The sequence below is a fragment of the Ralstonia condita genome, from assembly GCF_958405655.1.
GTDB lineage: Bacteria > Pseudomonadota > Gammaproteobacteria > Burkholderiales > Burkholderiaceae > Ralstonia > Ralstonia condita.
In genome coordinates, this window is the sequence record NZ_CATYWO010000008.1 from 1 (window position 1) to 56632 (window position 56632).

50 protein-coding genes, 1 tRNA gene and 2 pseudogenes (1 of these 53 cut by a window edge) are annotated in these 56632 nt (G+C 64.4%); 29 read left to right on the forward strand and 24 right to left on the reverse strand.

Annotated features, from left to right (window positions below):
• A partial coding sequence (locus R2N03_RS18855) for a twin-arginine translocation signal domain-containing protein (RefSeq protein ID WP_316659379.1) occupies nucleotides 1-213 on the reverse strand: 213 nt, incomplete at its 3' end.
• A gap of 255 nt (nucleotides 214-468) precedes the next feature.
• On the opposite strand from R2N03_RS18855, the gene R2N03_RS18860 reads away from it, so the two are divergent.
• From R2N03_RS18860 to R2N03_RS18870, 3 genes are read left to right on the forward strand one after another with little or no spacing between them, the layout of a single operon-like run.
• Nucleotides 469-1710 (forward strand): AGE family epimerase/isomerase, encoded by a 1242-nt coding sequence (locus R2N03_RS18860; protein ID WP_316659380.1) that lies wholly within the window; start codon nucleotides 469-471, stop codon nucleotides 1708-1710.
• A gap of 8 nt (nucleotides 1711-1718) precedes the next feature.
• On the forward strand, nucleotides 1719-3014 hold the full coding sequence (tcuC, locus tag R2N03_RS18865) for an MFS transporter (protein WP_316659381.1): 1296 nt from the start codon (nucleotides 1719-1721) through the stop codon (nucleotides 3012-3014).
• A 6-nt stretch (nucleotides 3015-3020) separates the two neighbouring features.
• On the forward strand, nucleotides 3021-3791 hold the full coding sequence (locus R2N03_RS18870; protein WP_316659382.1) for a GNAT family N-acetyltransferase: 771 nt from the start codon (nucleotides 3021-3023) through the stop codon (nucleotides 3789-3791).
• Nucleotides 3792-3848: 57 nt separating this feature from the next.
• Here the strand turns inward: R2N03_RS18870 and R2N03_RS18875 are convergent, their stop codons facing one another.
• Nucleotides 3849-5012 (reverse strand): ABC transporter substrate-binding protein, encoded by a 1164-nt coding sequence (locus R2N03_RS18875; RefSeq protein WP_316659383.1) that lies wholly within the window; start codon nucleotides 5010-5012, stop codon nucleotides 3849-3851.
• Between the two features lie 190 nt (nucleotides 5013-5202).
• On the opposite strand from R2N03_RS18875, the gene R2N03_RS18880 reads away from it, so the two are divergent.
• On the forward strand, nucleotides 5203-6009 hold the full coding sequence (locus R2N03_RS18880; RefSeq protein WP_316659384.1) for an AraC family transcriptional regulator: 807 nt from the start codon (nucleotides 5203-5205) through the stop codon (nucleotides 6007-6009).
• Here R2N03_RS18880 and R2N03_RS18885 read toward each other — a convergent pair.
• The gene (locus R2N03_RS18885) at nucleotides 6006-6965 is read right to left on the reverse strand and encodes an alpha/beta hydrolase family protein (protein WP_316659385.1); all 960 of its coding nucleotides are present in this window, start codon (nucleotides 6963-6965) and stop codon (nucleotides 6006-6008) included. The genes R2N03_RS18880 and R2N03_RS18885 overlap by 4 nt on opposite strands.
• Nucleotides 6966-7115: 150 nt before the next feature.
• Here R2N03_RS18885 and R2N03_RS18890 point away from each other — a divergent pair, with 150 nt between their 5' ends.
• Both R2N03_RS18890 and R2N03_RS18895 read left to right on the forward strand, forming a co-directional pair.
• The gene (locus R2N03_RS18890) at nucleotides 7116-8009 is read left to right on the forward strand and encodes a helix-turn-helix domain-containing protein (protein ID WP_428984430.1); all 894 of its coding nucleotides are present in this window, start codon (nucleotides 7116-7118) and stop codon (nucleotides 8007-8009) included.
• Nucleotides 8010-8098: 89 nt separating this feature from the next.
• Entirely contained in the window at nucleotides 8099-8881 is a 783-nt protein-coding gene (locus R2N03_RS18895) for a PepSY-associated TM helix domain-containing protein (RefSeq protein ID WP_316659387.1), read from the forward strand.
• A gap of 55 nt (nucleotides 8882-8936) precedes the next feature.
• Here the strand turns inward: R2N03_RS18895 and R2N03_RS18900 are convergent, their stop codons facing one another.
• Nucleotides 8937-9800 (reverse strand): MurR/RpiR family transcriptional regulator, encoded by an 864-nt coding sequence (locus R2N03_RS18900; protein ID WP_316659388.1) that lies wholly within the window; start codon nucleotides 9798-9800, stop codon nucleotides 8937-8939.
• 287 nt (nucleotides 9801-10087) lie between these two features.
• Between R2N03_RS18900 and R2N03_RS18905 the strand changes: the two genes are divergently transcribed.
• Nucleotides 10088-11134, forward strand: a complete 1047-nt coding sequence (locus R2N03_RS18905; RefSeq protein ID WP_316659389.1) for a porin — start codon at nucleotides 10088-10090, stop codon at nucleotides 11132-11134.
• 277 nt (nucleotides 11135-11411) lie between these two features.
• Here the strand turns inward: R2N03_RS18905 and R2N03_RS18910 are convergent, their stop codons facing one another.
• Entirely contained in the window at nucleotides 11412-13670 is a 2259-nt protein-coding gene (locus R2N03_RS18910; protein ID WP_316659390.1) for a mechanosensitive ion channel family protein, read from the reverse strand.
• 67 nt (nucleotides 13671-13737) lie between these two features.
• Nucleotides 13738-15015 carry an MFS transporter gene (locus tag R2N03_RS18915; protein WP_316659391.1) on the reverse strand — a complete coding sequence of 426 codons (1278 nt, stop codon included), beginning with the start codon at nucleotides 15013-15015 and terminating at the stop codon, nucleotides 13738-13740.
• A 120-nt stretch (nucleotides 15016-15135) separates the two neighbouring features.
• On the opposite strand from R2N03_RS18915, the gene R2N03_RS18920 reads away from it, so the two are divergent.
• On the forward strand, nucleotides 15136-15852 hold the full coding sequence (locus R2N03_RS18920; protein WP_316659392.1) for a glutathione S-transferase: 717 nt from the start codon (nucleotides 15136-15138) through the stop codon (nucleotides 15850-15852).
• A 35-nt stretch (nucleotides 15853-15887) separates the two neighbouring features.
• Here the strand turns inward: R2N03_RS18920 and R2N03_RS18925 are convergent, their stop codons facing one another.
• The 4 genes from R2N03_RS18925 to R2N03_RS18940 all read right to left on the reverse strand — a co-directional run bounded on the left by R2N03_RS18925 (nucleotide 15888) and on the right by R2N03_RS18940 (nucleotide 17550).
• Nucleotides 15888-16277: a hypothetical protein gene (locus R2N03_RS18925; protein ID WP_316659393.1), complete on the reverse strand. Its 390-nt coding sequence runs from the start codon at nucleotides 16275-16277 to the stop codon at nucleotides 15888-15890.
• A 42-nt stretch (nucleotides 16278-16319) separates the two neighbouring features.
• Nucleotides 16320-16742 (reverse strand): hypothetical protein, encoded by a 423-nt coding sequence (locus tag R2N03_RS18930; RefSeq protein WP_316659394.1) that lies wholly within the window; start codon nucleotides 16740-16742, stop codon nucleotides 16320-16322.
• Between the two features lie 324 nt (nucleotides 16743-17066).
• Nucleotides 17067-17294: a hypothetical protein gene (locus R2N03_RS18935; protein WP_316659395.1), complete on the reverse strand. Its 228-nt coding sequence runs from the start codon at nucleotides 17292-17294 to the stop codon at nucleotides 17067-17069.
• A 46-nt stretch (nucleotides 17295-17340) separates the two neighbouring features.
• Nucleotides 17341-17550, reverse strand: coding sequence for a hypothetical protein (locus R2N03_RS18940; RefSeq protein ID WP_316659396.1), 210 nt, complete (start codon nucleotides 17548-17550; stop codon nucleotides 17341-17343).
• A 237-nt stretch (nucleotides 17551-17787) separates the two neighbouring features.
• Here R2N03_RS18940 and R2N03_RS18945 point away from each other — a divergent pair, with 237 nt between their 5' ends.
• Nucleotides 17788-18996, forward strand: coding sequence for a hypothetical protein (locus tag R2N03_RS18945; RefSeq protein WP_428984428.1), 1209 nt, complete (start codon nucleotides 17788-17790; stop codon nucleotides 18994-18996).
• Nucleotides 18997-19000: 4 nt separating this feature from the next.
• On the opposite strand, the gene R2N03_RS18950 is transcribed toward R2N03_RS18945, so the two are convergent.
• On the reverse strand, nucleotides 19001-20149 hold the full coding sequence (locus R2N03_RS18950; RefSeq protein ID WP_316659398.1) for a cation diffusion facilitator family transporter: 1149 nt from the start codon (nucleotides 20147-20149) through the stop codon (nucleotides 19001-19003).
• 229 nt (nucleotides 20150-20378) lie between these two features.
• Between R2N03_RS18950 and R2N03_RS18955 the strand changes: the two genes are divergently transcribed.
• The 6 genes from R2N03_RS18955 to R2N03_RS18980 all read left to right on the forward strand — a co-directional run bounded on the left by R2N03_RS18955 (nucleotide 20379) and on the right by R2N03_RS18980 (nucleotide 30055).
• Entirely contained in the window at nucleotides 20379-21047 is a 669-nt protein-coding gene (locus R2N03_RS18955; RefSeq protein ID WP_316659399.1) for a response regulator, read from the forward strand.
• Between the two features lie 4 nt (nucleotides 21048-21051).
• Entirely contained in the window at nucleotides 21052-25398 is a 4347-nt protein-coding gene (locus R2N03_RS18960) for an ATP-binding protein (RefSeq protein ID WP_316659400.1), read from the forward strand.
• A 168-nt stretch (nucleotides 25399-25566) separates the two neighbouring features.
• Nucleotides 25567-27168 carry a flavin-containing monooxygenase gene (locus R2N03_RS18965; RefSeq protein WP_316659483.1) on the forward strand — a complete coding sequence of 534 codons (1602 nt, stop codon included), beginning with the start codon at nucleotides 25567-25569 and terminating at the stop codon, nucleotides 27166-27168.
• Between the two features lie 29 nt (nucleotides 27169-27197).
• Nucleotides 27198-28088 carry an SDR family NAD(P)-dependent oxidoreductase gene (locus R2N03_RS18970; protein ID WP_316659401.1) on the forward strand — a complete coding sequence of 297 codons (891 nt, stop codon included), beginning with the start codon at nucleotides 27198-27200 and terminating at the stop codon, nucleotides 28086-28088.
• A gap of 15 nt (nucleotides 28089-28103) precedes the next feature.
• Complete coding sequence (locus R2N03_RS18975) at nucleotides 28104-29162, forward strand: alpha/beta fold hydrolase (RefSeq protein ID WP_316659402.1); 1059 nt, start codon at nucleotides 28104-28106, stop codon at nucleotides 29160-29162.
• Nucleotides 29159-30055, forward strand: a complete 897-nt coding sequence (locus R2N03_RS18980) for a metal-dependent hydrolase (protein WP_232041243.1) — start codon at nucleotides 29159-29161, stop codon at nucleotides 30053-30055. The genes R2N03_RS18975 and R2N03_RS18980 overlap by 4 nt, the downstream gene beginning before the upstream one ends.
• Nucleotides 30056-30146: 91 nt before the next feature.
• On the opposite strand, the gene R2N03_RS18985 is transcribed toward R2N03_RS18980, so the two are convergent.
• Nucleotides 30147-30968, reverse strand: coding sequence for a MerR family transcriptional regulator (locus R2N03_RS18985; protein ID WP_316659403.1), 822 nt, complete (start codon nucleotides 30966-30968; stop codon nucleotides 30147-30149).
• Between the two features lie 96 nt (nucleotides 30969-31064).
• Between R2N03_RS18985 and R2N03_RS18990 the strand changes: the two genes are divergently transcribed.
• Both R2N03_RS18990 and R2N03_RS18995 read left to right on the forward strand, forming a co-directional pair.
• Nucleotides 31065-32204, forward strand: a complete 1140-nt coding sequence (locus tag R2N03_RS18990) for a hypothetical protein (protein ID WP_316659404.1) — start codon at nucleotides 31065-31067, stop codon at nucleotides 32202-32204.
• Complete coding sequence (locus tag R2N03_RS18995; RefSeq protein WP_316659405.1) at nucleotides 32201-33274, forward strand: DUF2993 domain-containing protein; 1074 nt, start codon at nucleotides 32201-32203, stop codon at nucleotides 33272-33274. Before R2N03_RS18990 ends, R2N03_RS18995 begins: the two co-directional genes overlap by 4 nt.
• 10 nt (nucleotides 33275-33284) lie before the next feature.
• On the opposite strand, the gene R2N03_RS19000 is transcribed toward R2N03_RS18995, so the two are convergent.
• Together R2N03_RS19000 and R2N03_RS19005 are read right to left on the reverse strand one after the other, a co-directional pair.
• A complete protein-coding gene (locus tag R2N03_RS19000) occupies nucleotides 33285-33698 on the reverse strand; it encodes a surface-adhesin E family protein (RefSeq protein ID WP_316659406.1) in 414 nt (137 codons plus the stop codon).
• A 171-nt stretch (nucleotides 33699-33869) separates the two neighbouring features.
• Entirely contained in the window at nucleotides 33870-34739 is an 870-nt protein-coding gene (locus tag R2N03_RS19005) for a c-type cytochrome (protein ID WP_316659407.1), read from the reverse strand.
• A gap of 365 nt (nucleotides 34740-35104) precedes the next feature.
• Here R2N03_RS19005 and R2N03_RS19010 point away from each other — a divergent pair.
• Nucleotides 35105-35180: transfer RNA gene (locus tag R2N03_RS19010), tRNA-Arg, on the forward strand.
• Nucleotides 35181-35693: 513 nt separating this feature from the next.
• Here R2N03_RS19010 and R2N03_RS21050 read toward each other — a convergent pair.
• Nucleotides 35694-36764 (reverse strand): annotated as a pseudogene (locus tag R2N03_RS21050) (recombinase family protein); the annotation flags it as partial.
• Between the two features lie 761 nt (nucleotides 36765-37525).
• Between R2N03_RS21050 and R2N03_RS19015 the strand changes: the two are divergent.
• The 4 genes from R2N03_RS19015 (at nucleotide 37526) to R2N03_RS19030 (ending at nucleotide 39904) form a co-directional block, all read left to right on the forward strand.
• Nucleotides 37526-38155, forward strand: coding sequence for a hypothetical protein (locus tag R2N03_RS19015; RefSeq protein WP_316659408.1), 630 nt, complete (start codon nucleotides 37526-37528; stop codon nucleotides 38153-38155).
• A 149-nt stretch (nucleotides 38156-38304) separates the two neighbouring features.
• Nucleotides 38305-38706 (forward strand): CHAD domain-containing protein, encoded by a 402-nt coding sequence (locus tag R2N03_RS19020; RefSeq protein ID WP_316659409.1) that lies wholly within the window; start codon nucleotides 38305-38307, stop codon nucleotides 38704-38706.
• A gap of 180 nt (nucleotides 38707-38886) precedes the next feature.
• Nucleotides 38887-39336 carry a hypothetical protein gene (locus R2N03_RS19025; protein WP_316659410.1) on the forward strand — a complete coding sequence of 150 codons (450 nt, stop codon included), beginning with the start codon at nucleotides 38887-38889 and terminating at the stop codon, nucleotides 39334-39336.
• Between the two features lie 295 nt (nucleotides 39337-39631).
• Entirely contained in the window at nucleotides 39632-39904 is a 273-nt protein-coding gene (locus R2N03_RS19030; RefSeq protein WP_316659411.1) for a hypothetical protein, read from the forward strand.
• A gap of 150 nt (nucleotides 39905-40054) precedes the next feature.
• On the opposite strand, the gene R2N03_RS19035 is transcribed toward R2N03_RS19030, so the two are convergent.
• A complete protein-coding gene (locus tag R2N03_RS19035; protein ID WP_316659412.1) occupies nucleotides 40055-40900 on the reverse strand; it encodes an undecaprenyl-diphosphate phosphatase in 846 nt (281 codons plus the stop codon).
• Nucleotides 40901-41141: 241 nt separating this feature from the next.
• Nucleotides 41142-41729, reverse strand: coding sequence for a GGDEF domain-containing protein (locus R2N03_RS19040; protein ID WP_428984429.1), 588 nt, complete (start codon nucleotides 41727-41729; stop codon nucleotides 41142-41144).
• A 775-nt stretch (nucleotides 41730-42504) separates the two neighbouring features.
• Between R2N03_RS19040 and R2N03_RS19045 the strand changes: the two are divergent.
• Nucleotides 42505-42746 (forward strand): annotated as a pseudogene (locus tag R2N03_RS19045) (integrase core domain-containing protein); the annotation flags it as partial.
• A 571-nt stretch (nucleotides 42747-43317) separates the two neighbouring features.
• On the opposite strand, the gene R2N03_RS19050 reads toward R2N03_RS19045, so the two are convergent.
• Nucleotides 43318-44226, reverse strand: a complete 909-nt coding sequence (locus R2N03_RS19050; RefSeq protein ID WP_316659413.1) for an HAD domain-containing protein — start codon at nucleotides 44224-44226, stop codon at nucleotides 43318-43320.
• A gap of 112 nt (nucleotides 44227-44338) precedes the next feature.
• Nucleotides 44339-44899, reverse strand: coding sequence for an HAD domain-containing protein (locus tag R2N03_RS19055; protein WP_316659414.1), 561 nt, complete (start codon nucleotides 44897-44899; stop codon nucleotides 44339-44341).
• Between the two features lie 334 nt (nucleotides 44900-45233).
• On the opposite strand from R2N03_RS19055, the gene R2N03_RS19060 reads away from it, so the two are divergent.
• Nucleotides 45234-45488 carry a helix-turn-helix domain-containing protein gene (locus R2N03_RS19060; protein ID WP_316659415.1) on the forward strand — a complete coding sequence of 85 codons (255 nt, stop codon included), beginning with the start codon at nucleotides 45234-45236 and terminating at the stop codon, nucleotides 45486-45488.
• A 519-nt stretch (nucleotides 45489-46007) separates the two neighbouring features.
• The gene (locus R2N03_RS19065) at nucleotides 46008-46322 is read left to right on the forward strand and encodes a high-potential iron-sulfur protein (protein ID WP_316659416.1); all 315 of its coding nucleotides are present in this window, start codon (nucleotides 46008-46010) and stop codon (nucleotides 46320-46322) included.
• 67 nt (nucleotides 46323-46389) lie between these two features.
• Here the strand turns inward: R2N03_RS19065 and R2N03_RS19070 are convergent, their stop codons facing one another.
• Both R2N03_RS19070 and R2N03_RS19075 read right to left on the reverse strand, forming a co-directional pair.
• Entirely contained in the window at nucleotides 46390-47388 is a 999-nt protein-coding gene (locus tag R2N03_RS19070) for a Bug family tripartite tricarboxylate transporter substrate binding protein (RefSeq protein WP_316659417.1), read from the reverse strand.
• A gap of 129 nt (nucleotides 47389-47517) precedes the next feature.
• Nucleotides 47518-48672 carry a porin gene (locus tag R2N03_RS19075; protein WP_316659418.1) on the reverse strand — a complete coding sequence of 385 codons (1155 nt, stop codon included), beginning with the start codon at nucleotides 48670-48672 and terminating at the stop codon, nucleotides 47518-47520.
• A gap of 492 nt (nucleotides 48673-49164) precedes the next feature.
• On the opposite strand from R2N03_RS19075, the gene R2N03_RS19080 reads away from it, so the two are divergent.
• Complete coding sequence (locus R2N03_RS19080; protein WP_316659419.1) at nucleotides 49165-49449, forward strand: hypothetical protein; 285 nt, start codon at nucleotides 49165-49167, stop codon at nucleotides 49447-49449.
• Between the two features lie 261 nt (nucleotides 49450-49710).
• Here the strand turns inward: R2N03_RS19080 and R2N03_RS19085 are convergent, their stop codons facing one another.
• On the reverse strand, nucleotides 49711-51018 hold the full coding sequence (locus tag R2N03_RS19085; protein ID WP_316659420.1) for a M20/M25/M40 family metallo-hydrolase: 1308 nt from the start codon (nucleotides 51016-51018) through the stop codon (nucleotides 49711-49713).
• 186 nt (nucleotides 51019-51204) lie between these two features.
• Here R2N03_RS19085 and R2N03_RS19090 point away from each other — a divergent pair, with 186 nt between their 5' ends.
• Nucleotides 51205-51999, forward strand: coding sequence for a DUF1835 domain-containing protein (locus tag R2N03_RS19090; protein ID WP_316659421.1), 795 nt, complete (start codon nucleotides 51205-51207; stop codon nucleotides 51997-51999).
• A gap of 116 nt (nucleotides 52000-52115) precedes the next feature.
• Here the strand turns inward: R2N03_RS19090 and kefC are convergent, their stop codons facing one another.
• Both kefC and kefF read right to left on the reverse strand, forming a co-directional pair.
• Entirely contained in the window at nucleotides 52116-54056 is a 1941-nt protein-coding gene (gene kefC, locus R2N03_RS19095) for a glutathione-regulated potassium-efflux system protein KefC (RefSeq protein ID WP_316659422.1), read from the reverse strand.
• Nucleotides 54057-54077: 21 nt separating this feature from the next.
• On the reverse strand, nucleotides 54078-54635 hold the full coding sequence (kefF, locus tag R2N03_RS19100; protein ID WP_316659423.1) for a glutathione-regulated potassium-efflux system oxidoreductase KefF: 558 nt from the start codon (nucleotides 54633-54635) through the stop codon (nucleotides 54078-54080).
• A gap of 404 nt (nucleotides 54636-55039) precedes the next feature.
• Here kefF and R2N03_RS19105 point away from each other — a divergent pair, with 404 nt between their 5' ends.
• Together R2N03_RS19105 and R2N03_RS19110 are read left to right on the forward strand one after the other, a co-directional pair.
• Nucleotides 55040-55735 (forward strand): GNAT family N-acetyltransferase, encoded by a 696-nt coding sequence (locus tag R2N03_RS19105; RefSeq protein ID WP_316659424.1) that lies wholly within the window; start codon nucleotides 55040-55042, stop codon nucleotides 55733-55735.
• A 256-nt stretch (nucleotides 55736-55991) separates the two neighbouring features.
• A protein-coding gene (locus tag R2N03_RS19110; protein WP_316659425.1) for a methyl-accepting chemotaxis protein crosses the window boundary here: on the forward strand, nucleotides 55992-56632 show its 5' portion. The gene runs 988 nt beyond the window's last position; only the first 641 of its 1629 coding nucleotides appear in the window; it begins with the start codon at nucleotides 55992-55994; its stop codon lies beyond the right edge, outside the window.

The following is a 56632-nucleotide window of genomic DNA, read 5'->3' on the forward strand; positions in this document are numbered from 1 at the left end:
CGAGTGGTGGGCCTCGCGTCGGGGGGTGGGGCGCCGCCCGGGCTGTGGGTGGGTGGGGGGCGTGAGGGGCCGCGCCGCCAGGGCACGCGCGCGCGCCAACAGGTAGGACTCGTCAAACGGTTCCGGCGCACCCGGCGTGGCGCTACGGGACAGACCGGGCGCCAGGGCGAGCAGCCCGGCCGCCAACTGCTTGAGCAGGTCGCGACGATGCATGGATCAGGGCGGAGCCAATGAACATCCATCTTCGCACAAACGCACGCCGCGGCAGTGTCCCGTCCGAACCTTTCATTGGACCCACAACCCTGTGCTCTAGCCAGGATTGTGCCTCGCGCGCGTGGCGTCGCACCGCCAGTTGGAGCACAATCCCGGGTCTGTTCACCGGTGGAGCGCATCCGCCTCGCCTGTGGTGAACGGAACCGAGCCCCATCGGCCGTTGGCCGGTGCCCCGCCACGATCATCACGGCGCACATGCTTCCCACGTCTTCCCCGTCTCCGCTTCCCGGCCATGCCGAACCGTCCGCCGCAGGCCTGGTGGCCACCGCACTGGACGCGTTCAGCCGCTACTACGACGATGTCCTGCTGCCCATGTGGCTTGGCCCGGGCTGGAATGCGCAGGCCGGCCTCTGCTATGAGGCGCTGATCGCCAAGGATGGCGCGATCGTGCCAGCGTCGACGGAGCGCTACCGGGCGATGGCCTGCGCGCGGCAGCTCTACACGTTTGCCCGGGCGACGCAGCTTTCTGCCCGTCACCGCAACCTGTGCGGCGAACGTGCCGCCGCCCTGTGCCATGCGCTCGACACACGCTTTCGCGACACGCTCCAGGGCGGCTGGCTGTTTTCGATCGACAGCGCCCTCGCTCCGCAAGACACCACCAAGGACCTGTACACGCACGCGTTCGTGCTGTTCGCGGCGGCGCACTGGCTGGCCGTCAGTGAAGACCCACGCGCCGCCGCCCTGATGCACGACGCGCACGACGTGATTGCCCACCGCTTCGCCCGGGCCGGTACCGTGTCGCTGCCGGTGGCGGCAATGGACGCCTCGTTCACCAACACCCTGGCCGGGGTGGCACAGAACCCGGTGATGCATCTGACCGAGGCCTACCTGGCGGCCGCCGCGCTCGATGAGCCGCCCGCCTGGGCCGAAGCCGGCGTGCACACGCTGGCCGAGGGCATCCTCGCGCGCTTCATCGATCCGCGCACCGGTAGCATTGCCGAACTGCCAGTCGATGAACCCAGCGCCGACAACCGCATCGAGCCAGGCCATCAGTTCGAATGGTTCTACCTGGTGCGCGCGCATGCCGATGTCTTCTCGCGGTCCCGCGCTGGGCAACAACTGGCCGACACGCTCGGCCGTGCCGTCGAGGCGGCGTGCGAGCGGGGCGTGGACGCCAACACGCAGGGCGTCTGCCTGTCACTGAACCTGGACAGCACCCTGCGCGACGCCAGCCAGCGCATCTGGGCCCAGACCGAATACGGCCGTGCGCTCGCCCTGTGCACCGAGACGCACGGCGCGATGCTCGCGCGCATGCTGCCGGCATGGTCCATGCGTTTCCTCCACGCACAGGGCTGGCACGAAGTGCTCGACCCGGCGGGCCAACGCCTGCGCGCCGACATGCCTTCCAGCACGCCGTACCACATCACCACGTTCTACGAGGCCGCCCGCGCCACCCAGCCGGACGCGCCCGCATGTTGTGCCCCCGCAGTCGAGTGAAGCACCCCATGCCTACCCACAACCCCAACGAATCCAAGGCCCGCGCGATCTTCCGCGTGGTCAGCGGCAACTTTCTGGAAATGTACGACTTCATGGTCTACGGCTATTACGCCAAGGCCATTGCGGACACGTTCTTCCCGGCCGGCAACGAATTCCTCTCGCTGATGCTGTCGCTGGTGACATTCGGCGCCGGCTTCCTGATGCGGCCCCTGGGGGCCATCTTCCTGGGCGCCTATATCGACCGCCACGGCCGCCGCGCAGGCCTGATCCTCACGCTGGCGCTGATGGCCTGCGGCACGCTGCTGATCGCGCTGGTGCCGGGCTACCGCACCATCGGGCTTGCCGCGCCGCTGCTGGTGCTGGCTGGCCGGCTGCTGCAGGGCTTCTCGGCCGGCGTCGAGCTGGGCGGGGTGTCGGTCTATCTGGCTGAAATCGCCACGCCGGGCCGCAAGGGCTTCTTCGTGAGCTGGCAGTCCGGCAGCCAGCAGGTGGCGGTGATGTTCGCCGCGCTGCTGGGCGTGCTGCTGTCCCTGGCATTGCCGCCCACAGAGGTGAGCGCGTGGGGCTGGCGCGTGCCGTTCGTGGTCGACTGCCTGATCGTGCCCTTCCTGTTCTTCATCCGACGCTCGCTGCAGGAGACCGAGGCGTTCCAGAAGCGCAAGCACCGCCCAGATCTGGGCGAGGTGTTCCGCTCGATGGTCGAGAACTGGCGCCTGGTGGGCGCAGGCACGCTGCTGGTGGTGATGACCACGGTGTCGTTCTACCTGATCACCGCCTACACGCCGACCTTCGGCAAGAGCGTGCTGCACCTGACCGACATGGACAGCCTGATCGTCACGCTGTGCGTGGGCGCCTCCAACCTGTTCTGGCTGCCCGTGATGGGCGCCGTGTCCGATCGCGTCGGCCGCCGCCCGCTGCTGATCCTCTTTACCGTGCTGATGCTGCTCACTGCGTATCCGGCCATGGTCTGGCTGGTCGGGGCGCCGTCCTTCGGCCGCCTGCTGGCCGTGGAGTTGTGGCTGTCATTCCTGTACGGCAGCTACAACGGCGCGATGGTCGTCACGCTCACCGAGATCATGCCGCCAGCGGTGCGCACCACCGGCTTCTCGCTGGCGTACAGCCTTGCCACGGCCATCTTCGGCGGCTTCACGCCGGCCATCGCCACGTGGCTCATCCACGCCACCGGCAACAAGGCAATGCCCGGCGTGTGGGTGTCATTTGCGGCGCTATGCGGGCTGGTTGCCACGCTGGCGGTGGTCAAGCCGGCCGGCAAGCACGAGCACGGCGCGGTGACGGCCGCCTGATCCGACATGCAGAACGACGGCGGGCAGATCGATATCACGACGATCGAGCACTGCGGCTTTGCCGCGCTGCCGCCCGAACACACCGTCGAAGACGGCCCCTGGGTACTGCGCATGGCGGGGGGCCTGGCCAAACGGGCCAACTCCGCCAATCCGCGCGCACCGGGCGCTGAACTGGACCCGGCCCGTCTTGAGCGCATCGAGACCTTCTACCGCCGCGCGGGTCTCGCGCCCATTGTGCGCATCACACCGTTGGCCGTTCCCGGCGCCGACGCCCTCCTCGCCGCCCGCGGCTACCGCATCGCCGACAGCAGCCTCGTCATGACCGCGCCGCTCGCGGCCGCGCCGACCGCCACGCGTCCTGACGACATCGGCATCAGCATCGACACGGCGATTCCCGACACGTGGCATGACGCCTTTGCGCAATTCGACGGCCTCGATGCGCACGGACGCACCACCCGCCGAGCCATGCTTGCCGCACTCGATCGCCCGCACGCGGCGATCACGTTGCGGGATGCGAGGGCAACCGTCGTCGGCATCGGTCTGGCGGTGCGCGACGGCATGCAGGTCGGTCTGTTCGATGTGCGCGTGGCCCGCGACGCGCGCGGCCGAGGCCTGGGACGCGCCGTCACGGCGGCAATGCTCGACTGGGCGCGCACGCATGGCAGCGCGCACGCCTATCTGCAAGTCAACGCAGACAACGCGCCGGCACGCCGGCTCTACCGTTCGCTCGGCTTTACGGAGGCCTACGCCTACCACTATCGCATCGGGGCAGCCTGACCAACTGATGCAAGGTGCCAAGCTTCAAGGCAGGCCTTCGGGGTGCCGTGCTCGGCCTCACTGGATCACGAGCCCGTTCGGCCCAACCACGCCGAGTTCCACGTAGTGGGAGCCGGGGCGCGAGCGGTCCGAGAAGTCGACCACAAAGCCGCCTCCGACATCGAAGTTGCGCAGGTTGGCGAGCTCACGCCGCACCTGGTCACGCGTGGGCTTGGGGCCGGCACGGCGGATGGCTTCAGATAGCACCTTGGCAGCGACGAAACCCTCTACGGCGCGGAACGACGGCTCGACATCCCTGGCACCCACGGCGGTACGCGCGCGGTTGAACTCGCGGATGACCGGGTTCACGCTCTTGCCCGGGTTGGGCATCACCAGCGCGAGCGAATAGCCGCGCACCGCATCGATGCCCGCCACCTTGAGCAGGTAGCCGGGGTCGATGGACGACAGTCCCAGGAGTTGCGCGCCGCCGCCCCGCGCCCGGTACTGCTTGATGAACTCTGCCGCGGGCCCGGCCGTGGCGCCCAGGAAAATCGCCTGCACATCCGCCGCCAGCAGTCGGTCGACGGCCGGCCCCACTGCTGTCGCGTTGCGCGGGTAAGAAGCGGTCGTGGCCATCGCCAGCTTGTGGGGCCTGAGCGTGCGCTCGGCACCCGCGAGCACTTCCCTGCCCAGCGCATCATCCTGATACAGCACGCCGATGCGCGTCACGCCGATGGTGACGAGCGCACCCACCATCTTGTCCATCTCCTGCTGGTAACTCGCCTTGATCGGAAATACAAGGGGATCGCCAGTCATGCTGGCGGCGCCCGTGGCCGGCCCGACCAGTGGCAGGTTGGCCTCGGCCAGCACGCCGCTGCGCATGAGCGCCTCAACGTTGGCGGTGCCGACCACGGTCAGCGCGGCCACCGGATTGTCGATCTTGGCCATGTCCCGCACGTTGCGCAGGGTCTGCTCGATCTTCTGCTCGTCGTCACGAGCAACCAGGCGGAGGGTCTCGCCGTTGATGCCGCCATCGAGGTTGAGCCAGTCAAAATACAGCCGTGCGCCGGCATGGAGCGCGCGCCCGGTGGCGGCCTGTGAGCCGGAGAGCGGCAACGACTGGATGATGCTGATGTCTGCGCGGGCAGCGGAGGCCGCCAGAAACGCGCAGAAACAGACGACGGCGGCCAGAGGCCGACGCAAGCGCGCACCCCGGCCGTGCGCGTGGTTTCCCGATTGCATTGCTAGCACCCTTCACCGCACACCCCGTGGGCCGCGGCGTTTTGTCGAGACCGCTTGCGCGATCCACTTTGTCGTTTTGGTTCGATCGGACCTGGCCGATGCGGTCGATAGCCTGCCATCGCGCAGGGGCTTCGACAAGTCCCGCAGACGGCGTTTTAGACTCACCCGATCGTTCTGTCGCAAACCCGCCATGCCGCAGCGCATCCTGCCCACCGATATCGAAGGCCGCATCCCGCCTTCACCGGCGCACCCTGTGCGTCTGTATACGCGGCACATGGATGCCAACACGCGCTTTCCGCGCCACACCCACCCGTGGGCGCAGGTCGCTTACAGCCACAACAGCGTGCTGCGCGTACAGGCCGGCGACACAGCCTGGGTGGTGCCGCCCTCGCGCGCCATCTGGATACCGCCCCGCGTCGAGCACGAGGTCTGGGTGGTGGAAGCCGCCTTCCTGCGCACGCTGTATGCCGACCCATCCGTGGTGACCGGTGCGCTGGCACAGTGCCGGGTCATGGAGGTCTCCCCCTTGCTGCGCGAGCTGATTGCCGCGATGGACGTGCGTCAACCGCTGCCGCCCGCACGCGAGCAGGCCCTGGCGGCGCTCATCCTCGATGAGCTGCGCCGCAGCGCACCGCTGCCGCTCGACTTGCCGATGCCCGCCGATAAACGGCTGCGCGCCCTGTGCGAACGCGTGATGGCCGACCCCGGCACGCCGCTCACATTCGACGCCCTGGCGCAGGGCGTGGGCGCCAGCACACGCACGCTGGCACGGCGCTTCAAGGAAGAGCTTGGCGTGAGCTTTTCGCAATGGCGCCAGCAGGCCGTGCTGGCCAGTGCCATCCCGCTGATGTCGCGCGGGATGCCGCTCGCGCAGGTGGCACAGACCCTCGGATACAGCAGCCAAAGCGCGTTCTCGGCGATGTTCCGCCGCGCGTTCGGCCAGAGCCCCAGCGCGTTTCTGCATCGACCGGGGAGCGACGCCGAGGCGGCGTCTTAGGCGGACGGCTCCGGCATCGCCCGCCGGTTCTCGGGGCGATCAAGCGCATCGAGCCAGGCCACCGTCTCGCGCCAGCACGGCGCACCGGACGACGCCCGGAAGAAGCCCATGTGTCCGACGCCCCCGGCGCCCAGTCCGGCACCGCCCACCTGACGGCGCGTGACGCGCGCGGCGGAATAACGATCGACCAGTGCATCGATGGCGCGCGCCGGGGCGAAGGCATCGTCGTCGAATCCCCAGGCGAGCAGCGGCACGGCGAGCCGCGCATAGCGCGCGGTATCGAGTCCGGCACGCGGGGCGAACAGATAGCCGCGTTGCCGCGCAAAGCGCGCCCAGTCTTCGAGAATGGCGGCGGGAATCGCCATCGGTCCCATGCCGATCCTGGACAGCGGCAGACACGCGCCACGCGCCGCGCGCACGGCCAGCGGAATCCGCACGCGCAGCAGCCACGCAAACTGCAGGCGCGCGAGCACGCCACGCCACGGCCACAACCGCGCGTCTGCGAGGGACGACGCCACCTGGACCAGCGCATCGGCATGTACGATATGCGGCGCCAACCCGGCCAATTGCCCGCCAGCACTGTGGCCCAGCACCACCAGGCAGCGGCCGCTACAGCCTTCCGGCACCATCGTGTCGTGCACCCACTTGAGCACGGCGTCGATATCCAGCCGGCCCCAGTCGGCAAAGCGCGGCATGCCCGGGCCGCTGGCGAGCGCCTCGCCAATGCCGCGATAGTCGAACATGACCACGCGCCAGCCCGCCAAACATAGCGCCCGCGCAAACGCCGCATAGAACTGGCGCGGCACGCCGAGCGCAGAGCAGATCACCACCGTGCCGCGCGCGCCCAGGCCGGGACCGGTGACCGTCACGGGCAGGGTCCAGCCGTCCGCCGTGCGGACGTGGTCTTCGCGGGTGAGGAGGGCGTCGGCGGGGTAGTCGATCGGCTCGCGGTGCATGGTCGCTCCGTTCGGGTTGTGGGCTGCCTGGAGTATTGGCAGCGGAGCGGGGGGCCACAATTACGCGACAGGTAATCGCCGCACCTACCCGACTCTGCTTCAATAGGTGACATGAACCCTGCCCCAAGCCTGCCCACGGACAACCTCGCCATGCTGGATGATGCCGATGCCGCCCAGGTGGCCGCCGAGCCCCCCGAAGCCGCCCGCACACGCTTTCCGCAATTGCTGCGCTTCTGGCGCATCCGCCGTGGTTACAGCCAGTTGGCGCTCGCGCTGGCCGCCGGGGTATCGCAGCGGCATGTGAGCTTTCTGGAATCGGCCCGCGCAACGCCCAGCCGCAACATGATCCTGCAGCTCGCCAAGGCGTTGAACGTGCCGCTGCGCCATCGCAACCAGATGCTGCTGGCCGCCGGTTTCGCCCCCGCGTATGCCGAGCAGGGCCTGTGCGCTCCGGCAGATGAGACCTCGCCGATGATGCAGGCGGTACGCCAGGCAGTGAAGCTGATACTCGACAAGCAGGCGCCGTATCCGGCCCTCGTGCTCGACCGCTTCTGGCATGTGCTCGACGCGAATGCCGCGCACCGGCGCCTGATGCGCTGGGCCATCGGCGACGACCGGGCAGAAGGCGCGCCGGGCGCGGTCAACATGATGAAGCTCGTGTTCGATCCGAGCGCGCTGTGGCCGGCCATCGCCAACCGCGATGCCGTCGGCCGGTATCTCGCTCGCCGTGTGCGGCAGGAACTGGGCCTGCACGCCATCGACCCCGCCAGCCAGCGCCTGCTGACGGACATCCGCGCGCTGCAGCCCACAGTATTCGACGCGGCCGACGCACCGGCCACCCCTTCCGCCCCCGCGCACGATGCCGGCGACCCGCCGCCGTTCCTGCCCGTGACGCTGCAGCGCGACGGCGTGACGATCTCGCTGTTCTCCACGCTCACCACGCTCGGCACCCCGCGCGATGCGGGGCTGCAGGAGATGCGGATCGAGTGTTTTTATCCGGCGGATGAGGCGTCGCGGCGGGCGTTGGAGCGCATCACGCTGTAAGATTTCCGCGTTGCAACGAGAATCATTCTCATTTATATTGGCGGGTCGATTTCTCTCCCTCCGGCAGCTACCGTGCCGCGATGTGTCTCATGACCGACCTGACCCATCCTTCGCTTTCGGCCAAACCGGCAGCCAAGCCCAGCGCTGATGCCCGCCGGGCGACCCCCAAGGCGGAGCACCCGGCCAACCGCCGCGCCACGCTGGTACGCTGGCTGCGCAAGACGCACGGCTGGTTCGGGCTATGGGGCGCAGTGATCGGGCTGATCTTCGGTGTTTCGGGCATCTGGCTGAACCACCGCGCGGTGCTGAAACTGCCGGTCGCGCAGCAGCGCACCAACACGCAGATCGCCTTGCCTGACCCGGCACCTGCCACGCCCGAGGCCATGGACGCTTGGCTGCAGCAGGCGCTTGGTGTGCCTGAACCGGCCAGCCGCATCCGCGTGGAGAAGGCCAAGCCGGTGGCTTGGGCGGAGCGGCCGGCCAAGGGCGGCGGGCATGCAGGCGGCAAAGGCGAGCGTGGCGGCGCGGCAGTCGAGCCCGCCACCACGCCGCTCATGCAGCCCGAAGAGTGGACCTTCAACTTTGGCGGGGCCGCCACGCAGATCCAGGCCGAATACTGGGCCGGCAACCGGTCGATCACGATCCGCCAGACCGACAACGGCTTCCTCGGTACGCTGATGAGCTTCCATCTGGGCCGCGGCATGACCGTGCCGTGGATCCTGCTGGTCGACACGCTGGCCGGGTGCATCATCTTTCTGTCGATCTCCGGCCTGTGGCTGTGGGTGCTGACCACCAAGCGCCGCACCGTCGGCTGGACCATCTTCGGCGTGGGCTCGCTGCTCACGATCGGCTTGGCCGTGTCGCGACTCTGACGCCGCCGGCGCCGCACCGCAGCCAAGGGCGCCCGCGTGGCGCCCTTTTGCTGGGCTACGGCCGATCGACGCTGCGCTCGGTCAGCAGCCGCTGGATGGCCCGCATGCGCGAGCGCACCATTTCATCGCGGCGCTGCGCCACGCAGGTCATCAGGATTTCGATGACGGTGAGGTGCACGAGGTACGCCTCGGTGCCGACCCGCATCACCGCATCTTCCGGCACGTCCACCGTGAGCGCGATCTGCGCGCGCTCGGCCAGCGGCGTGCCCGCCTGGGTGATGGCGATCACGCACGCGCCCTGCTCGGCCGCATAGGCAATCGACTCAAGCAGATACGGCATGCGCCCCACGTGCGAGAACGCCACCACAACGTCGGACGCGCCCAGCATGGCCGCCGACACGAGCTGCAAATGCGCATCGAAGTAAGCGTTGGACGCCAGCCCCAGCCGCATCAGCCGTGCCTGCATGTCGTTCGCCATGAACGATGAGGCCGCACCGGCCGCATAGCAATCGACGCGGCGCGCGCGTGCGATGCGCTCGGCGGCGGCGTCGACCTGCGTGCTGGACAGCGATTCGCGCAGCTTGGCCAGCGCCCGCGTGGCGCCATCGATGACCTTGCTCGCGACCAGCGCGGGAGGATCTGCCCGGCCGACATGGCCCGGCAGCGTCGGCTGCGCGTGCGCGAGTTCAGCGGCCAGCGTGGCCTTGAACTCGCGCAAGCCTTCAAAGCCGAGCGCTTGGCACATCCGCACGATGGTCGGCATCGACACGCCTGCGCGCACGGCCAGCGTCTCGACGGATTGCTCGAGCGACAGCTCCGGCGCTTCCAGGATCAACCGCGCCACGCCCCGCTGCGCCGGCGAGAGCGCGGGCAACTGGTCGCGCAGGGCGTTGAGCAGGGGAACGGAGAACGAAGGCATGGCGGGACGTGGGCGGCGAACGGAAATCAGCGTCGCCAGTGTAGCGGCAGCCCCGCGCCACGCCGCCTGCCCGAGGGAAAACCCCCAAGAATCTGTAAGCCCGCGGTTTACGCGCGATGCCTCTTCAGCGGGCAACGCTCCACCCTGCGCGACGTGTGCGGCGCTTTGCCGGTGCCTGCGTAACTTCAACCCTTACAGCGCAGACTTGCCTGAGAGTCGGCCCCCGAGCCAGGCCGGAAAACCCGTTCCGGCCGACACAACAGTCGTTACGACAACAAGGGAGCCACATGACCACTTCGATCCGTTCCATTCCGTTATCGGCCGTTGCACTGTCGGCGCTGCTGGCCTGCGGGGCCGCGCACGCGCAATCCAGCGTCACGCTGTACGGCGTGATGGAAACCGGCCTGCGCTACAGCACCAACAACGACGCCGACGGCCACGGCAAGGCCGAGATGGCGGGCGGCTACTACAGCGGCAGCCGCTTCGGCATTCGGGGCTCGGAAGACCTGGGCAACGGGCTGAAGGCCGTGTTCCACCTGGTCAGCGGTTTCGCGCCGGACACCGGCGTGGGCTCCACCAACGACATGGGACTGGGCGGCTACAAGCCCACCACGCCCGCAACGTCGCGGCTGTTCGGGCGCCAGGCGTATGTCGGATTGGAAGGCGGGTTCGGGGCGCTCACGTTCGGACGGCAGGAGAACCTCGTCTTCAACACGGCCGGCCAGTACGACGCGCTCTCCATCGGTAACCTCGGCGCAACGGCGTGGCACGTCACCGCCACCGGCGTGCGCATCGACAACGCGGTCAAGTACGTGGGCGATTTCAACGGCTGGCGCCCGGGCGTGATGGTCGGCATGGGCGAGCAGGCGGGCGCGTTCTCTGCAGGCAACTACAGCGCGCTGTCGCTCAACTACGCCAGCGGCCCGTTCGCGTTCGGCGGCGCGTGGGAGCAGCAGAAAGACCTGCAATCGGTCGGCACCCGCACCTGGACCACCGGCGGCAGCGTACAGGTCGGCCCCGCCAAACTGATGCTCGGCTACATCAACTACCGCGACGGCACCCCCACCAAGAACGACCTCATCCTCGGCGGCGTGAAATACGACTTCAGCGGCCAGTACAACCTCGTGGTCGGCGGCATGGCCACGCGCCAGCGCAACCCCGACGGCCTGCGCTACACCGCCTACGCGATCCTGAATTACGTGGTCAGCAAGCGCACGTGGCTGTACGTCGGCATGGACTACACCCACCAGAAAGACGCCGGCACCGTCCTGGCAGCCGCACTGCCGAAAGCCTCGCAGACCGGCGTCATGGTCGGCATGCGCCACGGGTTCTAAAACAAAGACACGGCCCGGGCGCCAAGACGTGCGCCCAGACGGTTTGGCCTTTGACTTTCCCTGCCCTAGATGGCGCCTTGAATTTCTGTTGCAGAGAGGAAAAAGGAAGGGAAACTGTCTGAGCGCAGCGAGTTTTTCCCTTCCCCTCTCTGCGACATAAATTCAAGGAGTCTTTCGCCATCTCGGGCGCGCCTTTCTTTGCTTACTTTCTTTGGCAAGACAAAGAAAGTGAGTCGGCCCCGGCAGGGGACGAAACCCCAGCAAACCACCAACGCCCTTACGCCGGCGCAGCAGCAGGTGGCTCATTGGAAGAAGCCGAAGCCTCTTTCTCCGGCGCCACCCGCGCCATCCACTCCTCCAACGCCGCAGAAGTCCGCAACACCGTCCCCGGCGCCGCCAGCGGCACGCCCGCCTTGTCGAACGCATCCTTGAGCACAACGTTGAACGCCCGCAACACATCCGCCTGCTTCTGCGGACGCGTCTTGAACCGCCCCTTGACGATCATCGCGCCACCTTCAAAGCGGTCCAGCCCAAAGATTTCCGCACCGCCGAGCAACGTGTAGCCAAAGCGCGGCTCACCTGCAATCTGGTCAGCCGCAGCGCGCACGAGATCGATCGCCTGCTGCGGTTCGGCCTCCATCGCCACCCGCACTTCAAAGTCGGCAAACGAGTAATCGCGCGAGAGATTGCGCACCGTCTTGATCTGGCTGAACGGAATCGACAGCACCGCGCCGGTGCCATCGCGCAGCCGCACCGTGCGGATGGTCAGGTTGATGACGGAGCCCGTGGCGACCCCCACGTCCACCGTATCGCCCACGCTGATGGTGTCTTCCATCAGGATGAAGATGCCAGTAATCAAGTCCTGTGCGAGCGACTGCGCGCCAAAACCCACCGCCAGGCCCACCACGCCGGCGCCGGCCACGAGCGGGGTCACATTCACGCCCAGGTTGGCCAGCACGCCAATACTGGCCGTCACCACCAGCGTCACCTTCAGGCCATTGCGCAGCAGCGGCAGGATCGTCAGCGCGCGAGTACTGGGCTGGGTGCGCGAGTTGGCGGGTGTGAGGGCCTGCAGGATCGCCGTATCGAGCAGGATCCACACGAGCCAGGTCGTGAAGACGGTGCTGATCAGGCCCGCCATCGCATCGGCAATGCGCCGCCCGTTGACCGAGCTGTGCGCCACGTCGATCAGCGTGTGCCCCCACACGCGCAGCACCAGCTCGACGAACACGATCCAGATGCCGAGCTGCACGAGCGCGGTGAAGAATTGCTTGAGCCGCTCCACGTAGGGCGAACTGCGCGTGAGCCGCAGGCGCATCCGCCAGCTTGCGCGCGGCCGCACGACCGTGGTCAGGAAGAACGCCGCCACCAGCAATAGCGACGTCATCACGGCGCGGCGCGAGACCACGTCTACGTTGTCGGGCATGGTGGCGGTGGCCAACATCGTCACGCCTGCCAGCACGACCACCGGCACCGGCCACAGCGCGGCGATCAGGCGGCGGATCTGGTTGCCGGCGTGCTCGCCCCGGCGCAGCTCGAGCGGCCGATTGGCGATAAGCTGACCAACTGGCCGGCGTGCCCAGAGCGCCCCCACCGCCAGCATCAACGACGACACCGCGTTGCACACCGTGGCGAGCAACAGGCTGAGCGGCCCGCCCAGCACCAGCGCGACGCGCGGGTCTACCAGCGCATCGCCGCAGGCCCCCAGGCTGGCAGCCAGGAAGATGGGCCACATGCCGCGCCTGAGCAGGTACTCCACCGCGACGCGCCGATGCGCGCTGCCGGCAAACAATGAGAAGAGCATCGCCACGCCCGCAGTGATGATCGCGCCCCACACGATGGCATAGGCCAGCACCACGGCCAGCACGAAGCCCGGCGTGGCCGTGTGCCCGAGCCGGATCAACACGGCAAACGACACAGCCCACGGACCGATCTTGCGCAACGCATCGACAAACAGCATGCGCGTGGTCGGATGCGGCCCAAGGCTCGCACTGAGCCCGAACAGGCGGCGCATCAGCGCACCCAGGCCAAGCAGGCCGGCGGCAATCATGGCCCAGATGCCAACCGTACGCGCGAAATCTGCGACAAGGCGCTGCCCCGCCCCGGCGGCAAGCAACAGACCGGCGTTACCGCTGGCGGCCTCGAGGCGTCGCAGCCAGTACCGCGGCGCGCCCGCCTCGACATCCGCCTGGACCGAACCGCTCTCGATGAGGGACGCCACGGCCCCCAGCAAGCCGGGTGCCTGTGCTGACTGCACGGTCTGCTGCGCAGCCACCCCATCGCGCAGCTGTTTCAGTTCGCTGACAAGCGCGCCGCGCTCCTGATCGTTGTCGAGCAGCGTGATGACCGCGTCGAGGGATTGGCGCGTCTGCGCCGGCGTTGCCGCAGGCGCAGACGCGCCCGAGGTGGACGGCGACATCCCCGCCAGCTTGGCGAACGACACGGGCGCGGCATCGGCAACATGACCCGCACCTGCCAGCAGCAGGAACAGCGCGATCGGCCACAGCCGCATCCGGAAAAAGGAATGAGTACGCATGACGGGAAAGGCGATCCGTGCAGAGAACGACCACGGCACGATACGCGAATTCCCGGCGCAGACAACCTCAGCGCTTGGCGCCGGGCGGCAGCGGCACACGGCGCCACAGCCACGCCGCCGTGGCGAGGGCACACGCCATGCACGCCGTGACGATGCCGACCACACCGGGCCAGCCCCACGGCGCGTACAGCTTGCCGCCGGTCGTGCCGATCAGGCTGGAGCCCAGGTAATACGCCAGCAGGTACAGCGCCGCGGCCTGCCCCTTCGCGCGCTGTGCGCGGCGCCCCACCCAGCCGCTCGCCACGGCATGCGCGCCGAAGAACCCGAAGGTCAGCAGTGCGACGCCGCCAATCACCAGCGCCAGGGGCGTGGCAAGGGTGAGCAGCACACCCGCCGACATCAGCGCGGTACCGGCAAGCAACATCCGGCCCCGGCCATGGCGATCGGCCAACCGGCCAAACCAGGCGGAGGCGCCGATGCCCACGAGATACACCATGAAGATGCCGCCCACCGCCGTCTGGCTGAGCCCGTACGGCGCATCCAGCAGGTGGAAGCTCGCGTAGTTGTAGATCGTGACGAAGCCGCCCATCAGCAGGAAGCCCATGGCGAACAGCGCGCGCAGGCCGGGCTCGCGCAGGTGCATGCCCAGCGTGTCGAGGAGATCGCCCGGCGCCACGCCCTTGCGCGGCACGAAGCGGCGCGACGGCGGCAGCAGCCAGAGGAACGCCAGCGCCGCCAGCAGGCCCAGCGCGCCCGTAAAACCCATGGCAGCCCGCCAGCCAAAGTGATCGGCCACGGCGCCGGTCAGCACGCGGCCGGCCATGCCGCCGAATGCGGTACCGCCGATATACAGCCCCATGGCCAGACCCAGGCCCTGCGGATGCACCTCTTCGGCCAGGTAGGCCATGGCCACCGCCGGCACGCCGCCCAAAGCGATGCCAAGCATGGCCCGCGTCAGCAGCAGGCCGTGCCAACCCGGCAGCACCGCCGCGGCCAGCGTCAGCCCAGACGACAGCACCAGCGACACGCCCATCAGCGTCTTGCGATGGACCGACTCCGAGAGCAGTCCCGCAAACAGGATCGCAAACGCCAGCAGCATGGTGGACACCGACAGCACGAGGCTCGTCTGCGCGGGCGACAGACCAAAATCACGCGCCAGGAGGGGCATCAGCGGCTGCACGCAGTACAGCAGCGAGAAGGTCGAGAACCCTGCCGCAAACAGCGCAAGGTTGGCGCGCAGATAGCCGGGATGCCCGCGCACCAGCCAGCGGGAAGGATCGGCAGGTTCGGCGGCGATTGGCGTGGGAACAGGCGCAGCGGATGCGCTGGAAGGTTGGGCGTTCACGGCTGGCGAATCAGAGGCAACCGCCTATTATCGATCGCAGCCACCTTTTCTGCTGCGATGCACGCGCCGTGCGGGGCAGCCTTGGCACCGCGGCACAACCTGCTCAATTCGGCCCCGATCATGGAAACCACACTCTATTACTGGCCTGAAATCCAGGGCCGCGGCGAGTTCGTCCGCCTGGCACTCGAACACGCCGCCGTGCCCTACACCGACCTCGGCCGCCAGGACGAAGCCGCGATCGAAGCGTTTCTGGACGATGCCGGTATCGCCACGCCGCCGTTTGCACCGCCGTTTCTGGTGGTCGGCACGATGGTGATTCCGCAGACGGCGAACATCCTGCTGTATCTGGGCCAGCACTATGGCCTCGCACCGCAGGACGAGGCCGGTGGTCTCTGGACGCACAGCCTGCAACTCACGGTGGCCGATTTCGTGGTCGAGATACACGACACGCACCACCCCATCGCCTCGGGCGAATATTACGAAGACCAGCGGACCGAGGCGCTGCGTCGCGCACAGGATTTCCTCACGCACCGCGCGCCCAAGTTCCTCCGCTACTTCGAGCACGTGCTTGACCGCAACCCTGCGGGGCCAGCCTGGGCCGTGCGCGATGCGCTGACGTATGTGGACCTGTCGCTGTTCCAGATCGTGGCCGGGCTGCGCTACGCGTTCCCTCGCCACATGCAGCGCTACGAGCATGAGCTGCCGCACCTCGTCGCGCTGCACGATCGCGTGGCCGCGCTGCCGAACATCGCGGCGTATCTGCGATCGCCACGACGCATTCCGTTCAGCACGCTGGGTATCTTCCGCCACTATCCGGAGCTCGACGCCCTGACGTAGCGTCACCCCGTACCACGGCCGGCGCGGCTGCCGTGCTAGGCTGCCATGGGTGCGGCGGGCAGTCGGTGCCGCACGTCTTCCAGCGCTTCAGGCCAGCGTTCGATGGCCGCCAGATCGTGGATGTCCTGCAGATCGATCAGCAGTTCCACCACGCGGTCGTCGTCGACATTGACGCCCGAGCAGCGCAGCGCACGCGCGAGCAGATCGTCGCTCGGCACACGCAGCAGGCTCACGCCCAGCCGCTCGATGGCACCGCAGTAGAACGCATCGTCGATGAGGATGCCGACGCCGCAGCGGCGGTTGTCGAGGCCGCGGTAGCGCGGCTCGCCGTCGGCGTCTTCGGAGCGGCATTGCTGCGCGAGCAGGTGCGCGCGCACGCGTTCAAAAATGTCCTCGATGTCGAGGAACGTCCCCTTCCCTTCCATGGGCGTCACCTTCTGTGTGGTGATCTGCGACCGACCCTGCGGTCAGAATGTATCGACAACCGCGCCGTTCAAGCCGAACTGGCGCGCGATCGACTGCAGGCGCTCTTTCCACTCCCACGTGCCGAACACGTCGTGGGCGTTCTGCAGCTTGGAGAGCAGCTCCACGGTGTCGCGATCGTCCACGTCGATGCGGGCCTTCTTCAGGGCCCGGCGCAGCGCGACAACGCCGGCGTCCATGTAGCGCGGGATCTCGTTGGTCGGCTTGAGGATGTAGCGCACCGGCACACTTTCCATCGACGTCGTGTAGTCCCGCACGCCGATCAGGTTGCCGATGGGGCAGCAGCGGCCGCCCTGGCCGTGGTACGCCGCGCCGCCGCGCGGCAGGATGGCCGCACCGCCCTGGCCGAACAGGTGGCGCACGGCGCCATCGTAGATTTCTTGTTTGCTGAGATATTGCGTCTTCATGTTCTTTCCCCTGACCCCGGTACCCGCATACGTCGCCGATTCGATCCGTTCAACTTCCGGTCTGACGTTGCGCGACAGGCCATCCGTGCGACCTATCTTGGTTCAGGATGCACCAGAACCATGGGCCGAAAAAGCACGGGAATGTAAGTCATTTTTACCGTTTGCTTTTTGGCAACGGATTGCCCGCAAAGGTGCGCCAGACAACGCTTTGCAGGTGCTTCACGGACCACGCGCCAGAGGCGTTTTTCAGCGGCGTGACGCGCCTTCGCAACACGGTGTGCGCATGCCTGCCCGCACGTGGCGCCTGCGTCGTAGGCGCGCCGCTTACATCCCGATGGTCTGGTCTGCGTGACCGAGGCAGAAGCCGCGATGGTCGTGATGTGCGCACATCGGCATCACTTCGTAGCCCGCCGCGCGCAGCAGCACCGCGCGCACCGCGACTTCCGCCGGAGGCAATGGCTGCCCCGTGCCTTGCTCACGCACCAGCCGGCCCAGCTCGGCAAACGGCTGGCGCAGCAGATGTTCCAGATCCAGCGAACCGCAGTACCGCATCACATCACCTACCAGGAAGAACTCGTCGCGGCATCCGGTGCACGCGTCACATCGATTCGTCGGCCAACTCGGGCGACACGACCAGCGTCCGGCGCACGCGCGCATAGGCAGCTCGCTGCGCCCAGACGGCGTCTGTCAACGCGGCGATGAGCACGTCGTGCGACAGGCTCTGCGGTACCGCGCCAAGCTGCGCCTGCACGGTATGGAGAGCCTCCTTCACTTCGCTGCGCCATCGGGCGTCGAGTCGCTGGGTCATGTTGTGGTCGCTCTGCTGGATCAGGCACGGTGGATCGGCAGGCTCGTGCCCGCTCTGGCCGTGCTGGGAAGGGTTCGGCGGAGTGACTCCGCGCTTGCCCATGAATACGGCAGGCGCAGCCGAAACTTGACTGCCACCACCGGGGGCGGACACACGGGGCTCCACCGGATGGACTCGCCCATTCGCGGCGCAACTTCGGCGCGCTCACCGGGCCCAATCGGTTCCGGAACTGCCTCGATGGAGCCTCACGTGTCACGATCGTCTTTCCTGTGCCGAACAACGCTCGCGCTGGCCTGCGCGCTGGCCGCACCGGCCATCGCCACGGCAGGCGGGCCAGACCCGCGCCAGTACATGCATGGCATCGGCGCGGTACCCGCCACCACAGCCAACACGTTCAACGTGTTCTTCAGCGCATCGGGCCTGCCGCCGCGGGGCGCGGACCGCAGCGGAAACTGGCCGCACGACGTGTACCTCGCCCGCTGGCATGCCGATACGGGCGAGCTGGAAGCGCCGCACATCTTCATCCGCAAACCCGAGGCGCAGGAACCCGTGACGGTGGCGCGCAATCGGGCAGGCCAGGTGATGGTGTCGTTCGAAGACGGCTGGAATGCGCCGGAAAACGTCTCGCAGCGCTTCGGTATCTATGACACGGCGCTGCGGCCGATCAAACCGTATCCGCAACAGGTGGAGTCGGGCGGGCACTCCGGTCATATCGCGGCGGTGGGCGATCGCTTCGTGGTGTTCTACTCCGATGGCTGGGTCAACGGCGGCGGCGTGGACAACCTCGGCAGCGGCAACGGTGTCTACGTGAAGGTGTACGACGGGCACGGCAAGCTGCTGCGCAATGTCGACGTCGTGCACGAACGCCGCGAGTGGTGGCCCATGGTCGCCGGCGGCGCCACGCACGCGTTGCTGGCTTGGCAGCAGTTCGTGCCGGGCCAGACCGAGGCCAACCTGAAGATCGCGGTGTTCGACCCCCTGAGCGGCCGCGTCACCGGTGAGCGCATCCTGCACAAGCATCTGCAGTACTACACCTACAGCGTCGCATGGCTGCCGGCGGTGGAGCGTTTTCTGCTGGTTGGCGTTGCCAAGGGCAACGGCTTTGCCGACCTCATCGACAGCGCGGGTAACGTGCGCGCGTCCATCCCGTGCATGCCGGCAACCGTGCGGGAAGCGGGCATCGCCGTGAACCAGCGCACGGCCTATACGCCTGCCGCCGATGGCCGTCTGCTCCAACTGCAGGCCGGGCCGGATTCACTGACGCTGTCCGGCACGCTGACCAACGCCGACAGCAAGCGGGTGCACTGGCGCCCCGTGGGGAGCGTCGGCCTGCTGCGCACGTCCGGCGCGCTCGACTGGCTGTCGCTCACGGAGACGGGGCTGGAGCAGTTGCACTTCGACCCGGAAAAGACGCAGCCGGCCAACGCCGTCGACCAGTGCCGTTAGGCCTTCAACGCCCCGGGGCCAGCAGGCGCAAGCGCACCAGGCCATCCCAGCGCGCGTGAACGGCTTCGGCAATGCGCGCGCGCTCCATGACCAGCGCGGGCGGCAGGATCAGGTCCACCTCGACCGCGCCATCCACGTAATGCAGCACGCAGTGGCGTGCGTCCAGCGATGTGCCGGGCGGCAGCAGCGGCGCGAGCCAGGCGACCAGCGCATCGCGGTCGGGTAGCGGCAGCGGGTCGGTCTCGATGCGTTCGCGGGGGTCGACGTGGATCTGCACATCGAGCACCGCCATGGCGGTGTGCGCGGCGAGCGCGTTGGCACGGGCGCGCACGGCAATCGCATGGCCCTCGCTCACCGAGACGCGCGGGTCTACCTCGATGTGCGCATCGACGAGCGCCTGATCGCCCGTCACCCGTGTGCGCAGGTCATGCACGTTGATCACGCCGGGCGTAGCGGCCAGGCTCGTGCGAATGGCCTGCACCTGTGCCGGCGGCAGCGCGCGGTCCATCAGATCGTTGAGCGCCTCCCAGCCAAAACGCAGGCCCACCCTGCCGATCATCGCACCCACCACGCAAGCCGCAACCGGGTCCAGCCAGTGGTAGCCCATCAGGTTGCCCGTGACGCCAACCGCGGCAACCAGTGACGAGATCGCATCGGAGCGCGCGTGCCAGGCATTGGCGACGAGCATGCGCGAGCCAATCCGCTTGGCCATGGCGAGCATGTAGCGGAAGAGCCCTTCCTTGGCGGCCAGCGCCACCAGCGCCGCCACCAGCGCCGGGCCATGCACCGGCGTCGGCCCCTGCGGCGACCGGAGGCTCTCCACGGCGGCCCAGATCATGGCCGAGCCCGCGCCCAGCAGCAGCAACCCGAGCCCCAGCGACGCGGCATTCTCGTAGCGTGCATGGCCGTACTGGTGATCTTCGTCCGGCCCCTTGTGGCTATTACGGTTGGCGATAAAGACGATGCCGTCGGCAATCAGGTCCGACAGCGTGTGCAGGCCATCGGCCACCAGCCCCTGCGAATGCGACCACAGCCCAGTCGCGATCTGGCCCACCGACAGCAGGCAATTGACCCCCGCGCTCACAAGCGTGGAGCGTTCGGAGCCTTGCTGGCGTGTCGCTGCGGAAGCGGTGAGGGGCTGATCGGAGGTCATGGGAACAAGCATGCGGGAAAGCGCAAGCATTGTGCCACGCGCCCCATTCCAGCTTGACTGCGGCATGAAGCCAAGTGCGCAACACGCCGCGACAAATTTGCACCAGGGCGGCGCAAATCGCGGCCCATTAATAAGACTTTTCCGATTTTCCAGGCGGGCTGCATCGGCGATTCTCAGCACCTCGGCAAACAGTTTGCCGCACGTTACGCGCTTCCGGAGACACGTCGCCATGCAATTCCCCGTTCAACTCGTCATCGCCGATGATCACCCCGGCGTGGTGGCCGCTGTGCGTCACATCGTGTCGGCGCTCGATGGCTTCGAGGTGGTGGGCGAGGCAGGCAACGCCGACGATCTGCTCGCGCTGCTCGGACGCGTGCGCTGCGACATCGCCATCACCGACTATTCGATGCCCGGCAGCCGCTACGGCGATGGCATCGCCATGCTCGAGTTCCTCCTGCGCCGACACCCTGACCTGCGCGTCATGGTGCTGACGATGCTGGAGACGCGCGCCCTGATGAGCAACATCCTGCGCGCAGGCGTCAAGGTCATCGTGAGCAAATCCGACGCGGCGGAGCACATCGTGGAAGGCGTGCAGGCCGTGGTGAACGATCGCATCTATCTGTCGCCGCAGCTCGATGCCAAGCTCCTCTGCCGCACGGAAGCGGCCGCGCCTCCCCCCGACGATCCTGTGCGCGTGCTCGGCAAGCGCGAACTCGAGGTGCTTCGCATGTATGTGACCGGCAAGACGGTCAGCGAAATCGCCGCGCAGCTCAACCGCAGCGTCAAGACCATCAGCGCGCAGAAACAGACCGCCATGCGCAAGCTCGGGCTGCAGACCGATGCGGCCCTGTTCGACTTTGCCGTGCGTCACGGGCTGCTCGGCAGCGGCGAGGCCTGAGCCGATGGCGTTGCACCGCAAGCTTTCGCCCCGGAGTCGGTTGCGCCTGGGCATCGGCGCCGGGCTGCTCGTGTGCGCGGCGGCAGCGGGGTGGCTGGGCAGCGCCGACAACGCCGATGCGGAAGGCGCCGCACAGAGCGGGCGCGGATTGCCGCCGTTTCCGCCCAAACTCACGGTGGGCGTCATCGGCCAGGCCATGAAGCCGCTCGAAGGCGTCGAGGCCAACCGGCTGAGCGGTTTCTCCGGCGACCTGCTGATGCACCTGATTCCGCAGGACCGCGTGCGCATCGTCCCGCGTGTGTTCGCGCGGCGCGACGAGCTCCTCAAGGCAGCGTGCCGGGGAGAGGTCGACATCGTCATGAGCGTGGCGCCCCGCTCGCAGTACGACCGCTGCCTGGAATACTCGGCGCCCTACCTTGAGCGCCCGACTGCGGTGGTCGCCCGCAACGACAACGCCCTGGTGGCGCAAAACCCGTTTGCGGCCGGCACGCGCATCGCGGTGGAGCAAGGCTCCTCGCTGGAGGAAGAACTGGCGCAGCAATATCCCAACGTACGCCTGATCAGCACCCCCACGGCAGCGGACGCGCTCGACGCCGTGCTGCGCGAAGCGGCTGACGCCTATGTCGGCGTGACCTATCCGACCCGCGAGTTGATCTCGCAGCCGCGCTATCGACACCTGTCGATCGTTCAACTCGTGAACCAGCAGGTCGATGCGCTGCACTTTGCGGCGCCGCGCGATCGTGCATCGCTCATCCGCTATCTCGACCGCCATCTCGCCCAGTTGCCCGACGCCACCATGGGCCAGCTGCGCGCGCGCTGGATCACGCAGGGTGGCGCGGCGGCCGTGGGCCTGCAGCTGTCTTCCGCCGAGCGCGCCATGCTGGCATCGCTGCCTCCGCTGCGCTACGCAGCCGACCCCGACTTCATGCCCTATACCTTCAACGGGCCGCGCGGCGAGGTGCTCGGGATCTTTCCGGAGTACCAAAGCTTCCTGTCACGCACGCTGGGCCTGCACTTCGAGCACATCAGCGTGCGCGACTGGTCGGAGGCGCTCGCCAAGGCGCGCAAGGGTGAGATCGACATCCTGCTCGGCATGTCCGACCAGGATTCGCGCCCGCCCGGTTTCGTGCCGAGCCAGACCATCGATTCCACGCCCATGGTGATCGTCGGCCGCAGTGACGCACTGACGGTGGCGGCCCTGCCCGAGCTGTCAGGCAAGACGGTCGCCCTGCCGACCAGCGACACGCTCAACAGCCTGCTGCGTCGGAACGTGCCGAAGATCCGCATCCGATCGGCCAATTCGGTCAACGATGCGCTGGCCATGGTGGCCACCGGGGACGCCGATTTCACCATCGTCAACCTGCCGGTTGCCGATGCCCTGATCCGCCATCACTTTCCGGGCGAGCTGAAAGTGACGGGCTCTGCCAACACGGTGGAGAGCATGGGCATCGGCGTGTCGGCGCAGTATGCCGCGCTGGTGCCGCTCATCAACCGCGCGCTGTTCGCGATGCCCGAGGGTGAGCAGGTCAGCATCCGCAACAAGTGGCTGTCGGTCAGTTACCAGTTGGGCCCTTCGCTGTCGGCGGTCCTGGGCAAGCTCGGACCGGCCGCGGCGCTTGTCGTGCTCGCGTTGCTTGCGTTGTCCGTCAAGCAGATGCAACTGCGCCGCGAGAATCGCCAGCGCCGACGCGCCGAAGGCACCCTCGCGCAGCAATTGAGCTTCCAGCGCGCGCTGATGGAAGCCGTCCCGTTTCCGCTCGTCGCCAAAGATGCCCAGCACCGCTATGTGGCGGTGAATGTGGCGTTCTGCAACATGTTCAACCGCACACGCGAATCGCTGCTGGGGCGCACGCCGCATGAGCTGGGCCTGTATTCGGCCCGTGACGACGCCTCGCTCTCGGAGATCAACCGGCGCGCCGTCGAGATGAGCAAGAGCACGCGCGAGGAAGTCGCCATCGTCACGCCCGACGGGCAATCGCGCAACGTGCTGTACTGGGTCGAGCCATTTCACCTGGCCGACGGACAGGCTGCCGGCACCGTGACCTCGCTGGTCGACATCAGCGAGATCCGCGAGGCCCAGGCGCGCGCGGAACGCCTCGAGCAGCGCCTGCGCGAGGTGACGGAGTCGCTGCCGGCGCTGGTCTATCAATTTGAACTGCTGCCCGGCCACGCGCGGGGCAGCATTACCTATGTAGCAGGCAGGCCCCTTGGCACACTGGGCGCGCAGCCCGAGGATCTGGTGAGCTATCTGTCCACGCCCAGCCTGTTGATCCACGAAGACGACCGGGAACGTATGCTGGATGCCGTACTTGTCTCGGCGCAGCAGTTGACGCCATTCGACGAGCAATTCCGTCACATCTGCGAAGATGGCTCCGTCCGCTGGCTGCACGCACGGTCGATCCCGCACCGCGAAACCGATGGCCGCACAGTGTGGAACGGTTACCTGAGCGACGTCACGGAAGAACGGGAACAGGCGGACGCCCTGCAGGCGGCAAAGAACGCCGCGGAATCGGCGCTGCGGGCCAAGGACCGCTTTCTGGCCATGATGAGCCACGAGATCCGCACGCCCATGAACGGCGTGCTGGGGCTGATCGAGCTGCTGCAACAGACCCGGCTCGAGGGCGAGCAGAAGCAGATGGTGTCGCTGGTGCAGGACTCGGGCCGGGCGCTGCTGCACATCCTCGATGACATCCTCGACTACGCCAAGATCGAGGCCGGACGCCTGGACATCTCGCCGGTCGATACCGACTTGCGCGAACTCTTCGACGGCACGGTGGGGCTGCTGGCCAGCCGTGCGCACGAAAAATCGCTCGCCGTGCGCGTGAACGTGGCGGCCGAGGTGCCGGCGATCGTCTCCGTTGACGGCGTGCGCGTGCGGCAGATCCTGTTCAATCTGCTCTCCAACGCCATCAAGTTCACCGAGCGGGGCAGCGTGCGGGTCACGGCGGAATGCACGTCCATCGACGGCGATGTGGCAGACCTCGCCCTCCGCGTTTGCGATACCGGAATCGGCATCGCGTCCGACGTGCAGGCCACGCTGTTCGCGCCGTTCGTGCAAGCCGAACGCTCCACCACCCGCCGGTATGGCGGCACTGGCCTGGGCCTGGCCATCTCGCGTCAGCTTGCTGGCCTGATGGGCGGCACGCTGGTCATGGACAGCGCCCCGGATCGCGGCACAACCATCACCCTGCGGCTGACGGCGCCCGTCATCAAGGCGCGCCATGCGGTGACCCAGTTGACGGGGCGCACGGTCGCCGTTGCAGTGGACGACGCGGCAGACGGACACAGCCTGATGCAATTTGCCATGGCGGCCGGTTTGCGTGCCGCGCCGGCAGCCGAAGCCGATCTGCTGTTTTCGGCATCCGCCCAGGCGCGGCCGGGCGCCATCCGCGTCACCAACGAGGCGAGCTATGCGCAGCACGGAGCCGCGCTCAGTATCAACCCGCTGTGCTGGCACGCCTTCCTGTGCGCCTGTGCGCTCGCCTTGCCAAAACCGGATGCGGCGCAACCACCGTGCACGCCAGCTGGCCCCGTGGCGGCCGGACGGGCCGGCGCGGCGCTGGGCGCGCATATCCTGGTGGCAGAGGACCACCCCATCAACCGGGAGCTGATCGCGAAGCAATTGAGATTGCTCGGCTATCGGGTCACGCTGGCCGAAGACGGCGTCATCGCGCTGGAGCGCCTGCGCGAAGGGCACTTCGATGCGCTCCTCACCGACTGTCATATGCCGCGCATGGACGGGTTCGACCTGGCGCAGCATATCCGGCAGCAGGAACACCCGGGCGGCCCGCGCCTGCCCATCGTTGCCATCACCGCCACCACGCTCGCCGAGGAGCACGCGCGTGCGCGCGCGGTCGGCATGGACACCAGCCTGCTCAAGCCGACCACGCTGGCCACACTGCAGGAAGCGCTGTCGACACTATGGGCCACCGCAGCGCCCGGCAAGGCACGCGATACCGCCCTGGCGCACGAGGGCCCCATCGCGCTCTCGCTGGAAGACCTGCACAGAACCCTCGGCACGGGGCAGCCGGCGGCAAGCCTTGCCCAGGTCTTCCTGTCCTCGCTGGAGGAGGATGGCCAGCGGTTGCGTCCGATGCTGCACCCCCTGGATCGCACGGGCCTGCGCAAGTGGGTGCACCGCACCGGCGGGGCCCTGGCGCTGCTGCGCAGCCCGTCGATCGATGCCGAAACGGAAGCCTTCCGCCGAGCGGTTCATGCCGACATTGAAGCCGACATTCGCACCGCGGGCGCGCGCATGGAGAAGCTGATTGATCACATCAAACAGCTGTTGGCAGCATTCGTCTTGCCGGATGACAACGTTGCACATGACGCACAAGTGACGGATTCGTAAAGGGAATTCCGTTTCAAGCGGCGGATGCACCGCTTCTAGACGTTCAACTCCAATCGGTCGATTGACTTCCCAGTCAAGCGCCTCCTACGATGACATCGAACAATGTCACATTAAGAGGCGCCCCTGTGGTGCCCACGGAGACACCACGTGAACGCACGGCCCGATTTCCTGCGCCCCGACCCGTTTGCCTCGGGCACGCACAGCGCTGACACCCCCGCCCTGGTCGATGTCGCCATCATCGGCACCGGTTTTGCCGGCCTGGGGATGGCGATCCAGCTCAAGCAGAACGGCATCGACAACTTCCTCGTCTTCGAGAAGGCCGGCTCGGTAGGCGGCACCTGGCGCGACAACCACTACCCGGGCTGCGCGTGCGATGTGCAATCGCATTTGTACTCATTTTCCTTCGCGCCGAATCCGGAGTGGTCGCGCATGTATTCACCACAGCCGGAGATTCGCGCCTATCTGGAGCGCTGCACCGATCAGTTCGGCGTGCGGCCGCATGTGCGCTTCCACCACGAACTGGCGCGCGCCGTATTTGACGACGCCGCCGGCGTATGGAACCTGGAGATGGCCGACGGGCGGCGCTATCGTGCCCGCACGCTCATCTCCGGCATGGGCGGCCTGAGCCGCCCCGCGTGGCCCAACATTCCCGGCATCGAAACCTTCCAGGGCAAGGCGTTCCACTCGCAACTCTGGGAACACGACTACGACCTGCGCGGCAAGCGCGTCGCCGTGATCGGCACGGGCGCGTCGGCCATCCAGTTCGTGCCGCAGATCGCCCCGAAGGCGGGCCGCCTGGACCTGTACCAGCGTACCCCACCGTGGATCCTGCCCAAGCCCGACCGCAAGGTGTCACGCACCGAGCACTGGCTGTTCCGCCACCTGCCGTTCACGCAGAAGCTCGTACGGACGAGCATCTACTGGATGCTGGAATCGCGCGTGCTGGGTTTCGTGGTGCATCCGAAGCTGATGAAGACGGTTGAACGCATGGCGCGCCACCACATCAAGCGCCGTATTGCCGACCCCGTGCTGCGCGACAAGGTCACGCCCGACTACACGATCGGCTGCAAGCGCATCCTGATTTCGAACGACTATTACCCGGCACTGACGCGTGAGAACGTCGACGTCATCACCACCGGCATCGCGCGCGTCGAATCCAACGCCATCGTCACCACCGACGGCAAGCGCCGCGAGGTGGATTGCCTGATCTTCGGCACCGGCTTTCACGCCACCGACCCGTTCCCGCGTGGCGTGCTGCTCGGCAGCCAGGGCGTGGACATCGTCGATGCGTGGGGCAACGGCGCGGAAGCCTACCTGGGCACGACGGTCGCCGGCTTCCCGAATTTCTTCATGGTGGTCGGCCCGAATACGGGGCTCGGCCACTCATCGATGGTCTTCATGATCGAGTCGCAGGTCGCGTACATCGTTGACGCCCTCAAATCGATGCGGGCCCACAACGTGGCCGCCATCGACGTGCGCGCCGATGTGCAGCGCCGCTTCAACGACGGCATCCAGAAACGCCTGTCGAATGCGATCTGGTCGGCCGGCGGCTGCGTGAGCTGGTACCTCGATCCGAAGACCGGCAAGAACACCACTCTGTGGCCGGGCTTTACGTGGCAGTTCCGCCGTGCGACGGCGCATTTCCGGCTGGCGGATTACCGCTCGCGCCCGATGACGGTGCCCAAGGGCGTGCCGCTGCGCGTCCCGGCCCGCACCGTGCCCGCTGCCGCCCCGTCCACCCCCAACGAAGAAGCGCTCGACCGCGCGTGACGCGCCGACGGCCACCAGGAGACCCCGCCATGAAGTCATTCAACAACCAGGTCGCGGCCATCACCGGCGCGGCATCGGGCATCGGCCGCGCACTGGCGCTGCGCCTGGCACGCGAAGGCTGCCACCTTGCGCTGGCCGATCGCAACGAGGCTGCGCTCGCACAGACCGTGCAGCTCATCCGCGCCCATGAAGGCGACCGCATTCGCGTCACCACGCATGCCGTCGACGTGGCCGATCGGGCCGCCGTCTACCGCTGGGCCGAAGAAGCGGCCGCCGCGCACGGCAAGGTCAACCTGATCTTCAACAATGCGGGCGTGGCGCTGTCCAGCACGATCGAAGGCATGGAAGACGACGAGCTGGCCTGGATCATGAACATCAACTTCTGGGGCGTCGTGCACGGCACCAAGGCGTTCCTGCCGTTGCTCAAGGCGAGCGGCAACGGCCACATCGTCAACACGTCGAGCATCTTCGGCATCTTTGCGCAGCCGGGCATGGGCGCCTACAACGCCAGCAAGTACGCCGTTCGCGGTTATACCGAGGCGCTGCGCCAGGAGTTGGACCTGATGAACTGTGGCGTGTCGGCCACCTGCGTGCACCCCGGCGGCATCAAGACCAACATCGCCAAATCGAGCCGCGTGTCGCCAAGCATGAACGGCTTCCTGGTACGCGACGAGCAGCAAGGGAAGGCCGAGTTCGAGAAGTTCTTCATCACCAGCCCCGAGAAGGCTGCGCAGGTGATCGTGGAAGGCGTGCGCAAGAACAAGCGCCGCGTGCTGATCGGGCCCGATGCCTACGCCGCCGACGCCATGGCGCGTATCCTGCCCGCGGCCTACCAGGCCCTGGTCGTGCGCGAGGCCCGTCGCACGCGCAAGAAGGCGTTGCGCGAAGACACGGCGCCCGCCACCGCGCGCGCCAAGTAAGTCGGGAGCCGGCTGATGAAGACCGTGACATCGACTCCACCTCTGACCACCGCTCACGCTACGCTGAGCGGCGAAACCTTCGCCAGCCCCCCGCGCGCGAACCTGCTCAACGTTGCACGCGCCATGCTGCGCCCCGGCCGCATCGGCCTGCGCAGCATCGGCCGCGATGTGCTGATCGCGCGTTACGCCAAGCCGCAGTCGCGCTATCTGCCGTTGATGGGCACGCGCGTGCATTACACCGATGAAGGCGCCGCCAACTCCGAAGGCACGTTGCTGCTGATCCACGGTTTTGGCGCGTCACTGCACACCTGGGACGGCGTGCTGCCACAGCTCACGCGACGCTACCGCGTCATCCGGCTCGACCTGCCGCCGTTCGGCATCACCGGCCCGCTGCGCGATGCGCAAGGCCGCCCACGCACGATGGAGCTGCCGCTGTATCGCGACTTCATCGACGCGTTTGTCGACACGCTCGGCCTGTCGAAGCTCACGCTGATCGGCAACTCGCTGGGCGGCATGGTGTCGTGGGACTTTGCCGTGCGGCACCCGGGCCGCGTCGAGAAGCTCGTGCTGATCGACTCGGCCGGCTTTCCGATGAAGCTGCCGATCTACATCGACCTGTTCAATCACATTGGCGTGCGGATGACGTCGCCGTGGATGCTGCCCGAAGGCATCATCCGCGCCGCCACGCGCGATGTGTATGGCGACCCGTCGCGCGTGTCCGAGCCCACGCTGCGCCGCTACGCCGATTTCTTCTACGCCGACGGTGCACGACAGGCCATCGGCAAGATGGTGCCGAAGTTCCGCTTTGACGATGTCGATACCAGCGGGCTGGCCTCGATCCGAGTGCCCACGCTCATCCTCTGGGGCCAGCGCGACCGGTGGATCCCGCCCGCGCATGCCGGCGAATTCGCCCGCCGCATTCCCGGCGCCATGCTGCGCATGTATCCGGCGCTCGGCCATATCCCGATGGAGGAAGACCCCGTACGCGTGGGGACCGACCTCTGTGCATTCCTCGACCAAGGGCGCGCGTCGACGCGCCTTTCAGAAACCACATTCCAGGAGAACCGCCCATGATGCCAGTCCGCCGCGACGTGCATCCTCACCTGCCGGCTGATCGCATCAGCAATTGGCACGAGCGAGGCACGCATGTCACCCACTTCCTGAACGCGCTGTCGATCTTCTTCCCGACCGGCGAGCGCTTCTTCATGGACAGCGTGCGCAACTACCGCCATCTGGTGACCGATCCCGAGCTCAAGCAGGCCGTGGCCGGCTTCATCGGCCAGGAAGCGATGCACACGCGCGAACACGTGCTGTACAACGACCTGCTCGACCGCGCCGGCCTGCCCGCCACGCGCATCGACCGCTTTGTCGGCAAGTTCCTGAACATGCTGCGAAAGTACACGCCCAAGTCGCACCAGTTGGCGGTGACGGTTGCGCTGGAGCATTACACGGCCATGCTGGCCGGCCAGGTACTCGCCCATGAAGATGGCCTGGGCCGCAACTCCGAACCCGGCTACCGCCAGGTCTGGATGTGGCACGCCATGGAAGAGACCGAGCACAAGGCGGTGAGCTACGACGTGTGGAACCTCGCCATCAAGCCGGGCCTGCGCCGTTACATCCTGCGCACCTCGACGATGCTGCTGACGACCGTCACCTTCTGGGCGATGGTGTTCTACGTGCACATGCGGCTGATCCTTGCCGACCGCACCTGCAAGAACAAGTTCTTCGGTCTGGGCAAGGCGTTCCATTACCTGTGGATCCACCCGGCACCGCTGCGCAAGATCATTCCGGAGTTCTTCGACTTCTTCCGGCCGTCCTTCCACCCGTGGGATGAAGACAACCGCGCCGCGCTCGAACGCCTGCCCAAGCTGATCTCGGAGATCGAAGCCTATGCGGCTGCCAACGGGGAAGCACCGTCGCCGTCGATCCGGCGCAAGCTCTCGACGGCCGGTGCGGCCGGATCTTGAGCAGGCATTCAAAACGCCTGCAGCACCCGTCGTATCGGGATCAAACTAGAAATAGATAAGGCGCGCCCCACGCATGGGCGCGCCGGAGACATTAGTGCTTGTCCGCCGGGCCGGGCGTGTTTGGCGGTTCGTGCAGGTGCTCGATGACCTGCGCGACGCGATCACCCAGGTACTTGTTGGCGGCAATCTCGAGCGCACGCATCAGCTCGGCCTCGACTGCCACGAGCGCCAGCGGGCGAATGCGCCAGATGACGTCGACGAGACGCGGTACGTCCTCGACCGGAGGCAGCTGTCCCTCGCCGTACTTGTCGAGTTCGCGCACGACCATGCTGACCAGATCGTCGGCCACGGCCTGCGTATGCGGACGGGCGCGCTCGAGGATGTCGAGCACTTCAACCAGCGGGAAACCGGCTTTCGCCATCTGCGCGCCGGCCAGTAGCGCCTTCGGGCTGCGTGCCACATAGCCGAGGCCGTCCGGCTGCAGCAGGCCAAGCGAGATGGCCCTGGCGAGCGCCTGACGCGACATCGCGCGGCCGAACAGCTTGGCGAGGGACAACAGCGAGAAATGCTTGGGCTGCTCATCCGACCACGGGCTGCTGATGGCGGATTCCAGCCCGAGAATGGACCGCAGATCGTGCCCCTCGACGATGGCCTTGAGCAGTTCCTGGATGTTGGAGAGCGTATAGCCGCGCGCCAGCAGGTGGTTGATGAGCTTGAGCCGGCCGAGGTGCGCCTGCGTGTAGATTCCGACACGTCCGCGCCGCTCGGGCGGATCGATCAGGCCACGGTCCTGATATGAGCGGACATTGCGGACGGTGGTTTCAGCGGCGCGCGCGAGTTCATCAATGGTGAACTCGCGGGCGGGCGGAACAGCAGGCGGACCGGCATCGCCGGTTGGTTTGCGGGCAGGCATGCAAAAATTTTACACGAGCGCGGCAGCAGGACCGACCTGCATGACCGCGCCGGTTTCCGGACCTTCCGGCTGACTCTCACGACGAGGAGACCGTCGATGCGGGACTTGACCTTACGCCATCGCGATTGGCGTCATTGGGCGCTCCGGGGCGCAGGCGCCTTGGTGGCGGTGTTCGCGCTGCAAAGCTGCGCGAGCGCCGGCGACCGCCAGGGCGCCATCGCCACCGAGAAGGCAAAGCAGCTGGACGACGCCCGCACGCAGGCGCATGCGCCGTTCCAATCGGGCGGACTTGCCACGCGCGAGGCGCGCCCCGCCACGCTGCGGGACTCCGGTCAACCCGACGCGATCTCCTACCTGCAACATGTCGACTTCCGCTTCGACGGCGGCGTGGGCTTCGTCATTGACCACCTTGCGTTGCGCATGGTGCCGCGCCAGCCGGGCGACCCGGTGTGGCTGGACGATGTCGCGTCGTACACGCTGCAACCGGTCAACGGGACGGTACGGGTGACAGCCGAGAGCATGGCCGCGCTGTTCAACACGGTCGTCTTCGCGCGCGGACCAGGCAGCGATCCGCCGTTGCGCAATTTCAGCTTCGCGCTCGCGGACGGCGCGCTCGACATGCACGCCGAGATGCGTCGCCGCGGCGCATGGGTGCCGATCGAGCTTCGCGGCCCGCTGGTGCTGCGTGACCCGCAGACCATCGTGTTCCATCCCAACGTGGTGAAAGTGCGCGGCCAGGACGCCGACGCGCTGATGGGCGCTGCGCATATCGAACTGGCGGATCTGCTGCCGGTGTCAACGCCGGCCGTGCAGCTGACGGGCAGCGAGATCGTCATGCAGGTACCGAAGTTGTTCCCGCCGCCCGCGCTGGACCTGAAGCTCTCCGCCATCCGTGTCACACGGGACGGTCTCGTCATGCAGATCGGTGAAGGCACCCCGCAGATGCCGCCGTTGGCACACGCCGTGGACACACAGCGCCCGTACATCCTGTTCCGGGGCGGCGACATCCGCTTCATGCGCTCCATGCCGATGAATGCGCGCATCGATATCGTCGTCGCCGATCCGTCCAGGCCGTTTGTCTTCAACCTGTATCGCTATCGGGATCAGCTCGTGGCAGGCTCGCTGCGCTTTTCGCCGGATGGCGGCATCCGCGTGCTGATGCCGTCGTTCGACACACTGGCCGCGGCCCGTCCTGGGAAAGCCGCTGTGCAACTCGCCCGGAGGACCGTGCAATGATCGCCCCCGCCTTCGCACTCGCCACGATGACGTTGCGCCTCGCGCTGCTGGCACTCGGTCTGGCCGGCCTCCTGGCAAGCGCGCTCTGCCGTGCCAGCGAGCCGCCCATGGCCGGCGTGCAGCGCAAGGAATTGACCGCCGTACGCGAACGATGGACGCAGCGCTGCGATCCAAGCTCCGGCGCCGCCAACGCCAGTGACGTGGCCACCCCGCGCAATTCCGGCACGGCGCCGCCGGTGGTACAGATGCGCAACGTCGATTTCCGCATCACGGGCGATATCGGATTCCGTGTGCACGAGCTGACTGCACAGCTTGTGCCGCGGACGCCCGGTCAGCCGGTCGACATGGACGATCCGAGCCAGTTCGATATCCGCATCCTCGGCGGCGAAGTGACGGTACCCAAGGCCTCGCTCGACGCCCTGTTCAATACGTACCTGCTGGACTACTCGCCGCGCTCGCTCAACGCGCTGTCGCTCACACCGGGGGATGGGGTACTCGACGTGTCGGGAGGCCTGAAGCTGCGCGATCATTTCCCGGGCGTTTGGCTGCCGTTCGGCATGCGCGGCACGCTGGCACTCAGGGAATCGCGTTACCTCGTCTACACGCCCACCGAGGCACGCGTGCTTGGCGTCCAGACGCTGGCGATCCTGAAGGCGATGGGGCTCGAACTGTCGCAACTCGCGCCGCTCGAACGCGGGGGCGCCAGGCTGGACGGCAACACCATGGTGCTCGACCAGTACACGGTGTTCCCGCCACCGCGCCTGATCGGACAGATGAAGACAGCGCGCGTGACACCTGATGGGCTGGTACTCGGCTTTGGCCCCGCCCCCATGCTGTGCGCAGCTGCGCCCACCGATGCCGGCAGCCGCATCTGGATCCAGTCAGGCGACCTGAAGATGTACAACGTGCTGGTGACGAACAGTCGCGTCCTCGTCACCGATACGTCCACGCGCGAGCCGCTGCGATTCGACCTCTACCACTATCGCGAAGCCGCCGCGCGCGGCACCACGCGCATGGATGCGGACGGCACGCTGCGCGTGGACCTGGCGCCCGCACCGGCCGTGCAGTAGGGCCACCGCGCTACTTCTGGCACACGGCGCGCAGGATCGCCTCACCTTCAGAATGCGGCACGACGGCTTCCCATCGGGGGCCGTCGATGTTCTTGGTCAGCACCGTGGCGTGCTGGCTGTCCTGGATCAGCGCGCTGACCGGCAGGATGCGATCGTTCTTGCAGTCGTAGACCGAGGTACGCGAGTCATATTGGTACGTCTTGCCGTCTGCGAGCTTGCGTGGCGCGTCATAGGCGTCGCGCGAGGTGGCGCGTACCGTGCCATCGCTGTTGCGCTCGATGGAGTCCTTGTCCAGATAGAGCGTGCCGGCATTGTTCGCCAACGGGGTCAGCTTGACCCAGTTGTCGGCCGCCATGGCCTTCGCGTTGCAGATCATCAGGGCGCATGCCGCCCAATAGGCCAATATCATTCGAGTCTTTCGCATGGCTACCTCCATTCGCGTCATACCGTGCGTGCGGCCTACCGTCACGGCACCTTCTGCCGCACATCGAAAGACCTGTAGCAATCGGCGTGCCGAACTTAGCCCCGCCCTTTCAGCCGGCAACAAAAAAGCCCGCGCAGGGCGGGCCTTTCCGAGACACGAACGTCGAACGACTTACTTCGCGGCGGCGGCCATGTAGTCGACGGCAGCTTTGACATCGTCATCCGAGCCGGCATACGTGCCCTTGGGCGGCATCGCATTCTTGCCGTGCAAAGCGCTCTCGTAGAGTTTGGCCTTGCCTTGGGCGAGCCGCGGGGCCCAGGCTGCCTTGTCGCCAAACTTCGGCGCCCCTGCCAGGCCAGCGGCGTGGCACATCTGACACGTCGACTCGTAGACCTTCTTGCCAACATCGCCCGCTGCAGCTTGCGGTGCAGCCGACGCTGCGGGCGCTGCGGCAGCAGGTGCCGGGGCTGCGGCGGCCGGTGCAGCAGCTTCCGGCGCCGATGCTGCGGCGGGCGCAGCGGCGCCACCGGCCGGCGCCGCCGGCTCCTGCAGCTTGCCGCCAGCCGAATTGGCCATGTAGACGATGGCGCGCTGAATCTCGTAGTCACTCACGTCATCGGGTGACGTGCCGCCGCGTGCGGGCATGCCGCCCTTGCCGGCCAGCGCAACCTTGGTCAGGCCGTCGAGCCCTTGCGGCAGACGCGGAGCCCAGCTTGCCGCATCGCCAAACTTGGGCGCCCCGGCCACACCCGCGGCGTGGCAGGTCGCGCAGACTTCCTTGTACAGCTGTTCGCCAGTCTTGAAGACACGCGGCGCGTTGGGGTCCTTGAGGTCCAGTTGCGCGACGGGCTTGATGCGATCATTGACCGCTTCCTCGGACATGCCAGCGCTGCCCGCACCGTCCTTGGCGCCCAGGCCAACATAGTTGGCCAGCATGATGATGATGAGAATGGGAACGACGAACGCGGCGATCACCGTGATGATCAGCTGCTTCGGGGTCTTGATCAGAGGCTCGTGTTCGTCGTGTTGCGCGTCGCTCATGCTCAACTCTCAGGATGGTGAAACCGCTCTTGGAACCCCTTGAGCGCGACCGGCATGAGTCACGAGCTATGCCGACCGCGCGTGGGGCCGCGTTGGGTCACGATGAGGGCAGGAGGACCCCGGCAATCGCCGATCAGCCCGAACAGACCTGTCCCCGTATTATTTTCTGGCAAATGACGGGCGATTATATCCGCAATGCCTAGCCGTTTGACACGCGGGAGAGCCCTAGGCGGCGCTTTTCGACTTGGGTCAAAAACCGCTGAAAACGGCGTTGCGCCTTACGCCATCCCCTGAGTGCGATGGACGCACAGCGGCAAATACGCTATTCTGCGGGGCTCTTCTTTCGGTACGTTCTGTGCCGACACGCGCCCGTAGCTCAATGGATAGAGTACTGCCCTCCGAAGGCAGGGGTTGCTGGTTCGATCCCAGCCGGGCGCGCCAATCTGATGCGTCACTGGGCACTTCGCCCGGCATGTTGCTCCAATGCGACATCGCGGATGCCAATTGCGCCCGGTTTCCCCGGATGCGGCAGCAAGCAGCATCAACGCGGATTTCGGTAACGAGAGCCCGAAGGTATTGCCTCGCAAGAGGATTGTCCGGGTCGCCGAGCTCGGTCCGCGCTATCGATAAAAACTCCTCGATATGCTCGCGGCTCACTTTCCGAAAGGGAAGATGCTGGCGTGCTTCCAAGCCTCGCAATTCCGCTTCAACCGTCTCCCGCTCGTGCTGCTTTCGCCTGATATGCGCCTGCAGCGTCGAATCAAGATCGATATTTTTCTTTGCAACCTGTTCGTACATGCGGCCAAGAGCGGCATCCAGCGCGGCCAGTCGAGTGCGTAGCAATTGAAGTCTCTTCGGATCAGGCTGCTTCGCGTCTTTCCAGATGGCCATCAGTTCGCCCATGATGCCTGCTACTCGTTCTGTACTCAGGACACGCTCAATGAGTGCGGTCAATACCAATCGGTCTAGGCGCTCCTTTGGAAGATTCGGGCAGGAGCAAGCGGAAGGGCTGATTTTCTGCTTGGATGCGCATCGATAGTATTTGTATCGGCCGGATTTCCCCGTGGCAAGCGTAAGCCCCTTGTTGCAGCGACCGCAGATGAGTAGTCCGGTCAAAAGCGTGGGGACCTGTGCAGCACGATTGTCGGTGTTTGGGGGGCGACGCGTTGCAAGTACTCTATGCACAGCGTCAAACTCGTCCCTTCCCAAAATAGCCGGAATCTGTGTCGTGACCCATTCCTCCCTGGGATGAGGACGGTTTGTGTGCGAATTTCTTTTGAACGTCACGAGCTCACCGATGCACGCGGAGTTCTCTAAGACCATCTCCACATGGCGAATCGTCCATTTTGTGCCTCGATGTTGCAGCCCACTCGCATTCAATTCCTCGGCAATTCGCTTCATCCCCATAACTAAACCGTCTTTTCCAAATCGCGCAAGTCTGAAGATTCGACGGACGACCTCAGCTTCTTCGTCGTCCACTACAAGGATTTTCTTCACACCACTCCGTGCCGGTATGTCGGTGGCGACAATTCTGTATCCATACGGAGGCTTTGAGCCATTGAAGTAGCCTGCCACTGCATTAGCTCTCATACAGTCAGCGACTCGCACCCCCGTACTTAGGCTCTGCAGTTCGTCAAGAATGCCGGTGACGTTTCTAACAAGAAATGAAGATCGCTCATCTTCGGGGCGAGGTTGGCCGAAGATTACAAGTTGAACACCATTCTGCCCAAGCTTTCGCTCCAAAATCTCGCGCTCAGCATTTCGACGATAGAACCGGTTCTGAGCGTGCACGACGATCAGGTCAAACGGCTTTTCTGGTGAGAGCGCAGCGCCAACCATACGGTCGAAAACGGGGCGCCTGCGTTCGAGGGCATAAGCTGATGCTCCCGGCTCCTCAAAGATTTCGACAATGACGTGGCCTTTATCGTGTGCCCATTTCTTCATTACGGCCACTTGGTCGTCCATTGACATGCCTTGATCAGCCTGCCTCTCCGTTGAAACTCGGACGTACAGCGCAATTCTCATGTCTATCTCCAATGCCCCTGAAACGCACCCTACCAGCACCGTCCGGCGCGTGACGGGGTATCTCACGCTTGTCTAGTGACGGCACCCAAAGGAAAGACGCTCGGCACATCGAGCTGACTGCGTTTGACCGCGACCTACAGAGTCGGCGCTTCCCGGCACGGTTGAAACGCATGCGAAATTTGCTAAATAGCAAGCCATGATTTGTTCGAGTACAGTGCATTCGCTTGGCAAGAGTTCATCGACGGCATAGTCTCCCGCAAGAAACAGCGTGATCCGCACATCGCGATATTCCAAAATAACGGATTGTTGCCGTGGATTGCGAGCGCGAGAAGTCCTCGCATTGATGCGCACCGTATCGGACAAAATGCTAGCCGGGCGAGGTTCTAGCTTGGCCGCAACATTCACTCTCATACCACATCCCTCCAACGCCTGACTCCCGAAGCACTCTGGCAGCGCTTAAACCTTAAGATTACACAGAAGCACCTTAGACGATATCGATTTTAACAACAATGCTTTAATATTCGATATTTTTCTTTTTGACAAACACAATAAAACAAAAAGACATTTATTTAAAAGATCAACGCATGTAACCAGAAGATTCAAAGCTTTGACAAATGCCGTAAGACGCCGAGCCCCGCATCAGGCGGGGTAACCAAGATCCGCGAGATATCTCGCCCCGCCCCCCTCGGAAATAGTCAAGGGCCAAGCGTCCGAGCCATCTGCGGACAGCCGAGATTCCACAACTTAGCGGAACAGCTAGCATGGGACGCCTGCTTAGCGGCGAAATTCCGGACCCGAGCATCAACTTCGTCCGAGCCATTGGACGCCGCAAGAATGGTCATGGCGATCTTGTCGTCATGTCGGCGCTGTGGGCGCGACGTCGGCTTCCGCTCAAGCAGCAAGCCATACTGCTGCGAAAAAGGCGCTGTTCAGCCCACCTTTTTATTTGGCGGCGCAGCCTGCGATTCCTCCACTCCTTCCCAGCCACCGGTTCTCGTACCGTAGAGCAGACGCGCGAGGTGATCCACGTGCGGCCATACTCTTCAGCGTTTGGTAGACTGTTTGACGCAATACACAGCGAGGAACTCTTCGACATGGATCGAGCCGAGCTTATCAATGCCATCCTTACCCGAATGGAACAGGTCTGGGGCGATGGAGGATTGAGTGGCGAGCCTGAGCAGTACGCCTGGCTTCTTGAGCACTTCGGGATAAGCGAGGAGGAGGACGTGCAGTGGCAACTTGTCCTTGAGTACGACATGGACGAGTTATCCGAAGAAGATCGCGAGGATCCTGAGGTAATGCAGTTCGTCGAAGACGAAGAGCAGGTGGTCCGATTCCTTGAGAATTTATTGCGCAAGTATGAAAGCGTGCAGTTACAATTCGCCCCCTGACGATCGTCCGTCCTTTCCGGATGCCTCGCTATCGAAGTGCCGAATTTCAATCCGCCGCTTCCTTGCCGTATCTGATTGTGTGCGGCCAGCCCTGATAGCTCAACGCTGCGCACCCTGACTTTCGCGAAGCGATTGGCAACGCAACGCAAGTGCAGCCAGAGACCAGCGAGACACTCGAAAAATTTGCGCACGCCAGAATCGCAGCGGCGTCCAGGCGGGTGAATCGAGCGCTTCGTCGCGCGTCGAATGGTGGCTTACAGGAATTGCATCAGACGCGTATCCAAATCAAGCGGCTGCGTTACCTGCTTGAGTTCTTCTCGCCCGTGCTGGGCAAAAAAGATATCAAACGGATTCGCCGGCTGGAACAGCTTCAAGACGCGTTAGGGGAGCTGAACGACGTGGTTGTCGGAGCGACCTACATCTCCCAGGTTGCCGTCAGAGCAGAGTACGCGCCAGCCCACGAACTGTTTGCGCAGTGGCTTAAAAAGGAGAAAAAGGCCCGACGTCGCGCTGCCGTTACGGCGTTAAGGTCTCTTCCCCGCGAGCGCTGAGGTTGTCCTTGGTGTATCGGCAGGGAAAGGGCAGCAACTTATCCACATAAGCTGTGGGCAAGATCCGCTTCGAGCTTCGTCAGGCGGCGCCGGGACTCAGTTTGATCGGTATGCTCAAATTTTGTGCACATCGAAAACTATATATACTGTTTCAGTACATATAAAAAAAAGGGGCACCAGATGGAACTCGAAATGGCAAAGCAAGCGGCAGCGGCTGAGAACGCATCCTCCAGTGCCACAGCAAAGACTGGCCGAACCAAATCTGAAGCGAGCGCAGGCTCGCGAGCCACCAAACAGAGCTCGGCCAAGCCGGCGGCATCGCCAGCCGTGCTAGAGAAGAGCCAAAAGAAGACAAGGCGTGCTGTCAGTGTGGCTACCCCAGCGGGAGAGATGGCTCCGGAGAAGCCGAAGAAAACCAAGGTTGTGCGGGACAGTTTCACGATGCCGGAAGCAGACTATCGAATGCTCGCCGAACTCAAGGAGAGGTGTCTCGCAGGTGGAAAGAAGGTCAAGAAGAGCGAACTCCTGCGTGCCGGAGTCAATCTACTGGCGGCGATGCCGGCGAATCGCCTGCTTGCCGTTCTAGCGAAACTAGATTCTGTGAAGACGGGCCGACCAACGAAGGTTTGATGGCACAGGTATGCAGCGCGGGGGGCTTCTCCGCGCTTCCACGAAAAAAATTCGCGCGAGCACGCTCATACGGCCGCAAGCACGTTGCAGACGTTCAATCGACGAAAGCCAAAAAAAAAGCGCAGCCATCTTGACTGCGCACGAGGAGAAGACGAGGGTCCATCTCTCATCACGGCGCAAGGTTACACAAAAGTTATGACAAAATTTTGTCATACATGTGATGCAAGCATCCTACGATTGCTTTGCTGCTGTGCGACGCCGAGAATAACGGGGTGAGGGGAAAAAGGGAGTTGGAATGCAGCAGTGGGCAATTCAGGAATTCAGGGGCTGCTCAATTCATGTGCTTGCCGTGCTCGGCAGAGGCTCCGATTTCAGATACGCGTACACCGGGTTCATCTGCGCGCCCAAAGTCGGAACCATGTCGTATCCGCAGATGCAGCGGTTCCATCATGTGTCCGCCGATTTTGATTCGGCCGATGCAGCGATTGCCGCAGGCATGCGCGAGGGTCGTGCGATCGCCGAGCGGTGGTTCTCTATCGCCCTCGAGGGGCGGGATACGGCCGCCTGAAATTGCGGCGGGATGATGATGTTATCGCTGCGTTTAGCCCTTGCCGGAAGCAGCCACTAGCCTATATCTCTCAAACACCGTCAACTACATCGCCATACGCGGATGACGCTCGGAACCGAGCGTAGAGAAGCATCAGAGCCTCGGTTCACGTCAGCCAATCCAAAGCACGATCAACGCTGCGAACAGGCAGTACGCACCGAAGAAATGCCAGCGGCCTCTTTCCAGCCAGCTTGAGAGCCAGCGCAGCGCCGCTAATCCTGCCAGAAAGCTCAGTGCCATGCCGATCATGCTGAAGCTCACCACATGCATTAGGCCGCCGGTTTGCACTGCTGTGGCGGCGGCATGTGCTTGGTAGAGGCGATAGCCTTCTCTGACGATCACAGCGGGTGTCAGGACCACAGCCAGCGCAAAGCTGAATTCCTCCGCCCGCCGACGGCCCACGCCCAAGGCGATGCCAGTCGAAATCGTGGCGCCCGAGCGCGAGAACCCACGGAATGGCAAGCACAGACCCTGCACCGCGCCGATCCACGCGGCACGACGCGGCGTCAGTCCATCGTTTGTACTCTGTGGCAGGCGGGACGATACGATGATCAATACACCCGCAGCGGCTAGTGCGGTAGCCATCAGCTTGGCGTTGCCGAACAGACGTTCGATTTCGAAGTCGGGAGCATTGCCAGCGACTACATGCTTGATGGCTTGCAGCAAGGCCAGTCCGACAACACCAGTCGCGGCCGTGGCGATGATGAGCAGCAACGCATTCGAGCGAAATGCCCGAGCCGAGCTCAAATACGTGGCGCGCCAAGCCTTCCAGAAGTAGACGATGACGGCGAACATCGTACCGGTGTGCAGCATGACAAGCATCAGCGTCATTTCCGGCAGGGTCGGGTCCAACCCCATCAGCTTCTCGGCGACGATCACGTGAGCCGAGCTGGAGATTGGCAATAGTTCGGCTGCCCCCTGGACAAGAGCGAGAATCAGAATTTGCAGCAAGTCCATGCGCGTTAACCTTTCCTTTTCCTAATGTGTGGTGAGAGCAGCGGGAGCGGCAGATCCCACGGAAGGCGCGAACACGTTCTCAAGTGCGTACGCCAATGCAGCTGTTAACGCTCCGCAGAGGCCATCGCCGGTTGCAGTTCCAGTACCGAGCGCGCACTCAGTGCGCCAACCTTACCAGAGCTGGCACACCCCTGACAGCCTAACTACATTCGGAATCGCCCAGCTACGTAACCAACGCGTCTCAGCAGCAATAGTCCATTTCGGCAGATTGCTCAGGGCACACGAAGAATCTATCCCCCGCACGTTTTGCCCGCCTCTTAGCTGCAGCCGCTTGGGTGGCAATAGCACTCGCATCGATAACAGAGCCGGCCTTAACCGGCACAACACCGGCAGCGATGGTCACAAAGTTGTAGAAGCGAAGGTCGCCGTGACGATCTTCGCTCTGAATGCCACCGACACTGATATCTGCAGGAGCGTAGAGCTTTACCGCTGACTCATCAAACTTTGCCATCGCGGCGCGAATACGCGCTTCCCAATCGGGGCTCCGGAATAGGATGAAGAAATCATCTCCTCCGATGTGGCCTAGAAAGTCTTTCTGCGGGTCGCAGGCTTCGGCAAGGGTTGCAGCTGCCAGCTTGATCATCTTATCGCCCTGCCAGTAGCCGTAGACATCGTTGAACGGCTTGAAACTATTCAAGTCAAGATAGCAGGCATGAAATGGCACCTTACTTTCCAAGAGCCGAGTCATGTGAGCGTCGATCGGAATGTTGCCTGGCAGAAGGGTCAGTGGATTTGCGTATCTCGCTGCCTCGATGCGAGCTTCCGTCACCGCACGAACCAGGTCTTCCCCTGTTGCCTTGCAGGCCCATCTTGGCAAAAGTAGCGGCGCTTAATTTGGCTGCGAACCGTTCCAGGCTAGCCATGCAGCCCTCACGTTGAGCCTGCTCGAATAGCGCCTGAGGAAATTCTATGGGCGAGCCTTTTGGACCACGGACGAGAGCCTCATAGCCCAAAACTTGAGAAGACGAAATCGTCCCGATGGGCTGGAAAACCACTCGCAGGAGCTGCATTTCCATGCACCTCATAATGGAGGGGGTCATTTGTTAGCTCGCAAGGAGGTAGCCAACGATAGGTAACGGCTCACCACATCTGCGTACTTCCGATTGCGAGTACCGGCGGCCAGGTGCTCAGACGGAGATGGGTGTCTTCCGTGGAAGTGGCAGTCGCCAATGGCGCCGGGCCCGAACTTGCAATGGCCTAAAGACGTTTCCCTGGCGCCAGCGTGAGCGCTCGGCTGAACTGCAATTTGACAGCAAGTGCCATCGGCCATCTTGTGTGGCTGCCCAAACCTATCCTCTCCTCAAAAAAAAGAGGCACAGCAATATCGCTGCGCCTGGAGGACGATGGCGGGAGAGAGAGATGCATCGCCGACCGAGGTGGAATGTATGGCGGACAAGAAGATGTGTCGAGTGTGGAATTAGAAATAACTAAAATCAGTTGTTAGGAAAATGAAACTAACCCGGTGACATCAAAATGTCATCTTGACTCGTCGATGGCAGACGCATGCGCTTAGTACGATTCGCTTGCGAGCGTCAAGCGGTGATGACAACGGTCCGGAGTTCGCTTCTAAGGTGCTGGACGCGTGGGCCTACGAGGCGGGCGTCATGCTGTTGTTCATCCGGCCCGGTAAGCCAGTGAGAATGCCTACACCGAGAGCTTCAACGGGCGGTTCTGCGATGAATGCCTGAACGAGCACTGGTTCGTCTCAATGCGCCACGCCAGGCAGCTGATTGAGGAATGGCGTATCGAGTACAACACCGCGCGGCATCACAGTTCGCTCGGCTAGGTGTGAGGCCACAGATCGCGGTTACCGCGCGCCTATTCAACCACAAGAGCATAGCCGGCGTTTTTCCGTGATCGCGACCGGCGTCCTTCTCTACGGCGCCGCCAGCATCTCGCTTGTGACATCCCGATACTCCGTAACGCGATTCACTTGGCACCACGCCGACCACACGTAATCTCCCTCGCTCAATTCGTCTTGCCTCGGAGGACCGCAGAGGCGGTATTTGCGTCCGGAGCGGGTTACGCCGACTCGCGCGTTGATATCAATCCCGACGATAGCCGAGCTCACTCGCCCGGTGCCTGCAGTCGGACGCATACCAATAAAATGGCGCTCGCCTGCATCAGTTTCCAGGATGCGCCATTCTACGAGCGCTATTTCAGGTACGTCTGCGACCGGTCTCGCTTGCCATATCGGCATCGTAGCTCCACATTAAGTCGCTAGTGGCGCTTGGGAGAATCGTGCTTGAAGTGGAAACACTTCGGTGTCCCTGTGCTCAAGATGCTTCCCCGCACAATCTCGTGCGTAGCCAGCACCCTGTGTGAGTGGTGCCAACCATGCGCTCGCAGTCCATCATTCACGTTTGATAGGGGTTGCTCGGACGCACGACCTCGGCATCGAGCAACGCCACGGTGCGTATATACACCTGCTGTGCAAGTGTCAGCGCCCGTTCGAGGTTACATGGTGCGGAATCCACCGAGCGGCTCTGCTGACACCAACTGCCGAGTCGTAGCGCGACTTCAATATCTCCGTCTATCAAACGAAGGACCATTGACGACAACGAGATAACGGTATGGCTCGGATGCTCCAAATTGGCCACGTCGATTCCTCTAGATTCCGCTACTTCGACGAAGCACAGATATGCTGCATCAAATGCGCATGACAGTCCGGTCAAAAGTGAACTCTTGGCAAGTAGCGCATCGCGCTGACAGCCACGACTTCGCAGCAAGCGCGGTCGATCTGCCGAGGAGGAGCCTGTTAGCTGGTTCACGTCAACGCGCTCTGCGCCACGGCTCATCTTCGCGAGCTTCTCGGCTAGCACGAGTTGAACACGCGGCTCCCCTATTCCGAATCTCGGAGCGGGACACACGAGGTTTTGCTTGTAGGGCTCGGGCCAGCCAGTGTCGTCATCATCGAGCGCGAGCCATGCTTGGAGATTCTGCGCACGCACGTAACGAATGATCTGCTCGAACCTACTGAGCTCGGCCCACGCCTCCTTGTCAGTTCTGTACGCATAAGTCGTTCCGACAACGCGCTGCTGCAATGTCTGCGGCAGATATAACTTTGCCCGTACCAGATTGAACGTGCCCACCCAAGACGTACTCAGGACAATCTGTACATCTGGGTACGGCGTCAAGATCTTTGCCAGCAGATTCGCGTGCTCAAAAATTTGAGCGCCCGGTCTCCGCATTGTGGGGACGCCATCAATTAGATAGACATCATCGGCGTGCAGACAACCGTCGTAGTCCAGGAAGAGGACCGTCATATTGGAGACGAACTACGGTCGTCTAGTCGAGAGGGCAAATATGTCACTGATACGAATGCTGAGGCAAATCCAATGCACCAGGTCGGTTGGCGGCACAGGCGTCGATGACAGCTCACCAACGCCATCGTTGGCTACGCGCATTTAGAAGGCAGAGCTTGTCCTTTAGATCGTCCCGGATCGTCTGCTTACCGATTCCGAGGTGAGGATCAGACCAAACCAAATGGGTTATGAATGCGCGTGGCCAGGCACCATCGTCGAAATGGACCGCAAGCCAAAAATCCACACGCCTGCGGGTAACGTAGTACATGATCCTGTCGAACTTGCTAACCAAAACTGGCTTGAGGGGGTCGTGATTGAACTCGTCGATCGTGCCAACAACGCGCTGTTGTAACGGCTCTGGAAGATGGCTGATCGCAGCCGCCGCTCCATAGCACCCCACCCAGTCCGTGCTGAGAACAATATCAATATCCGGATATGGGGCCAGTAGCATCGCAAGGTCCGACGCATGTTCGAAGAACGCTGAGCTTTCGTCATGCAGGATCGGCTCGTGACCAGTGTGGGAGACGGGCATAGGGTGCAGACAACCGTCGTAGCCGAGGAAAAGTACTGCGCGCATGGGTCGTGAGGCCAGATTTAACAAATGTGATGCAGCCGTGCGGTATTGGCGCTGCATACGATTCCTCCAACAAACGTTATCGGGGTGTAGGCGTCAATACCAGAGAAGAGCGCTCGGTTCGAGTTCAATGACTAAAGGCGTCGCACGTTTACAAAGGCTCAGTTCGGCGAATGCGATGCTCCTACAGGCAACTGCGGGATTCGAAAACCCCGATAGAGACTGACGCCTCCTTTTTGAGGCGTTTACCGAGAGCACGAGCGGCCCGGACAGCGCCATATGTCTACGGCCCCCAGACCCGCGAACTGAGAAAATTACATTCAAATTGTAGATGTATATCCAGTAGATGTAAACACAGTAGATGCCAAAGCGGTAGACGAAAACAGCGTGCTGCATGACGCTTGCGCCCATGGAAACGGAAAAGAAATTCGAGCACTGGCTACGCGAACGTCTCGCGGAAAACTTACGGCGAGCGCGACGGCAACGACAAATTTCTCAAGAGACGCTGGGCGCAGAGTGCGGCTTTCATCGCACGTATATCAGCCAGGTGGAACGTGCAGTTACAAACATTACTCTTGATAATTTGCAGACAATCGCAGCGGTCTTAGATATCGAACCCGCCGACTTGCTGCGAGAGCAACTCACGTGAATTTGAGGCAATCCGCTGGTTGATAGGCTCGCTAGAAGCAAATTTTGTCCTTACGATTGTCTCGGTTTACTTTTTGTTGATTCGCGGCGGGATGAGGCATAAGTCAAGCGCCACGGACACTGCCGGCCAAGCTCCATTTGCACGTGCTGCGGCTCGTGACGATCGAGAGGAAATTCATAACACCCTGCTGACCCCATGGGGCGTCGGTACGCATTCTTCCCAGTGCCCAGCCACTTCCTGTATGGCGCGCCACTTGGCTTACGTCACTTGACGTTCCCCCCAGCATCAACGCGGCATCCTGTCGCAGAGCCCATCCTCCCCCCGGCTGAAGTCGATGATTCCTGCGCGCCAGTATGCGGAACATTGACCACACGCAGATGCCAGCGGACGATTGCTGTGCCAGAATGCACAAGCGGAAAGCGGCGCGCCGACGCCGTCCGCAGTCCCTCAGGGCGAGCCGGTGTTTGACACGGCCCGGCACGGGACGCCATACAACACACTCCCACAAAAGGAATCAGCATGTCCACTCGTCGTCAATTCCTGAAGAGCATTCCCATCGTGGCCGCCGCGGGCGCCGTCGGCATGTCGATGTCGGACCTGGCAACGGCCGCACCGATGGTGGCTGAGAGCGACCCGCAGGCCAAGGCACTGGGCTACGTGTCCGACAGCGCGAAGGCCGACAAGGCCAAGTTCCCCAAGCACACGCCGGATCAGCATTGCGGCAACTGCGCCCTGTACCAGGGTGGCACGGCAGCTCAGGGAGCCTGCCCGCTGTTCGCCGGCAAGGACGTCGCCAACAAGGGCTGGTGCAGCGCCTGGGCGAAGAAGGCGTAATCGGCATCACGCCAGTGCAAAACGGACCCCGCGGGGTCCGTTTTTCATGGGCGCGCGCGCCCGGGTGTCACGGTTCCTTGATGCCGGCGGCGCGCACGATGCGGCCATTGCTGTCGTATTCGGCGCGGATGGCCGCCGCAAATTGCTGGGCCGTGCCGCCTGCCGGCACAACGGCGGCCTGCGTGAGGCGGTCACGCAGGTCTGCGGCGGACAACGCCTTGTTGATCTCGGCGTTCAACCGCGCAATGACAGGCGCGGGCGTCCTGGCCGGCGCGAACACGCCGAAGGTCGACGCCATGTTCGCCTTGGCATAGCCCAGTTCTGCGAAGGTCGGTACATTCGGCAGCGTATCGAGCCGGTGCGGCGCGCCCACCGCGAGCGGGCGCAGCTTGCCGCTGGTGATGTGTTGCATCAGCGTCGGGCCGACGTTGGTCGACATCACCTCCACCTGGCCGCCCAGCGCATCGGTCAGTTGTTGGCCACCCCCCTTATACGGGATCAGCGTGATATCGACGTGCGCCTGCGACTTGACCTGCTCCAGCGCCAGATGCCCGACCGTACCAACACCCGAGGTCGACCAGCGAATCGAACCCGGCTTGGCGCGAGACTGGCTCAGCACGTCGGCAAAACTCTTGCCCGTGAACGCGGGCGTGCCCAGCAGGATCATCGGCGCGTACATGACATTGGCCACGGGGGCGATGTCCTTGAGCGGGTCGTACGGCAGCCTGCCGAAATAGGGATTGAGCGTGAGCGGACTGACCGACGAGAAGCCGAGCGTGTAGCCGTCGGGCGCCGCCTTGGCTACGGCGTCCATGCCGATGCTGCCGCCTGCGCCCGCACGGTTTTCCACCACCACCGGCTGACCAAGCTGGGCGGAAAGCCTCTCGCCGAGCGCCCGTGCCACGTTGTCTGAAATGCCACCGGTCGGATACGCGACGATGATGCGGATCGGCCTGAGCGGATAATCCTGTCCTTGCGCGGGCACGGCGACCAGCAGCGGCATGCCTGCGCAAAGCAGCGCAGCAGAAGCAATCAGACGACGACGGGCGGCACGTGCGGTGGTCATGGCGCAATGTCAGGGGGAGACGCAGAGGGGGACATTGTAGGCGGATGCCCAGGCAACCCCGTCCGCCAACGGGCAAAAGAAAAGGCGCCCGAAGGCGCCTTTCCTTTCCCAATCGTGTGACTGCGTCGATTAGAAGATGTGGCGGATACCAACACCCACGCCAACTTGGTTGGTCTTGCCGTTCTGGCCGTTGGCAGTACCGCCCGGCAGTTCCGGAGCAGCAGCGTCCTTCACCTTGTCGTAGGCGACCGTACCGTACAGTTGGGTACGCTTGGACAGGGAGTACTCAGCCAGCAGCACGCCCGTGTAGCGCTTGCCGTCGTTGCCCGAGGTCAGCGCAGCGTTGCTGATGCTGTCGTAGTAGAACGCGCCCGTCAGAGCCAGCGCCGGGGTCGCTTGATACGTCACGCCGCCCAGACCGATGTGGTCCTTGCGCTTGGTGCCGCCCGGCAACGTACCAGCACCGCTCGCAATGCCGTACAGATTCAGGCCGAAGGTGCTGTGGTCACCCGCACAATTGCTGCCGCTCACGCAGCCGGTGCCATCATTGCTGTTGATATAGCCGAGGAACAGCTTCGCCGGTCCGATGGTGTAGTTACCGCCCACGCCCCAGACCTTCTGCTTGTCGCCGCCCGGGAAGGCCACGCCGCTGATCACTTGAGCGGCATTTTGCTGCTGCTGGTAGAACGCACCGATCATGGCCGGGCCAAACTCGTACGACACTGCGCCGCCCATGTAGCGGTTGGATGCCGCGCTGCCGGCAACTTCACCGAAGCCGTAGCCTGCGCCAACGTACAGGCCGTTCCACTTGCCTTCGTACTTGAGCATGTTCGACGTACGCAGACCCGTCACGCCGTAGTACACCCACGAGTTTTCCAGGTAGTTGCCAACGCCCAGCGGGTCGAAGTTGCCGCCCATCGTGAAGCCGAAGTTGTACTGACGGCCCAGCGTGACGGTGCCCATGCTGCTGTTGGACAGGCCCACGAACGATTGACGATTGAACAACGCACCGCCATTGCCACGGCCGGTGTCCGGATCGAAACCGCTTTCCAGCACGAACAGCGCCTTGTTGCCGCCGCCCAGATCTTCCGAACCCTTCAGGCCCCAACGGCTGTTCGACACAGCACCGTTGTCCAATTGCAGCAGGCTGTTGCCGTTGGCATTGGCGTTCGTGGTGTAGTGAATCGTGGCGTCAACAATACCGTACAGCGTCACGCTCGATTGGGCGTAGGCAGAACCTGCGAACAGGGCGCCAACCGCAACCAGAATGGCAGACTTTTTCATGTGGGCTCGTAATAAATGAGTTGTCTCTAACCGCCCGACCCCGTGTGCATGAGGTTGGGCTCCTCCGTTTCCTTAACTTCCGTGTCGGAAGTGCCGCGCAAATTTAACAAAAGGCCTTATGCCGGGCAAAGCAATTCACGGAATCGTTCGATGAAGTGTGGTAAGCGCGCATCGCTCTTGATGCAACGCACCAAAACGGCCTCCGGCAAGGCCTACCGGCTGGTCATGCGCTGCTGTGGTGCACCACGACTGGCCTGGCAGCCTCGAACGCGCTTCGGATTAGGCAAAAGGGTGGAACACCCATCCCGCCGTTCGCAGGCTTTCCGGCGCGGCTCACGCTGACTTGCATCATTTCGGCGCTCACAACAAACCGTTCGTCGCACCACCGTGGATACAACCCGGCCTGTGACCTACCCTTCAGGCCGTGGCAAGACGTACACAGACCACGCCTAGAAAAACAGCATCGAAAATCAGTTGAAGAAGGAGTTCGCCATGCGACTCAAGCAGATTGGTATGGCCGCGTTGTTGGCGGCAGGCGCCTTGGCGGCGGGCGGCGCGTGGGCGCAAGCCAGCCGCATGGAAGTATTTGGTCAGGCAGCACGGGCCGAGCGGTTTGATGTCTACAGCGACGGTGCCCGCGCCGGCCGCTTCGACACATACACAGAAGGCATGCGCAGCGTCCGCTTCGATCCGTACAGCGAAGGCATGCGCAGTGACCCGGCCGGGCGTTCACGTGAGGGCGGCGGTACGGTGTACGGCTATCCCGTACCAAATTGATGCCCTCATCGGCAACCTCTTGCGGGCCGGTCTCCAGGCATCCTCCGAAATCCCGCCTTCTGGCCCACTCAGGCCCCGCTGGTGATGCGCCAGCGGGGCTTTTTCATGCACTCCGTCGTGCTCAATGGTCAGGGATGGCCCCTTCCCGCCGCGGGCCGCAGGCGCCGTCGCGATGATGCACCAAGGGAAGGCAAGCGCAACACCCGGCACGCCTGGCGAATAGAAGCCTGACGACCGCGAGTCTTAGAGCGGGCGCTGCGACTACCTGGTCGCGCCGGTGCGATCGCGCGAGACGTCCATCACCATGCGCGTCAGAAGATACAGCCGAGGCACGATCGAGTTCAGGTCCACATATTCGGCATCGTTCGAATGCGCGCCGAAGCTCGCCAGCCCGAAGCGCTCAATGACTGGGGCCCTGGTCTTCGCGGCAGCAAACGCGGCATCGGTGCCACCACCTTCGGCCCGGTCGTCAATCTCCAGCGTCTTGCCGAGTTCTCCGTAGATCTTCTGGGCGTGCTCGGCCAGCGCGCGCGACGCCGCCGAGGCTTCCAGGGGCGGGCGGCGGCGCTCGAACCTTGCCGTGACCAGCGTGTCGGGAATGAGCTTGTTCTTGATGCGCTCGTTGATGGTCTCTTCCAGCTTGTCGGCATCCGCCGCGCGCAGCAGGCGCACATCGGCCTGCGCGCTCGCCATTGCCGGAATCACATTGCGATTCGTCCCAGCCTGGGCCAGGGTCCAGTTGACCTTGAGGCCGGTCTGCGGATTGGACAGATCGCGCATCTGCAACACCTGGTGCGACAACTCGTACAGTGCGTTGCGCCCATGTTCCGGGGCACCGCCCGCGTGCGAGGCCTTGCCCTTCACGTCAAGCAGGATCGCTCCGATGCCGCTGGTCGCCAGCGACAGCTTGTCGGCGGTTACGCGTGTGCCTTCGCATGAAAATACGGCATCCTGCTCGGCGCCCAGCTTGGCCTGCACGGCGCGTGCGCCGGGCGAGCTGATCTCTTCATCGCCGTTGATCAGCACCGTGAGCGTGCCGTACTGCCGGAAATTCACGGCCTGCAGGATCGAGAGGGTGTGCAGGATGACCGCCACGCCGTTCTTGTCGTCGGCAATGCCGAGACCGTAGGCACGGTCGCCGTCGATGCGGAACGGCTGCTGCGCGAGCATGCCCTTGAGGTACACCGTATCCATGTGGGCAATCAGCATGATGTTGCGCTTGCCTTCGCCCCTGAAGCGCGCCAGCACCATCTTGCCGATCTTCTCGGGCGTATCGGCCATGCGGTAGGCGTGGTCGCTCGGGTCGATCAGCTTGACGTCACCGCCGAGCATGCGCAGGCGGTCGGCGATCACACCGGCAATCTTGTCCAGGCCGTCGATATCCTTGCTGCCGGACTCGATGGACACCAGTGTCTTCATGGTGTCGATCAGAGCGGGCTTTTCCTGTTGGGCGCGCTTGTAGATTTCTGCTGGCGGCACGGCGGCGGCCTGTCCTGCGGCAAGCAGACCGGCAAAAGCCAGCAGCAGCATGACGGGGCGCACGCGCTGCCCGAGCGTCGGGGCTCTCATGGATGGTTCCTCACCAGTTCTTCGTTATGGTCTGCAACAAAAACCGCGATTTTCGCATGCACGCCGGGCCCGTGCCGGCAATGGAATCCGCCCTTCGGATGGGCCCCATGACCCAGCGCAACGGAATACTGATAGACCTGCGCAAAACGAAAGCGCAGCGCTGACACTCTCGCTACAATTGCTGCCATGCAATACATCCATGTCGTCAACGGCGATGTTGCCGGCGCCACGCTCAAGCAGGCGCTCGCACAGGCTGGCCGCCCCGATTCCGTAGTGGTGTTGCGCGACGATCTCGCCGTCGGGCCGCTGGCCGACGTCGACAGCGTGGCGATGGCGCGCTCGGGCTTCTGGCAGCGTGTGGCTCCCAACAGCAACATCGATTTCGCCGCCGAGATGCGGGACGCGCTCGCCTCGCTGGCCGACCTGCGCGAAGCCACCACCGAAGTCGCGATCTGGCACGGTCAGAGCGCGTCGGACCAGCTCATGCTGCGCCGGGTGGCATTTCACCTGCACCAGTCACCCCAGCGCATCAACGAAGTCGGCATGGACGTGCGCGAACTCGAGACGCCCAACGGGCAGGGCCCGCTCACGACCATCGGCATGTATTCGGGCGCGCGGCTGGCGCGGCGGTTTTCGACCATCGCGCCGGTGTCCGTGCTGCGCATCGGCCGCCTGGCGTATGAGTGGCAGCAGACGGTGCGTGAAAACGCCGACGTGCGGCTCTGGAAGGGCAACACGCTGGTGCCGGTGTCGTACGGCACCGTCGACGAGGTGATCCTCGAGCACGTGCCCACCGACTGGGCCAGCGCGCGCGACGTGGTCGGCAGCATCATGGGCGCCATCGACGGCCTGCTCGCCAGCGACTGGTTCGTCTTCTGGCGCTGCCGCGAGCTGGTCGGGAGCGGCCAATTGCTCCTGCGCGGCGAAGCGGATTCGCTCGCCACCTGCGAGCTGCGCCGCAACGTGAGCGTGGCGGTCTGAGCCGATCCGCGCACGTCAAACTGCACCGCAAAAGAAGGGGCGCCCGGAGCGCTCCTTTTTCTTGGTCGGGTCGATTCGCGGCCGGTCCTCAGATCGATCCGGCGCGGACGGCAACGTCACCCCTCGCGGCGAATGCCCGCACGCGCCGGGCAGTCGATCGGCGCGACGGGTTCACCACCGTCGACCTCGTTGGCGGTCTCGGCGTCGGCGGGGGCGTTTTCCCCGGCATCACGTTCCCCGCCCTCACCCCACGGCATGCCGGATTCGCGCAGGCGCTTGCGCTGCACGCGGTCGCGTTGGAACATCTCGGCCAGTTCGTCGCGGCCTTGCTGGGCGAGTGAGACCAGTTTCTTTTGATCGCGGTAGACCGGATAGACCTGGTCCATCGAATTGAACGTGTGGCGGCGGAACGTCTGCGCGATGCGATGCGCTTCGTATGGCTCCTTGCCCAACCCCTCCAGCACGCGGCGGCCGAGCATGAGCGAGCCTTCGAACATCTCGCGCTCGATCACCTCCACGCCGCGGTCGCGCAACTGGTAGACGTGCGACACGTTGCGCGCCCGCACATACAGCTTCAGGTGCGGAAAACGCTCGCGTACGCGGTCGACCACCTCCAGGCTCGTCTCCATGTCGTCGATGGCGACCACCATCATGCGAGCCTTGTCGGCGCCGGCGGTTTCGAGCAGATCCATGCGCGCGGCGTCGCCATAAAAGACCTTGAAGCCGAAGCGGCGCAGCATGTCGATCTGATCGGGATCGTGGTCAAGCACGGTGGCACTGTAGCCCTGGCTGTAGAGCAGGCGCCCGACAATCTGCCCGAAGCGGCCGAATCCGGCGATGATGACCTGGTTGTCCTGCGGCTCGATGGCGTCGGGCGCGCGCTTCGCGCCGTCGATCAGGCGCGGCACGATCACCTTGTCGTGCAGGAGCAGCAAGAGCGGCGTGGCCGCCATCGACAGCGCCACCACGAGGTTCAGCGTTGCCGCCATCTCGGCGCCGAGCACGTCGCCGGCCACGCCGGGGCCGAACACCACGAAGGCAAATTCACCGCCCTGCGAAAGCAGGAACGCAAACAGCCACGCCTGCCGGCGCGCGATGCCGAAGCGCGTCGCCAGCACGCGCAATGCGCCGATCTTCACACCCAGAAATACCGCAACGAGGCCGATGACCGCCAGCGGCTGGCGCATCAGCACGCCAAAGTCGATCGACATGCCGACGGCCAGGAAGAACAACCCCAACAGCAGTCCCTTGAACGGCTCGATATCGGTCTCGAGCGCATGGCGGTATTCGGAATCGGCCAGCAGCACCCCGGCAATGAAGGCACCCAGCGCCATCGACAGGCCGACGCTCTGCATGAGCAGCGCAATGCCCACCACCAGCAGCAGCGAGAACGAGGTGAACATCTCGCGCATGTTGGTACGCGCAATCGCGCGCAGCACCGGCCGCAGCAGCGTGCGCCCGCCAAAGATGACAGCGGCGACCACCCCTACCGCCTTGGCCGCCGCCAGCCAGTGGTGGCCGCCGGCGCTGTCGCCGGTATCGGGCGCCAGCAGCGGGAGCAACGCGATCATCGGGATGGCAGCAATGTCCTGGAACAGCAGGATACCGAAGCTGGCCGTGCCGGCCGGGGTGCGCATGAGATTGCGCTCGGTGAGCGTGGCCAGCGCAATCGCCGTGGACGACAGCGCCAGCCCCATCCCCGCCACGACGGCCGCGCGCCACGGGTGGCCTACCGCCATCACCGCCAGCCCCACGGCCAGGGCGCATACCGCCAGCTGCAGCCCGCCGTAGCCGAAGATGCTGCGGCGGAGCGACCACAGCCGCGCCGGCTCCAGTTCGAGCCCGATCACGAACATCATCAGCACGACGCCGAATTCAGAGAAATCCAGGATCGACTGCACATTGGTGATCAGCCGCAGCCCCCAGGGGCCGACAATCACCCCGGCCAGCAGGTAGCCGAGCACCGAGCCCAACCCTAACCGGCGCGCCAGCGGCACTGCCGCCACCGCCGCAGCCAGGTAGATGACAAAGTTGACGAGCAGGTCGTGCGATTGCATGGGCAAAAGACTCGGAATGTGTCAGGCGGGTCGACCCTGAACAGCGGGCAGCCACGGCCGCAGCGCGGCACGGACCGCGTCGATATGGGCTTTGATGACTTCGGGCGTCGCGTCGTCGGCGTCGTGCAGCACGTGCGGCGGCTGCCACTGCATCCCGCACAGCACGGCGGTCTGCTGAAGCGGGAGCAGGAACGTGTCGAACGTGTGGCCATGGATGCCTGCTTCACTGTAGGCCTGCGCACGGCCGCCCGTGGTCGCCAGCACCATGAGGTGCTTGCCGCGCAGCGCCGTGCCGCCGGGACCATAAGCCCAGCCCATCTCCAGCACCACGTCCAGCCACTCCTTGAGCAGCGACGGTGTCATGTACCACTGCACCGGAAACTGGAAAACGATCAGCTCCGCCGCTTCCACCGCCGCCTGTTCAGTGCGCGCGTCGATGTCGAAATCCGGGTACCGCCGGTAAAGATCATGGATCGCGACGCCCGGCAGACTGGCCAACGCATCGGCCAGCGGCTTGTTGACGCGCGAACGGCGTGGCGCAGGATGCGCATAGATCACAAGAATTCGCGGTGGGGTCATGGTAAATCGGGAGGCGGGACGGCTTGAACGCGCATCTTCGCACGGCTAATGTGCAGCGGCATGGTAGATGCCGCGCGAAGGACCGTCGGGTGGCGTACGCGCCATCCGGACCGCGCAAGCGGTTGAAACGTCTCTTTTTTGCGCGTTGCAATAACCGTCGTTGTTGACGCACCACAAACCCTGACAGCCCTTACCACTGCGATAAATCAATGACTTATCGAGAAAACCTGGCAGCAGACTGACGCCAGCCTTACGGGAAATCCCTGATTGCACTACAATGGCATTGTGCATTGCACAACATGCGACATGTACCCGGTCGCGTGCTCCGCAGACGCCATCCGCGCCTGCGTCCGAACACTACCGCGCCCACGAGGGAGGGCGCGATCATCACAGGAAACGTTGTCGTGAACCCGCTCGAACTGAGCAAGGCCATCGGCGTCGTCACCCAGGGCGACATCGACAAGACTGAAGCGGCACATGGGGCACCGCGCTCCACCGTGCTGGTGCGCGAGCTTGCCGCGCACCATCGGTCGCGCCTGCTCAAGCATCTGCTTGCCCTGGGTCAGGAAGACCGCCTGCTGCGTTTCGGCCAGGTAGTGGGCGATCACGTGATCGAGGCTTACGTCGACAGCATCGACTTCGACCACGACAAGGTCTTTGGTGTCTACGACGACCGCCTGGAACTGGTCGGTGTGGGCCACCTCGCCTACCTGCGCGATAACCCGCAGGGCCGCGTGGCGGAGTTTGGCGTGTCAGTGTCGGAATCGGCACGCGGCAAGGGCGTCGGCAGTGCGCTGTTCCAACGCGCTGCCATCCATGGACGCAACACCAAGGTGCGCACGCTTTACATGCATTGCCTGTCGCGCAACGCGGCCATGATGCATATCGCCAAGAAGGCTGGCATGCGGGTGCAATACGCCTATGGTGAAGCGGATGCCTACCTGGAGCTGCCGCCCGCCGATACGATGAGTCTGCTGACGGAAGCCATTGACGAACAAGTGGCCGATCTCGACTACATGCTCAAGCGCAACCTGCGCAATGCACGCCGTTTCGGCCAGCGCTTCTGGCGCTCGCTGGTGCCGCTCAAGCGCACGGTCTGACCGCACCCCACAGATGAAACGCCCGGCCTTGACCGGGCGTTTTTCTTTGGCACCGCGCATTTCCATTTCGCGCAATTTAATGCAAGCCATTTCATTGCACGAAGATCAGCTAAAAATATTCTATTTATCCGTCATGCCATTTTTTGATTTTCTCGCGACCCGCCAATCCTTATTTTCAAGAATTTGATTTAAACCACTCAAGCTCCCGCCAGACCGTTCGTTAGAGCAGTCGTTATCGATTAAGACGGGGATGATCATGCGGTTTTCGCAAATGAAAGTGGCTACTCAACTGGCGTGGGGATTTGGCCTGACGATGGGCCTGCTTGCGCTTCTGATGGTGTTCAGCCTGCAGCGCATGTCCGATTTTCGGAAGCTCATGGAGGAAACCACGGAAATCAACGCGGTCGAAGCCAAGCTGGCCGCCAAAATGTATAGCAGCGTGACCGAGCGCGCCCTCGCCTATCGGAACATCATGCTGCTTACCGAAAATGATGAAATCCGGATCGAGCTGAAGCGTATCGAAACCCAGGAGCGCTTATACAGCGAAGCGGCAGACAAGCTCGGCCGGATGTTCGATACGTTGCCCGGCACCACGGCGGATGAGAAAACCCTGTTCGCCCAGGCCCGGCACCAGGCCGAACTGGCGGCGCCGTTCGTGTCGCGCGTCAAGGCGCTGATTGCGGGCGGCCGCAAGGACGACGCCTATCGGGTACTTCGCTTCGAATTCCGTCCGGTGCAGCGCGCCTGGTGGGATCAGCTCGCCAAACTGCAGGCCTTCGAAGAGAAGCTCAACGACGAAAACACCGCCCGCGCCAAGGCCAGCTATATCGACTCCCGCAACTGGCTGCTGGCGCTCAGCGGCGTCGCGCTGCTGGTCAGCCTGACAGCCAGCCTGCT

Bases quoted from the DNA above. Each gene is read 5' to 3' on its own strand.
- R2N03_RS18860 (WP_316659380.1), top strand. From the start codon at position 469: ATGCTTCCCACGTCTTCCCCGTCTCCGCTTCCCGGCCATGCCGAACCG.
- tcuC (WP_316659381.1), top strand. From the start codon at position 1,719: ATGCCTACCCACAACCCCAACGAATCCAAGGCCCGCGCGATCTTCCGC.
- R2N03_RS18870 (WP_316659382.1), top strand. From the start codon at position 3,021: ATGCAGAACGACGGCGGGCAGATCGATATCACGACGATCGAGCACTGC.
- R2N03_RS18875 (WP_316659383.1), bottom strand. From the start codon at position 5,012: ATGCAATCGGGAAACCACGCGCACGGCCGGGGTGCGCGCTTGCGTCGG.
- R2N03_RS18880 (WP_316659384.1), top strand. From the start codon at position 5,203: ATGCCGCAGCGCATCCTGCCCACCGATATCGAAGGCCGCATCCCGCCT.
- R2N03_RS18885 (WP_316659385.1), bottom strand. From the start codon at position 6,965: ATGCACCGCGAGCCGATCGACTACCCCGCCGACGCCCTCCTCACCCGC.
- R2N03_RS18890 (WP_428984430.1), top strand. From the start codon at position 7,116: ATGCTGGATGATGCCGATGCCGCCCAGGTGGCCGCCGAGCCCCCCGAA.
- R2N03_RS18895 (WP_316659387.1), top strand. From the start codon at position 8,099: ATGACCGACCTGACCCATCCTTCGCTTTCGGCCAAACCGGCAGCCAAG.
- R2N03_RS18900 (WP_316659388.1), bottom strand. From the start codon at position 9,800: ATGCCTTCGTTCTCCGTTCCCCTGCTCAACGCCCTGCGCGACCAGTTG.
- R2N03_RS18905 (WP_316659389.1), top strand. From the start codon at position 10,088: ATGACCACTTCGATCCGTTCCATTCCGTTATCGGCCGTTGCACTGTCG.
- R2N03_RS18910 (WP_316659390.1), bottom strand. From the start codon at position 13,670: ATGCGTACTCATTCCTTTTTCCGGATGCGGCTGTGGCCGATCGCGCTG.
- R2N03_RS18920 (WP_316659392.1), top strand. From the start codon at position 15,136: ATGGAAACCACACTCTATTACTGGCCTGAAATCCAGGGCCGCGGCGAG.
- R2N03_RS18925 (WP_316659393.1), bottom strand. From the start codon at position 16,277: ATGGAAGGGAAGGGGACGTTCCTCGACATCGAGGACATTTTTGAACGC.
- R2N03_RS18930 (WP_316659394.1), bottom strand. From the start codon at position 16,742: ATGAAGACGCAATATCTCAGCAAACAAGAAATCTACGATGGCGCCGTG.
- R2N03_RS18935 (WP_316659395.1), bottom strand. From the start codon at position 17,294: ATGCGGTACTGCGGTTCGCTGGATCTGGAACATCTGCTGCGCCAGCCG.
- R2N03_RS18940 (WP_316659396.1), bottom strand. From the start codon at position 17,550: ATGACCCAGCGACTCGACGCCCGATGGCGCAGCGAAGTGAAGGAGGCT.
- R2N03_RS18945 (WP_428984428.1), top strand. From the start codon at position 17,788: ATGGAGCCTCACGTGTCACGATCGTCTTTCCTGTGCCGAACAACGCTC.
- R2N03_RS18950 (WP_316659398.1), bottom strand. From the start codon at position 20,149: ATGACCTCCGATCAGCCCCTCACCGCTTCCGCAGCGACACGCCAGCAA.
- R2N03_RS18955 (WP_316659399.1), top strand. From the start codon at position 20,379: ATGCAATTCCCCGTTCAACTCGTCATCGCCGATGATCACCCCGGCGTG.
- R2N03_RS18960 (WP_316659400.1), top strand. From the start codon at position 21,052: ATGGCGTTGCACCGCAAGCTTTCGCCCCGGAGTCGGTTGCGCCTGGGC.
- R2N03_RS18970 (WP_316659401.1), top strand. From the start codon at position 27,198: ATGAAGTCATTCAACAACCAGGTCGCGGCCATCACCGGCGCGGCATCG.
- R2N03_RS18975 (WP_316659402.1), top strand. From the start codon at position 28,104: ATGAAGACCGTGACATCGACTCCACCTCTGACCACCGCTCACGCTACG.
- R2N03_RS18980 (WP_232041243.1), top strand. From the start codon at position 29,159: ATGATGCCAGTCCGCCGCGACGTGCATCCTCACCTGCCGGCTGATCGC.
- R2N03_RS18985 (WP_316659403.1), bottom strand. From the start codon at position 30,968: ATGCCTGCCCGCAAACCAACCGGCGATGCCGGTCCGCCTGCTGTTCCG.
- R2N03_RS18990 (WP_316659404.1), top strand. From the start codon at position 31,065: ATGCGGGACTTGACCTTACGCCATCGCGATTGGCGTCATTGGGCGCTC.
- R2N03_RS18995 (WP_316659405.1), top strand. From the start codon at position 32,201: ATGATCGCCCCCGCCTTCGCACTCGCCACGATGACGTTGCGCCTCGCG.
- R2N03_RS19000 (WP_316659406.1), bottom strand. From the start codon at position 33,698: ATGCGAAAGACTCGAATGATATTGGCCTATTGGGCGGCATGCGCCCTG.
- R2N03_RS19005 (WP_316659407.1), bottom strand. From the start codon at position 34,739: ATGAGCGACGCGCAACACGACGAACACGAGCCTCTGATCAAGACCCCG.
- R2N03_RS19015 (WP_316659408.1), top strand. From the start codon at position 37,526: ATGGGACGCCTGCTTAGCGGCGAAATTCCGGACCCGAGCATCAACTTC.
- R2N03_RS19025 (WP_316659410.1), top strand. From the start codon at position 38,887: ATGGAACTCGAAATGGCAAAGCAAGCGGCAGCGGCTGAGAACGCATCC.
- R2N03_RS19030 (WP_316659411.1), top strand. From the start codon at position 39,632: ATGCAGCAGTGGGCAATTCAGGAATTCAGGGGCTGCTCAATTCATGTG.
- R2N03_RS19035 (WP_316659412.1), bottom strand. From the start codon at position 40,900: ATGGACTTGCTGCAAATTCTGATTCTCGCTCTTGTCCAGGGGGCAGCC.
- R2N03_RS19050 (WP_316659413.1), bottom strand. From the start codon at position 44,226: ATGACGGTCCTCTTCCTGGACTACGACGGTTGTCTGCACGCCGATGAT.
- R2N03_RS19055 (WP_316659414.1), bottom strand. From the start codon at position 44,899: ATGCAGCGCCAATACCGCACGGCTGCATCACATTTGTTAAATCTGGCC.
- R2N03_RS19060 (WP_316659415.1), top strand. From the start codon at position 45,234: ATGACGCTTGCGCCCATGGAAACGGAAAAGAAATTCGAGCACTGGCTA.
- R2N03_RS19065 (WP_316659416.1), top strand. From the start codon at position 46,008: ATGTCCACTCGTCGTCAATTCCTGAAGAGCATTCCCATCGTGGCCGCC.
- R2N03_RS19070 (WP_316659417.1), bottom strand. From the start codon at position 47,388: ATGACCACCGCACGTGCCGCCCGTCGTCGTCTGATTGCTTCTGCTGCG.
- R2N03_RS19075 (WP_316659418.1), bottom strand. From the start codon at position 48,672: ATGAAAAAGTCTGCCATTCTGGTTGCGGTTGGCGCCCTGTTCGCAGGT.
- R2N03_RS19080 (WP_316659419.1), top strand. From the start codon at position 49,165: ATGCGACTCAAGCAGATTGGTATGGCCGCGTTGTTGGCGGCAGGCGCC.
- R2N03_RS19085 (WP_316659420.1), bottom strand. From the start codon at position 51,018: ATGAGAGCCCCGACGCTCGGGCAGCGCGTGCGCCCCGTCATGCTGCTG.
- R2N03_RS19090 (WP_316659421.1), top strand. From the start codon at position 51,205: ATGCAATACATCCATGTCGTCAACGGCGATGTTGCCGGCGCCACGCTC.
- kefC (WP_316659422.1), bottom strand. From the start codon at position 54,056: ATGCAATCGCACGACCTGCTCGTCAACTTTGTCATCTACCTGGCTGCG.
- kefF (WP_316659423.1), bottom strand. From the start codon at position 54,635: ATGACCCCACCGCGAATTCTTGTGATCTATGCGCATCCTGCGCCACGC.